Annotated in this window: 49 protein-coding genes (2 of these 49 running past the window's edge); 16 read left to right on the top strand and 33 right to left on the bottom strand. The window is 59.6% G+C overall.

The window, feature by feature from the left end; translation table 11 throughout:
• The 3 genes from serC to mtnA form a co-directional block, all read right to left on the bottom strand.
• Nucleotides 1–500, bottom strand: partial view of a 3-phosphoserine/phosphohydroxythreonine transaminase gene (gene serC, locus GQ39_RS02670; RefSeq protein WP_047538391.1) — the start only. The gene continues 586 nt to the left of window position 1, outside the view; 500 of the gene's 1,086 nt are visible here — the first part of the coding sequence; it begins with the start codon at nucleotides 498–500; the stop codon falls past the left edge of the window.
• A gap of 247 nt (nucleotides 501–747) precedes the next feature.
• Complete coding sequence (gene gyrA / locus GQ39_RS02665) at nucleotides 748–3,402, bottom strand: DNA gyrase subunit A (protein WP_047527089.1); 2,655 nt, start codon at nucleotides 3,400–3,402, stop codon at nucleotides 748–750.
• A gap of 427 nt (nucleotides 3,403–3,829) precedes the next feature.
• The gene (gene mtnA, locus GQ39_RS02660; RefSeq protein WP_047527088.1) at nucleotides 3,830–4,906 is read right to left on the bottom strand and encodes an S-methyl-5-thioribose-1-phosphate isomerase; all 1,077 of its coding nucleotides are present in this window, start codon (nucleotides 4,904–4,906) and stop codon (nucleotides 3,830–3,832) included.
• Nucleotides 4,907–5,014: 108 nt separating this feature from the next.
• On the opposite strand from mtnA, the gene GQ39_RS02655 reads away from it, so the two are divergent.
• The 5 genes from GQ39_RS02655 to GQ39_RS02635 all read left to right on the top strand — a co-directional run bounded on the left by GQ39_RS02655 (nucleotide 5,015) and on the right by GQ39_RS02635 (nucleotide 9,897).
• Nucleotides 5,015–6,349, top strand: coding sequence for a TRZ/ATZ family hydrolase (locus GQ39_RS02655; protein ID WP_047527087.1), 1,335 nt, complete (start codon nucleotides 5,015–5,017; stop codon nucleotides 6,347–6,349).
• Between the two features lie 58 nt (nucleotides 6,350–6,407).
• A complete protein-coding gene (ubiG, locus tag GQ39_RS02650; RefSeq protein WP_007973655.1) occupies nucleotides 6,408–7,106 on the top strand; it encodes a bifunctional 2-polyprenyl-6-hydroxyphenol methylase/3-demethylubiquinol 3-O-methyltransferase UbiG in 699 nt (232 codons plus the stop codon).
• 4 nt (nucleotides 7,107–7,110) lie between these two features.
• Entirely contained in the window at nucleotides 7,111–7,782 is a 672-nt protein-coding gene (gene mupP / locus GQ39_RS02645; RefSeq protein WP_047527086.1) for an N-acetylmuramic acid 6-phosphate phosphatase MupP, read from the top strand.
• Between the two features lie 85 nt (nucleotides 7,783–7,867).
• On the top strand, nucleotides 7,868–8,608 hold the full coding sequence (locus tag GQ39_RS02640) for a YciK family oxidoreductase (RefSeq protein WP_047527085.1): 741 nt from the start codon (nucleotides 7,868–7,870) through the stop codon (nucleotides 8,606–8,608).
• Nucleotides 8,609–8,970: 362 nt separating this feature from the next.
• Nucleotides 8,971–9,897, top strand: a complete 927-nt coding sequence (locus GQ39_RS02635; RefSeq protein WP_047527084.1) for a GGDEF domain-containing protein — start codon at nucleotides 8,971–8,973, stop codon at nucleotides 9,895–9,897.
• Nucleotides 9,898–10,027: 130 nt separating this feature from the next.
• Here GQ39_RS02635 and GQ39_RS02630 read toward each other — a convergent pair whose 3' ends face one another.
• Both GQ39_RS02630 and GQ39_RS02625 read right to left on the bottom strand, forming a co-directional pair.
• Entirely contained in the window at nucleotides 10,028–10,789 is a 762-nt protein-coding gene (locus GQ39_RS02630) for a TenA family transcriptional regulator (RefSeq protein WP_219739221.1), read from the bottom strand.
• Nucleotides 10,790–10,867: 78 nt separating this feature from the next.
• A complete protein-coding gene (locus GQ39_RS02625) occupies nucleotides 10,868–13,327 on the bottom strand; it encodes an EAL domain-containing protein (RefSeq protein ID WP_047527082.1) in 2,460 nt (819 codons plus the stop codon).
• A gap of 181 nt (nucleotides 13,328–13,508) precedes the next feature.
• Between GQ39_RS02625 and GQ39_RS02620 the strand changes: the two genes are divergently transcribed.
• Entirely contained in the window at nucleotides 13,509–18,146 is a 4,638-nt protein-coding gene (locus GQ39_RS02620; protein ID WP_047527081.1) for a deaminase domain-containing protein, read from the top strand.
• Between the two features lies 1 nt (nucleotide 18,147).
• Here the strand turns inward: GQ39_RS02620 and GQ39_RS02615 are convergent, their stop codons facing one another.
• The 5 genes from GQ39_RS02615 to GQ39_RS02595 all read right to left on the bottom strand — a co-directional run bounded on the left by GQ39_RS02615 (nucleotide 18,148) and on the right by GQ39_RS02595 (nucleotide 22,549).
• Nucleotides 18,148–19,965: an ABC transporter ATP-binding protein gene (locus tag GQ39_RS02615; protein ID WP_047527080.1), complete on the bottom strand. Its 1,818-nt coding sequence runs from the start codon at nucleotides 19,963–19,965 to the stop codon at nucleotides 18,148–18,150.
• Nucleotides 19,958–20,560, bottom strand: coding sequence for a DsbA family protein (locus GQ39_RS02610; RefSeq protein WP_177329346.1), 603 nt, complete (start codon nucleotides 20,558–20,560; stop codon nucleotides 19,958–19,960). The genes GQ39_RS02615 and GQ39_RS02610 overlap by 8 nt, the downstream gene beginning before the upstream one ends.
• 39 nt (nucleotides 20,561–20,599) lie before the next feature.
• Nucleotides 20,600–21,541, bottom strand: coding sequence for an oxygen-dependent tRNA uridine(34) hydroxylase TrhO (trhO, locus tag GQ39_RS02605; protein ID WP_047527077.1), 942 nt, complete (start codon nucleotides 21,539–21,541; stop codon nucleotides 20,600–20,602).
• Nucleotides 21,542–21,715: 174 nt separating this feature from the next.
• Entirely contained in the window at nucleotides 21,716–22,012 is a 297-nt protein-coding gene (locus GQ39_RS02600) for a BolA family protein (RefSeq protein ID WP_047527075.1), read from the bottom strand.
• A gap of 12 nt (nucleotides 22,013–22,024) precedes the next feature.
• Nucleotides 22,025–22,549 (bottom strand): DUF2059 domain-containing protein, encoded by a 525-nt coding sequence (locus GQ39_RS02595; RefSeq protein WP_047527074.1) that lies wholly within the window; start codon nucleotides 22,547–22,549, stop codon nucleotides 22,025–22,027.
• A gap of 192 nt (nucleotides 22,550–22,741) precedes the next feature.
• On the opposite strand from GQ39_RS02595, the gene GQ39_RS02590 reads away from it, so the two are divergent.
• Entirely contained in the window at nucleotides 22,742–24,136 is a 1,395-nt protein-coding gene (locus GQ39_RS02590) for a class II fumarate hydratase (RefSeq protein WP_047527072.1), read from the top strand.
• A gap of 130 nt (nucleotides 24,137–24,266) precedes the next feature.
• Here GQ39_RS02590 and GQ39_RS02585 read toward each other — a convergent pair whose 3' ends face one another.
• The 3 genes from GQ39_RS02585 to pap all read right to left on the bottom strand — a co-directional run bounded on the left by GQ39_RS02585 (nucleotide 24,267) and on the right by pap (nucleotide 28,171).
• Entirely contained in the window at nucleotides 24,267–25,226 is a 960-nt protein-coding gene (locus GQ39_RS02585; RefSeq protein ID WP_047527071.1) for a DMT family transporter, read from the bottom strand.
• A gap of 134 nt (nucleotides 25,227–25,360) precedes the next feature.
• Nucleotides 25,361–26,545, bottom strand: coding sequence for a thiolase family protein (locus tag GQ39_RS02580; protein ID WP_047527070.1), 1,185 nt, complete (start codon nucleotides 26,543–26,545; stop codon nucleotides 25,361–25,363).
• A 102-nt stretch (nucleotides 26,546–26,647) separates the two neighbouring features.
• On the bottom strand, nucleotides 26,648–28,171 hold the full coding sequence (pap, locus tag GQ39_RS02575) for a polyphosphate:AMP phosphotransferase (protein ID WP_047527069.1): 1,524 nt from the start codon (nucleotides 28,169–28,171) through the stop codon (nucleotides 26,648–26,650).
• 211 nt (nucleotides 28,172–28,382) lie between these two features.
• On the opposite strand from pap, the gene mnmC reads away from it, so the two are divergent.
• From mnmC to GQ39_RS02550, 5 genes are all read left to right on the top strand, one after another.
• Nucleotides 28,383–30,368, top strand: coding sequence for a bifunctional tRNA (5-methylaminomethyl-2-thiouridine)(34)-methyltransferase MnmD/FAD-dependent 5-carboxymethylaminomethyl-2-thiouridine(34) oxidoreductase MnmC (gene mnmC, locus GQ39_RS02570; protein ID WP_047527068.1), 1,986 nt, complete (start codon nucleotides 28,383–28,385; stop codon nucleotides 30,366–30,368).
• A 168-nt stretch (nucleotides 30,369–30,536) separates the two neighbouring features.
• Entirely contained in the window at nucleotides 30,537–32,309 is a 1,773-nt protein-coding gene (locus GQ39_RS02565) for an N-acetylglutaminylglutamine amidotransferase (RefSeq protein ID WP_047527067.1), read from the top strand.
• 3 nt (nucleotides 32,310–32,312) lie between these two features.
• A complete protein-coding gene (ngg, locus tag GQ39_RS02560; protein ID WP_047527065.1) occupies nucleotides 32,313–34,058 on the top strand; it encodes an N-acetylglutaminylglutamine synthetase in 1,746 nt (581 codons plus the stop codon).
• Between the two features lie 148 nt (nucleotides 34,059–34,206).
• Nucleotides 34,207–35,397 (top strand): osmoprotectant NAGGN system M42 family peptidase, encoded by a 1,191-nt coding sequence (locus GQ39_RS02555; protein WP_047527064.1) that lies wholly within the window; start codon nucleotides 34,207–34,209, stop codon nucleotides 35,395–35,397.
• 179 nt (nucleotides 35,398–35,576) lie between these two features.
• Nucleotides 35,577–35,804, top strand: a complete 228-nt coding sequence (locus GQ39_RS02550; protein ID WP_003199186.1) for a YheU family protein — start codon at nucleotides 35,577–35,579, stop codon at nucleotides 35,802–35,804.
• Here the strand turns inward: GQ39_RS02550 and csrA are convergent.
• From csrA to GQ39_RS02535, 3 genes are all read right to left on the bottom strand, one after another.
• Nucleotides 35,793–35,984: a carbon storage regulator CsrA gene (gene csrA / locus GQ39_RS02545; protein WP_047527050.1), complete on the bottom strand. Its 192-nt coding sequence runs from the start codon at nucleotides 35,982–35,984 to the stop codon at nucleotides 35,793–35,795. The two genes, GQ39_RS02550 and csrA, sit on opposite strands and share 12 nt — an antisense overlap.
• A 146-nt stretch (nucleotides 35,985–36,130) precedes the next feature.
• On the bottom strand, nucleotides 36,131–36,463 hold the full coding sequence (locus GQ39_RS02540) for a YnfA family protein (RefSeq protein ID WP_047527048.1): 333 nt from the start codon (nucleotides 36,461–36,463) through the stop codon (nucleotides 36,131–36,133).
• A gap of 64 nt (nucleotides 36,464–36,527) precedes the next feature.
• Nucleotides 36,528–37,343: an SDR family oxidoreductase gene (locus GQ39_RS02535; protein WP_047527046.1), complete on the bottom strand. Its 816-nt coding sequence runs from the start codon at nucleotides 37,341–37,343 to the stop codon at nucleotides 36,528–36,530.
• 285 nt (nucleotides 37,344–37,628) lie between these two features.
• Between GQ39_RS02535 and GQ39_RS31180 the strand changes: the two genes are divergently transcribed.
• A complete protein-coding gene (locus GQ39_RS31180) occupies nucleotides 37,629–37,781 on the top strand; it encodes a DUF3309 family protein (protein WP_008012020.1) in 153 nt (50 codons plus the stop codon).
• A 148-nt stretch (nucleotides 37,782–37,929) separates the two neighbouring features.
• On the opposite strand, the gene GQ39_RS02525 is transcribed toward GQ39_RS31180, so the two are convergent.
• The 10 genes from GQ39_RS02525 to GQ39_RS02480 form a co-directional block, all read right to left on the bottom strand.
• A complete protein-coding gene (locus tag GQ39_RS02525; RefSeq protein WP_047527042.1) occupies nucleotides 37,930–40,023 on the bottom strand; it encodes an LTA synthase family protein in 2,094 nt (697 codons plus the stop codon).
• A gap of 293 nt (nucleotides 40,024–40,316) precedes the next feature.
• Entirely contained in the window at nucleotides 40,317–40,922 is a 606-nt protein-coding gene (locus tag GQ39_RS02520) for an START domain-containing protein (protein ID WP_047527040.1), read from the bottom strand.
• An 86-nt stretch (nucleotides 40,923–41,008) separates the two neighbouring features.
• Nucleotides 41,009–41,263 carry a zinc/iron-chelating domain-containing protein gene (locus GQ39_RS02515; protein ID WP_047527038.1) on the bottom strand — a complete coding sequence of 85 codons (255 nt, stop codon included), beginning with the start codon at nucleotides 41,261–41,263 and terminating at the stop codon, nucleotides 41,009–41,011.
• A 165-nt stretch (nucleotides 41,264–41,428) separates the two neighbouring features.
• Nucleotides 41,429–41,896 carry a hypothetical protein gene (locus GQ39_RS02510; RefSeq protein WP_047527037.1) on the bottom strand — a complete coding sequence of 156 codons (468 nt, stop codon included), beginning with the start codon at nucleotides 41,894–41,896 and terminating at the stop codon, nucleotides 41,429–41,431.
• 99 nt (nucleotides 41,897–41,995) lie between these two features.
• On the bottom strand, nucleotides 41,996–43,435 hold the full coding sequence (locus GQ39_RS02505; RefSeq protein ID WP_047527036.1) for an aminotransferase-like domain-containing protein: 1,440 nt from the start codon (nucleotides 43,433–43,435) through the stop codon (nucleotides 41,996–41,998).
• Between the two features lie 200 nt (nucleotides 43,436–43,635).
• On the bottom strand, nucleotides 43,636–44,448 hold the full coding sequence (locus GQ39_RS02500) for an OmpA family protein (protein WP_047527034.1): 813 nt from the start codon (nucleotides 44,446–44,448) through the stop codon (nucleotides 43,636–43,638).
• Nucleotides 44,445–44,801, bottom strand: a complete 357-nt coding sequence (locus tag GQ39_RS02495; protein WP_047527033.1) for a DUF4398 domain-containing protein — start codon at nucleotides 44,799–44,801, stop codon at nucleotides 44,445–44,447. Before GQ39_RS02495 ends, GQ39_RS02500 begins: the two co-directional genes overlap by 4 nt.
• A gap of 9 nt (nucleotides 44,802–44,810) precedes the next feature.
• Nucleotides 44,811–45,647, bottom strand: a complete 837-nt coding sequence (locus tag GQ39_RS02490) for a substrate-binding periplasmic protein (RefSeq protein ID WP_047527032.1) — start codon at nucleotides 45,645–45,647, stop codon at nucleotides 44,811–44,813.
• Between the two features lie 123 nt (nucleotides 45,648–45,770).
• The gene (locus GQ39_RS02485; RefSeq protein ID WP_047527030.1) at nucleotides 45,771–46,700 is read right to left on the bottom strand and encodes an electron transfer flavoprotein subunit alpha/FixB family protein; all 930 of its coding nucleotides are present in this window, start codon (nucleotides 46,698–46,700) and stop codon (nucleotides 45,771–45,773) included.
• Entirely contained in the window at nucleotides 46,701–47,450 is a 750-nt protein-coding gene (locus GQ39_RS02480; RefSeq protein WP_047527029.1) for an electron transfer flavoprotein subunit beta/FixA family protein, read from the bottom strand.
• Nucleotides 47,451–47,998: 548 nt separating this feature from the next.
• Between GQ39_RS02480 and GQ39_RS02475 the strand changes: the two genes are divergently transcribed.
• Complete coding sequence (locus tag GQ39_RS02475) at nucleotides 47,999–49,663, top strand: electron transfer flavoprotein-ubiquinone oxidoreductase (RefSeq protein ID WP_047527027.1); 1,665 nt, start codon at nucleotides 47,999–48,001, stop codon at nucleotides 49,661–49,663.
• Between the two features lie 149 nt (nucleotides 49,664–49,812).
• On the opposite strand, the gene GQ39_RS02470 is transcribed toward GQ39_RS02475, so the two are convergent.
• The 6 genes from GQ39_RS02470 to GQ39_RS02445 all read right to left on the bottom strand — a co-directional run bounded on the left by GQ39_RS02470 (nucleotide 49,813) and on the right by GQ39_RS02445 (nucleotide 55,712).
• Nucleotides 49,813–50,616, bottom strand: a complete 804-nt coding sequence (locus tag GQ39_RS02470) for an IclR family transcriptional regulator (protein WP_047527025.1) — start codon at nucleotides 50,614–50,616, stop codon at nucleotides 49,813–49,815.
• Between the two features lie 60 nt (nucleotides 50,617–50,676).
• Nucleotides 50,677–51,987 (bottom strand): MFS transporter, encoded by a 1,311-nt coding sequence (locus GQ39_RS02465; RefSeq protein WP_047527023.1) that lies wholly within the window; start codon nucleotides 51,985–51,987, stop codon nucleotides 50,677–50,679.
• A gap of 165 nt (nucleotides 51,988–52,152) precedes the next feature.
• Entirely contained in the window at nucleotides 52,153–53,301 is a 1,149-nt protein-coding gene (gene dgoD, locus GQ39_RS02460; protein ID WP_047527021.1) for a galactonate dehydratase, read from the bottom strand.
• Between the two features lie 47 nt (nucleotides 53,302–53,348).
• Entirely contained in the window at nucleotides 53,349–53,969 is a 621-nt protein-coding gene (locus tag GQ39_RS02455) for a 2-dehydro-3-deoxy-6-phosphogalactonate aldolase (protein WP_047527018.1), read from the bottom strand.
• Nucleotides 53,970–53,989: 20 nt separating this feature from the next.
• On the bottom strand, nucleotides 53,990–54,982 hold the full coding sequence (locus GQ39_RS02450; RefSeq protein WP_047527015.1) for a 2-dehydro-3-deoxygalactonokinase: 993 nt from the start codon (nucleotides 54,980–54,982) through the stop codon (nucleotides 53,990–53,992).
• Between the two features lie 247 nt (nucleotides 54,983–55,229).
• Nucleotides 55,230–55,712, bottom strand: a complete 483-nt coding sequence (locus GQ39_RS02445; RefSeq protein ID WP_047527014.1) for a GNAT family N-acetyltransferase — start codon at nucleotides 55,710–55,712, stop codon at nucleotides 55,230–55,232.
• Nucleotides 55,713–55,921: 209 nt separating this feature from the next.
• Between GQ39_RS02445 and GQ39_RS02440 the strand changes: the two genes are divergently transcribed.
• Nucleotides 55,922–57,127, top strand: a complete 1,206-nt coding sequence (locus GQ39_RS02440; RefSeq protein ID WP_047527013.1) for an MFS transporter — start codon at nucleotides 55,922–55,924, stop codon at nucleotides 57,125–57,127.
• Between the two features lie 80 nt (nucleotides 57,128–57,207).
• The gene (locus GQ39_RS02435; protein WP_047527011.1) at nucleotides 57,208–57,531 is read left to right on the top strand and encodes a hypothetical protein; all 324 of its coding nucleotides are present in this window, start codon (nucleotides 57,208–57,210) and stop codon (nucleotides 57,529–57,531) included.
• 99 nt (nucleotides 57,532–57,630) lie between these two features.
• On the opposite strand, the gene GQ39_RS02430 is transcribed toward GQ39_RS02435, so the two are convergent.
• A protein-coding gene (locus GQ39_RS02430; protein ID WP_047527010.1) for a PfkB family carbohydrate kinase crosses the window boundary here: on the bottom strand, nucleotides 57,631–57,671 show its 3' portion. It continues 889 nt past the right edge of the window; only the last 41 of its 930 coding nucleotides appear in the window; its start codon lies beyond the right edge, outside the window; the stop codon is at nucleotides 57,631–57,633.

Genomic DNA, 57,671 nt, shown 5'->3' with positions numbered 1-57,671 from the left:
TCACCGGTTTCCGGAACCCACTGGAACTCCAGACCGCCAATGGTTTCGTTCGGCGCGTAGTGAACGTAGGCCGCGTCTTTCGACAGCTTCCACTCGTTCTGCCCGGGAATGGCGAAATAGTCGTAAGGCTTGGCGGTAGCGGCAACATTGACGTGGCCGTAGCGCGAGGCTTCTTCAATGGCTTTCTGCGACCAGATACCGGTATCGATATAGTCGGCAGAGCCGCTTTCCGGCAACAGGTTCAGAGGAATCTGAGCAAATTGCTGGCTGGCGCCACCTTGCAGAAACAGCACTTTATAGTTCGAGGGGATATCCAGCAGATCACGCAGATCCTGCTCGGCTTTGGTGGCAATGGACACGAACTCATCACTGCGATGACTCATCTCCATGACCGACAGGCCCTTGCCGTGCCAATCGAGAAGTTCACCCTGGGCGCGCTGCAGGACAGCTTCGGGAAGCGCCGCAGGACCGGCACAGAAGTTATAGGCTCTCTTGCTCACATCCAATCTCGCTCTGATTTGGTGGTATCACGCAATAAATCACATTGTCAGCCAACACCGGGTCCCTGCTGAAACAGATGTGTGGGAGCGAGCCTGCTCGCGATTGCATCACCGCGATACTTCAGACGTACCGTGGCGCCTGCATCGCGAGCAGGCTCGCTCCCACAAGGGATCTCCAGAGGTGTCGATATTTCATTACGGACAAACAACAAGGGGGCGAATTTTCATCCGCCCCCTGCTTACCCGCTTACTCTTGAGGTTCTTCGTCAGCGGCGGCGTCGAGTTGCTGGTCTTCGACAACGTCGTCGATCACGACCTCACCGTCGAACTCCGCACCCTCTTCACCTTCCAGCTCTTCACCCTCGACCTCCGACGGCTCCTGGACCCGCTCCAGACCAACCAGGGTTTCATCCTTGGCCAGTTTGATCAGGGTTACGCCCTGGGTGTTACGACCCAGGCTGGAGACTTCGTCGACACGGGTACGTACCAGGGTGCCCTGGTCGGAAATCAGCATGATCTCCTCGCCATCGAGCACCTGAACCGCACCGACCAGACGGCCGTTACGCTCGTTGCTGACCATAGCGATAACGCCTTGGCCGCCACGCTTGTACTCAGGGAACTCGGTGATCGCCGTACGCTTGCCGAAGCCACGCTCGGAAGCGGTGAGGATCTGGCTGCCTTCTTCAGGGATCAGCATGGAAATCAGCTTCTGGCCTTCCGGCAGACGCATGCCGCGCACACCGCGGGCGGTACGGCCCATGGCGCGAACGTCGGATTCCTTGAAGCGAGTCACCTTGCCGCCGTCGGAGAACAGCATGACTTCACGCTCGCCATCGGTAATGGCGGCGGAAATCAGCACGTCGCCCTCATCCAGCTCCAGCGCGATCAAACCGACGCTGCGTTGACGGCTGAAGGATTCCAGCGGGGTCTTCTTCACGGTGCCGTTTGCGGTGGCCATGAAGATGTAGTGACCTTCGGTGTACTCCTCGACCGGCAGCATGGTGGTGATGTATTCACCGTCATCCAGCGGCAGCAGGTTGACCAGCGGACGACCACGGGCAGCACGGGACGCCTCGGGGATTTCGTAGGTCTTGAGCCAGTACACCTTGCCCTTGCTGGAGAACAGCAACAGCGTGGTGTGGCTGTTGGCCACCAGCAGGTGAGCAATGTAGTCCTCATCCTTGACGCCGGTCGCCGACTTGCCTTTACCGCCACGACGCTGGGCCTGGTACGCAGCCAGCGGCTGGGTCTTGGCATAGCCACCGTGGGAAATGGTCACGACGCGTTCTTCTTCCGGGATCATGTCACCCAGGGTCAGGTCGAGACGGGCATCCAGAATCTCGGTGCGACGTACATCGCCGTATTCGGCGCGGATCACTTCCAGCTCTTCGCGGATCACTTCCATCAGGCGCGTGGCGCTGTTGAGGATGCGGATCAGCTCGCCGATCTGGTTGAGGATCTCTTGATACTCGGCCAGCAGCTTTTCATGTTCCAGACCGGTCAGACGGTGCAGACGCAGTTCCAGAATGGCTTGCGCCTGTTCTGGCGACAGGAAGTACTTGCCATCGCGCAGACCGTATTGCGGATCGAGGTTTTCCGGACGGCACGAGTCGGCGCCGGCACGCTCGACCATCGCGACCACGGCAGAGGATTCCCAAGGGGTGCTGACCAGCGCTTCCTTGGCTTCCGACGGGGTTGGCGAGGCCTTGATCAGGGCGATGACCGGGTCGATGTTCGACAGGGCGACCGCTTGACCTTCAAGGATGTGACCGCGCTCGCGCGCCTTGCGCAGTTCGAACACGGTGCGGCGGGTAACGACTTCGCGACGGTGACGAACGAAGGCTTCCAGCAGGTCCTTGAGGTTCAGGATCCGTGGGCGGCCATCGATCAGCGCAACGATGTTGATGCCGAACACCGCTTGCAGCTGGGTCTGGGCGTAGAGGTTGTTGAGAATCACCTCCGGCACTTCACCACGACGCAACTCGATCACGACGCGCATACCGTCCTTGTCGGACTCGTCGCGCAGTTCGGTGATGCCTTCGAGTTTCTTCTCTTTCACCAGCTCGGCGATCTTCTCGATCAGACGGGCCTTGTTCAGCTGGTACGGGAGTTCGGTGATGACGATCTGCTGACGGCCACCGACCTTGTCGATGTCTTCGATCATCGAGCGGGCGCGCATGTAAATACGGCCGCGACCGGTGCGGTAGGCTTCGATGATGCCGGCGCGACCGTTGATGATCGCTGCCGTCGGGAAGTCCGGACCGGGAATGTATTGCATCAACTCATCGACGGTCAGCTCAGGGTTGTCGATGAGGGCCAGGCAACCGTCGATGACTTCACCGAGGTTGTGCGGCGGAATGTTGGTCGCCATGCCCACGGCAATACCGCTGGAGCCGTTGACCAGCAGGTTGGGAATACGGGTCGGCATGACCGCCGGGATCATTTCGGTGCCGTCGTAGTTCGGCACCCAGTCCACGGTTTCTTTATGCAGGTCGGCCAGCAGCTCGTGCGCCAGCTTGGTCATGCGCACTTCGGTGTATCGCATGGCCGCGGCGTTGTCGCCGTCCACCGAACCGAAGTTGCCCTGGCCGTCTACCAGCAGGTAGCGCAGGGAGAATGGCTGCGCCATCCGAACGATGGTGTCGTACACCGCGGTATCACCGTGAGGGTGATACTTACCGATCACGTCACCGACAACACGGGCAGATTTCTTGTACGGCTTGTTGAAGTCGTTGCCCAGCTCGCTCATCGCGAACAGCACGCGCCGGTGCACGGGCTTCAAGCCATCGCGCGCATCCGGCAGTGCCCGCCCGACAATTACGCTCATCGCGTAGTCGAGATAGGACTGCTTCAGCTCGTCTTCGATATTGACCGGGAGGATTTCTTTGGCCAGTTCGCCCATGAGAAGCCTGATTCCTTTTTCTGGTGAAACTTCGTCACATCCATATGGGACGAACGAAGCTCGCCGCTGCAGGCTCATTGCCATGCACCGACTTACGACAAATCAACGAGTTATGCCATGGATCTGCGCAGTAAAGGTCACCCCTTGGGGCAACCTTGGAAACCGCCGGATGTTATCACAAGAGCCGCCACGCACCTATCCCCCAGATGCGCATGGAGCATAGTTAGTTGACCGGTGACAGGCTTGAAGGGGATCAGAGAAGCTTAGAGCCGCTTTGAATGAGGAATTTGGGGCGGGATCTGGCTGATTCATTGGCATATAGGGCCTCATCGCTGGCAAGCCAGCTCCCCACAGGTTTTGTGAACACTCCAGAACCCTGTGGGAGCGGGCTTGCCCGCGATGGCGATTATTCAGACAGACAGAATCATCAATGCAGGCGCTTACGACACATCAACTGCGTCATTTTCGCCGTATCCGGGCGCTCGACGATGCCTTTTTCGGTGACGATGGCGTCGATCAAGTCAGCCGGTGTGACATCGAACACCGGATTGAACGCATCGACATCCGCCCCGACCCGTTTGCCACCGACTTCCAGCAACTCACGACCATCACGCTCTTCAATCGGAATGTCGTCGCCACTGGCCAGGCTCATGTCGATGGTCGAACTCGGCGCCACCACCATGAACCGTACACCGTGGTGCATGGCGTTGACCGCCAGCTGATAAGTGCCGATCTTGTTCGCCACGTCGCCATTGGCGGTGATCCGGTCCGCGCCGACGATCACCCAGGTAATACCCTTGGTTTTCATGATGTGCGCAGCAGCGGAATCGGCATTGAGGGTGACGGGGATGCCTTCGTTGGCCAACTCCCACGCCGTTAATCGCGAACCCTGCAACCATGGGCGCGTTTCATCGGCGTAAACACGCTCGACCATGCCTTCAATGAACGCCCCGCGAATCACACCCAACGCGGTACCGAAGCCGCCGGTGGCCAGCGCGCCGGTATTGCAATGGGTCAGGATTGCCTGAGCGTTGCCCTGATGCTTGCGGATCAGGTCCACACCCAGTTGCGCCATGGTGAGGTTGGCTTCGCGATCACTTTCGTGGATTGCGATGGCCTCGGCCTCCAGGACAGAGAGCGGATCGGCGTGATTCTTCAGCCGATCGAGCCGTTCCTGCATGCGACCCAGCGCCCAGAACAGATTGACAGCGGTCGGCCGGGAATCGGCGAGCAGAGCAAAATCCTCCGCCAGCGCCGCCTGCCAGTCCCCGCCCTCGGCAAACCGCGCGCGAGCCGCCAGCACAACGCCATAAGCGGCACTGATACCGATCGCCGGCGCACCGCGCACCACCATCGAGCGAATGGCCTCGGCCACGCCAGCCGCGCTGGTGTAGGCGATCCAGGTCTCCTCGAACGGCAAAATACGCTGATCCAGCAGATACAGGGCGCCATCACGCCAATCGATGGCCTTCACTTTCTCCGCAGCCAACAGTCGATCGCGCATCCCTCACCCCGCACTCATGAACAAAAGCCGCCGATTATAGCGATCCCCCCGCGAAGACGCTCGGGTATACTTCGCCATCCTTTACAAAAGCACTGGAACCGACCCTCGATGCCGAACACTGCCGCTGCGCTCGACCTGTTATTACTGCCGACCTGGCTGGTACCCGTCGAACCCGCTGGCGTTGTCCTCAAGGACCATGCCCTGGGCATCCGCGACGGACGCATTGTCTTCATCGGCCCACGTTCCGCCGCCCTGAAGCTTAATGCAAGCGAAGTGCGAGAACTGCCGGACATCTTGCTCAGCCCCGGCCTGATCAATGCTCACGGACATGCGGCGATGACCCTGTTCCGCGGCCTGGCCGATGACCTGCCGCTCATGACCTGGCTGGAAAACCACATCTGGCCAGCGGAAGCCAAATGGGTCGACGAGGAGTTTGTCCGCGACGGCACGGATCTGGCCATCGCCGAGCAGATCAAAGGTGGCATCACCTGCTTCTCTGACATGTATTTCTTCCCGAAGGTTGCCACCGAGCGCGTGCATAAGAGCGGCATTCGCGCACAGATCGCGATCCCGATTCTCGATTTCCCCATTCCCGGCGCCAGCACGGCGGACGAAGCCATTCGTCAGGGCATCGAGTTGTTCGGCGACCTCAAGCACCATGACCGCATCAAAGTCACCTTCGGCCCCCATGCCCCCTATACCGTGGGCGACGAAAACCTGGAAAAAATCCGCGTGATCGCCGAAGAACTTGACGCTTCGATCCACATGCACGTGCATGAAACCGCGTTCGAGGTGCAGCAGTCGATCGAGCAGCGCGGAGAACGTCCGCTGGCTCGCCTCGCGCGACTGGGCCTGCTCGGGCCGCGCTTCCAGGCCGTTCACATGACCCAGATCAGCGAGGAAGACCTGGCCCTGCTGGTAGAAAGCAACACCAGCGTGATTCATTGCCCGGAGTCGAACCTGAAGCTGGCCAGCGGTTTCTGCCCGGTGGAACGCCTGTGGCAGGCTGGCGTGAATGTCGCGGTCGGCACCGACGGCTCGGCCAGCAATAACGACCTGGACCTGCTCGGTGAAACCCGCACCGCCGCCCTGCTGGCCAAGGCGGTCGCCGGCTCGGCCACCGCGCTGGATGCCCATCGCGCCCTGCGCATGGCCACGCTCAACGGTGCACGCGCCCTGGGGATCGAAGCCGAGGTCGGCTCACTGGAACTCGGCAAAGCCGCGGACATGGTGGCATTCGACCTCTCCGGGCTGGCCCAACAACCAGTCTACGACCCTGTTTCGCAGCTTATCTATGCCACCGGCCGGGACAGCGTGAAACACCTTTGGGTCGCCGGCCAGCAACTGCTGGACGACCGGCGCCTGACCCGCCTGGATGAACAACAGTTGATCGCTACCGCCAAGGCCTGGGGCCAGCGCATCAGCGGTCGCAATGAATCGTAAGCTCCCCGGAACGAAAACCGGGGCAACAGGATTTTTCAAGTTTTAGAGGACTTAAACCATGAGCAACGTCGACTACGCCGAAATCGCCAAATTCGAAGCCCTGGCGCACCGCTGGTGGGATCGTGAAAGCGAATTCAAACCCCTGCACGACATCAACCCGCTGCGAGTCAACTGGATTGACGAACGCGTCAACCTGGCCGGCAAGAAAGTCCTCGATGTCGGCTGCGGCGGTGGCATTCTCAGCGAAGCCATGGCCCAGCGGGGCGCTACGGTGACGGGCATCGACATGGGCGAAGCGCCGCTGGCGGTCGCGCAGTTGCATCAACTGGAGTCCGGCGTGAACGTCGAATACCGGCAGATCACCGCCGAAGCCCTGGCCGAGGAAATGCCGGAGCAATTCGACGTAGTCACTTGCCTGGAGATGCTCGAACACGTGCCGGACCCCTCCTCGGTCATCCGTGCCTGCTTCCGCATGGTCAAACCCGGCGGCCAGGTGTTCTTCTCCACCATCAACCGCAACCCGAAGGCCTACCTGTTCGCCATTGTCGGCGCCGAATACATCATGAAGCTGCTGCCGCGCGGCACCCACGACTTCAAGAAATTCATCCGCCCTTCCGAGCTTGGCGCCTGGAGCCGCATGGCTGGCCTGACGGTCAAGGACATCATCGGCCTGACCTATAACCCGCTGACCAAGCACTACAAACTGGCAGCCGACGTTGACGTCAACTACATGATCCAGACCCTGCGCGAGGAGTAAGCCGATGCGTATCAGAGCAGTTCTATTCGACATGGACGGCACCCTGCTCGACACCGCGCCGGACTTCATTGCGATCTGTCAGGCGATGCGTGCCGATCGCGGCTTGCCGCCGATCAACGACAAACATATTCGCGATGAGATTTCCGGTGGCGCCAAGGCGATGGTCGCCGTGACCTTCTCCATGGACCCTGAGTCCCCAGGCTTCGAAGAGCTGCGCCTGGAATTCCTTGAGCGCTACCTCGTGGGTTGTGCCGTGCACAGCAAGCTATTCGACGGCATGGGCGAACTGCTGGCCGACATCGAGAGCGCCAACCTGATCTGGGGCGTGGTCACCAACAAGCCACTGCGTTTCGCCGAACCGATCATGCAGCAGCTCGGGCTGGCCGAGCGTTCGGCCCTGCTGATCTGTCCGGACCACGTGAAGAACAGCAAACCGGACCCCGAGCCACTGATCCTCGCCTGCAAGATGCTCGACCTCGACCCGGCCAGCGTCTTGTTTGTCGGCGATGATTTGCGCGATATCGAATCGGGCCGCGATGCGGGTACCAGGACGGCAGCGGTGACGTTCGGCTACATCCACCCGGACGACAACCCGCGGCACTGGGGCGCGGACGTGGTGGTCGATCATCCGCTGGAGTTGCGCAAGGTGCTCGATAGCGCCCTTTGTAGCTGCTGACCAAACATGCCTTGGTGGTGAGGGAGCTAGCTCCCTCACCACAGGTTCGGTCTCCGCTTCTTGTTGAATTTGCTGTGAGGTTTTTATGTTCGATTATTCCGCTCGCCCTGATTTGCTCAAGGACCGGGTCATCCTGGTCACCGGCGCCGGTCGTGGCATAGGCGCCGCCGCCGCGAAAGCCTATGCAGCCCATGGCGCTACCGTACTGTTGCTGGGCAAGACCGAAGCCAATCTGACTCAGGTCTACGACGAAATCGAAGCGGCTGGCCATCCGCAACCCGCGGTGATCCCGTTCAATCTGGAAACCGCCCTGCCCCATCAATACGATGAGCTGGCGGCGATGATCGAAAGCGAATTCGGCCACCTCGATGGCCTGCTGCACAACGCGTCAATCATCGGCCCACGCACGCCGATCGAACAACTGTCCGGCGAAAACTTCATGCGGGTCATGCAAGTCAACGTCAACGCCATGTTCATGCTGACCAGCACACTGTTGCCACTGCTCAAGCTGTCCCGGGACGCCTCGGTGGTATTCACCTCCAGCAGCGTCGGCCGCAAGGGCCGTGCGTACTGGGGCGCTTACGGTGTCTCGAAGTTCGCCACCGAAGGCCTGATGCAAACGCTGGCCGATGAAGTCGATACCGTGGCCCCCGTACGCTCCAACAGCATCAATCCGGGCGCCACCCGGACCAGCATGCGCGCCCAGGCGTATCCGGGGGAAAACCCGCTGAACAACCCGACGCCCGAGGAAATCATGCCGGTCTACCTCTACCTGATGGGTCCGGACAGCACAGGTATCAACGGCCAGGCATTCAACGCCCAGTAATACCGTGCGTCGCTTTTGTGCCGCGCCGACTTCCCGTCGCGGCACTCACGGTTCAGCGGTTTTTCAGTCAAACAAATGCCGCACAAGTGTCCTCCGCCGTTTCCGCTGCAGTTAACACATTGATTTTTAAATGTTTTTCATTTAATCGAACGCTCTGGCATGACTTTCGCTGTACCTTTGTTCAAACAGGCAGTGTGAAAGCAGGCAAGCGGGGCTTAACTCGACGGGTTACAAAACCGCGATAAAGCAGATTAGACTTGTAAGAGATGTCCTACGGGACTGACGGACCAGTATGACGCGCAGCCCAAAGCCGCTCTCACCCAGCTTGTAAGACAGCCTTACTGCTCAGGGGCGCACACCATATGAAATCACCTTCCCAGACCAACGCAATTGACTTCGATAGCGCCAAATTGCAACGCCTGGGTTTTGGTCAGCAGCAAACCACCCTGGAAAGACCTCCCAGTCTTGCGCAACTGCGCCAGCAACTGAGCCTGCAACTGCAAACCAGTCTTGAGCCACAACGCATTCTCGGACTGTTTTACCGCGAAATTCAGCGACTCGTTCCACTCGATTCCTTGAGCTACCAGCACAACAGCAGCGACTTGCGCCTGGAGTTCGGCCAACGCGGTCATCACTCCATCAGTTACAACCTCAGTCATGAAGGCGAACACCTGGGTGAACTGGTGTTTCGCCGCAATCAACGCTTCACCGAGCCAGAACAGGGCAACCTCGAATCGCTGCTGGCCTCGCTGCTTTATCCGATGCGCAACGCCTTGCTTTACCGTGCCGCCACCCGGAGCGCATTGCGCGATCCACTGACCGACACCGGCAACCGTATCGCCATGGACCAGACGCTGCAGCGGGAAATCGAACTGTCTCGGCGCCATCTGCAACCGCTGTCGCTATTGATGCTGGACATCGATCACTTCAAGCAGATCAACGACACCCACGGGCACAGTGCCGGCGATGACGTGCTCAAGGCCGTTGCCGCGTCGATCAAGGGCCAGTTGCGTAACGTAGACATGGTGTTTCGCTATGGCGGGGAAGAGTTCCTGATCCTGCTGTCGAACACCGCCCGGGAAGCAGCGGCCATGGTTGGCGAACGACTGCGGTTGGCGGCGCAAACCGAGGACTTTTTGGCTGATGGCCGTCTGGTCGGGCTGACCGTCAGCATCGGCTGCTCGACCCTGTTGCCCGGCGAGTCTGTGGAGAGCCTGTTGCGCAGGGCCGACAATGCGCTTTATGTGGCCAAGCGCGAAGGGCGTAACCGTTTGACGATGGCGGGCTGAGCCTTCACTTCAATGGCAGCGAAAGACCGATGTAGGAGCGAGCTTGCTCGCGATAGCGTTGTCACACTCAGCTTCTTTATTGAATATTAAGCCGCCATCGCGAGCAAGCTGGCTCCCACAGTCATTCAGATCAGCTCTCGGCCAGTGCCAATCGCTCACGGGCTACCGGCGTTCTTTCCGCGTGTTCCAGCTGCATGCAGCGCTCCAGGAACAGGAACATGTAGTCGTAGCTCTTGCACACAGCCTGGCGCAATTCCGTCTGCAGGGATTTGCTCGGATTCATGCCTGCCAGTGTGCAGATGATTTCCAGCGCTTCCCATGGATGAGCATCGTCATACTGAGCATGCATCTTCAGCCACTTCATCGCTCGCTTGCGCTCTTCCTCGGGAAACGACGCCGCATAGACGCCATTGGAACAGACCAGCGCCGACCACTCCCCGGTTGCGCCTTCAATGGCATAGTTGGTGGCCGCAATGGCCACGATCAGCGAGTCCGAGGAACTGGTGTGCCAGCACCAATGGCTCAAGGCGTGAAGTTCAGGGGCTACCTGTTGCGCCTGCAGATCTTCCAGAGTGACGCCGTGAGCACGGCTCCAGTTCACCCAGTAATCGGCGTGATTCAATTCGACGCGAATGTTACGCATCAACCAGCGACGCGCCATGTCCTCGCCTGGGTGGCGGGCAAAACGGGTCTTGGTCAGGTTTTGTGCCATGTATAACGCGAACTGTTCAACCACCGGCCAGCCACCTATCAGGTACTGGCGCATGGTCTTTGCACTGAGCGTGTTGTCACGCATGCGCTGATACAGTTCGTGTTCGACGACCCGGCGCTTGCTCTCGCTGCAGTCCTGGACCAATCGTTGAGCCCAGGCGGGATAACTTGCAGCTTCCATGAGTGGTCCGGTTCGGTTGAATGTGTCGATCACTGTCGAGCTCCTTTTGATTGTGATTGTTGGGATCAGCAAGAGATTTCAACGGAACGTGCCAGGCGCCCTGAACAACAAAGGCTGAGGCCTGGCGGGACGACTTTGCAAACTATCGCAGGTAAACAGTTGCGGGCGCTCGATGAGATACCCTTGAGCGTAATCCACCCCGATCTCTAGCAATGCCTGCTCGATCTGAGGCGTCTCGACAAACTCGGCAATCGTACGCTTACCCATGACATGACCGATATGATTGATCACCTCGACCATGGCGCGGTTAATCGGGTCGTCCAGCATATCCTTTACGAAACTCCCGTCGATCTTCAGGAAGTCTACAGGCAAATGTTTCAAGTAAGCGAATGAGGACATACCGGCGCAAAAATCGTCCAGCGAAAAATGGCAGCCTAAGCCTTTGAGTTCATTAATGAATCTGATCGCGCTGCCCAAATTTGAAATGGCGCTGGTTTCAGTAATTTCAAAACAAATCATTTCGGCCGGTATTGAATAAGTAACGAACTGTTCACGCAGGAAGTCCAGAAAAGCCTCATCTCCGATGGTGGTGCCTGACAGATTGATCGCACACATGGCCAAAGGCCCCTGACGCTTTTCGGCACGACATTGGGCAATGATCTTGAATACGTTTTGCACGACCCAGCGATCAATCAAGTTCATCAGACCATAACGCTCGGCCGCCGGAATAAAGCTGTCGGGCAAGATCATGCGCCCGGCCTCGTCATGCAGACGCAGCAGAATCTCAATGTGTCCGCTGCCCGCTTCAGTACGGCCAAGCGGCGCGATTTCCTGGGCATACAGGCAGAAGCGATCTTCTTCCAAGGCCATGTGCAAGCGCTGCACCCAAGCCATTTCGCCGAAACGCAGGGACAGTTCCGAATCATCGGGATGATAGAGCTGAACCCGGTTACGACCTTTTTCCTTGGCCATGTAGCAGGCCATGTCGGCAGCGCGCAACGAGGCCTCGAGTGTGGACGGATGTTGCGCAACATGAACCAGTCCGATACTGACGGTGGTCACGAAAGGTCGACCTTTCCAGACAAAGTGCAGATCCTGTACGGTCTGGCGCAGACTCTCGGCAATTTTTTCCGCCACCTCCAACCCACAATTTTCCAGCAGGATGCCGAACTCGTCGCCGCCCAGCCGAGCGAGGGTATCGCCTTCGCGTAATCCTGATTGCAGCAGCGCGCAGATATGCCGCAGCAATTCGTCTCCCGCCGCATGGCCACAGGTATCGTTGACCAGCTTGAATTGATCCAGATCGAGAAACATCAGGGCGTGACGCCCGGTCTGCCGCGCCAGCGAGTGTAGCGCCTGCTCCAGGCGATACTCGAACTCGCGACGGTTGGCGAGCCCGGTCAATGCGTCATGGGTAGCCTGCCAGGACAGATTGGCGATGTATTGCCGTTCCTGGGTCATGTCGTGCAGCACCAGTACGGCACCGCTGACGTTGCCGGCATTGCGGATCGGCGCGCCAACCAGCGTGACCGACACCGTGCTGCCATCGAGGCGTTGAATCAATTTGGAATGTTCACTGCCACCGCTGAGCTGACCGCTCAGAATTCGCTCGATCAACGTGAATCCGTCGGTGTGGGCATTCTCGTCCAGCAGATTGAACAGCGCCGCCAGCGGCAAACCCGTCGCCTGCTCGGCCTTCCAGTGGGTCAATGTCTCGGCCGCCGGGTTCATGTAGGCAATTGCGCCGTCGACATCCGTGGTGATCACCGCGTCGCCAATCGATTGCAGGGTGATCTGCGCCCGGTCTTTCTCGAGCTGCAAGGCATCGGCGAAGGCATGACGTTGTTTGAGCAACTTGTGGGTGCGCATCAAGGCCAGCGCAATCAGGCCAAGGGCGGTGGCGAGGTTGGTCACCAGTAACAGCCGGAGAATGACCCGAGATCCCTCTCCCAATGCGTCACTGAAAGCTTTCGCTGCCGGAGTCACTTCAACATTGATTGCAAATATCTGCGCCTTCCAGTTCTTGATGTCGGCCTCGGAGGCCGGACCAGCGGCAATGTGCCGGTGCATGTCCTGCGCAACATCATCAAGCTTGACCAGATACGAATCACCCACCGTCCAGAGGTCGATAGCCTTCTCGAGGTAACTGAAATGGCGGAAATTGAGGTACAGCCAGATCAGACTGGGAACGTCATCCGGGTGGTTGCCACCCTTGAGAATCGCCAGGCGCGCCGCTTCGATATTCGGCGGTTGATGATCCAGCGCTACCCGCAACTCGTGACCGCCCTGAGGCACGGCCATCGCGTCCTGGTATTTGCGGAAAATCGACTCGTCACGACTGTCCGCGTAGAGATTGAGGTAGTAGATGGCGTCTTTTTGGCCTTTGGACCACAAGCTTTCACCGGCGACATAGCCGCGAACCGCCGACAGCACATATAGGCTAACGCCACCCAATAGGGCTTGAAACACCACAACGGCGATAAATGGCCAGACGATGCCCAACAACCGTGGCGTTCCGAGTGTCCGCGTTTGATTCATGAGGTCCCTTGCATTAGCACTGCTTGCTCGTCTTCCGGACGAAATCGCTACAGCTAGACTAGGGGGCGATCCCGCTTCCGGCAAGCCAGACACGGTACAACATGCACTACATATGTACCGCATCCGCAGTGAACAAAACTTTGAGACTGGCGACTCTCATCCATTAAAGAGTCGCTTTCCCATGCAAACTGCAACTGCTGCGCCCACCCCGGCTCAACGGCATACCGGCCAACAGGCCGAGTACGAGACAATACTGAGCGCGTTACAAGCCGTCAGGACGAGAGCCTCCGACCTGCATGGATTCTACCTGTCCCCCTCTGCGGACTCGTCCTTGACACTTGAGTACGAGCGCACGAAAACGCTTTTGCGCACGTTCTTCGAAGACACCAGTGACAACGCCTTGTCTGTGCATCTTCGACCACTTAAAGGACTCCTGACGGAAGTCAGTGGTATCGGCGATCAGTGTGTATTTTTGACGAGCCACAATGATGGCACCGTCGATACACATACGATCAAGGATGTAACAAAGTCCACTGGCGACATTCGCGCCTTTCAGCGAGCGCTTGTGGGCATAGGTGGATACATACGCAGCGACAGGGTCTTGCCCCTGCCGCAGGTCTTGAAGTATTACGGCCTCGCCTTGCCTGCTGAACAAAACACGGACTCCCTGACCCGACTGATTGAACAGGTGGAGGAGAAACGCGCCATTCACCGATTGAACCTGGAACAGGGACTGCAAATCAGTGAACTGATAGAACAGCACCAGCACATCTTGATGCTCAATGTCGTCAGCGAAATCGTCACAAAAGAAGCCCGCTCCGTCATCGACATCCTGGCCAGAGAAGTCACACCACCGATGACACCACACCAACTGGCCACCCAACCCACCGCCTGCCTTGGGCGCTTGCTCGACACCCCAAAAGCACGTGACCTGGGCCAACGCCTGCTGAAAACACTCAATTGGTACGGCAGCCGTTCCGATGAAAAAACAGTGCCTGAGATCGGCGCAAAACTGCTGCTGGAGGCGTTGCGACTGTGGTACTTCCTAACGCTTACCGATGCGTCACACAGCATTGCCCGCTATCAATTGCAACATCGCGCCAACCACGGCAAAAGCTACCCCGATATCCTCAAGCACTTCCGGCAACACCTGGAAGATTCACTTCGTACGCGATCGCCGATCGAAACAGCGCTGCTGGGCAGGCTCTGCCAAGCCAGGTTTCCAGTTGAATTCCAGGTGCGCGACATTCCCCCCGACTTGCCCTATGCCACCTCTATCGTCTGGGTCAATTTCGTTCACGGCGCCCATCTCGCTCATGCACTGGACCCAACCCTGCTGCAACGACTGACCTTCCAGCAAATCACCGATCTACCATTAAAAAAAAGCCAGAACGCCAGTAAAGCCCTGCTCCAGTTAATCGCCCTGACGCGTGTTCCAGCGGCGCTGACCTGCGCGCAAGCGATCGATGCAGTGGAACCGAGCGCGCAAACTGGCGATGTTCAGGAAAGCAGACTGAAAGCCTTGCAAGCGCTGGAAGACCACCAGGTGCAGTTGAACGAGGCAATTGTCCAACTCGATATCTCCGCTCCAAAACGGCTGAAGCTGGCGGAACAACAGCTGAAACTGGCATTCGCCACCGGCGTTAGCCCGGACCCGCTGAGCATCCGCGTGATGCGCCACCTCTATCAGTCGGGCAAGCGCGTTGAGCGCAACATCGTGGATACCCCTGAGCTGCCGCAGAAAACCTGGCCCTTGCTGGACGTGTACGCCTCAGGCGGCTTGAACGCTGATGGCAAGTGGTACATCACTGACGACGGCAAGACCGCGAGGGATTGGATCAGACTGTCCACGGACCGCACGTTTGAATCGGGCCCGGTAGATTCCGATGCTCGCTCTGTCACTTTACTTCCACGCAACCGAACCCTGCCTGATATTGCCGTTCTATTCGACGAGCAATTCAAAAGCTACCTCGCCAAATCAAAAGCAGCCTACGAACTGCTGATCAAAAGCCTGCTGGTCACATTGCCGTGGGCCGATCGCAAGGCGCTGGAACATGGTGAAGTCAGGGTACTCAGCCTCAGGGATGAAACCGGGCGCAAGGCCGATGAAGAAACTGCAGCACACACCCTGCCGCTCAGGGCACGCATGGGGTTTGTGCTGCAAGCCACTTACAAAAACGCCGTGCGCTTCTACGAGTGCCTGCCCCGTGCCGGCGTCATAAGACCGCGCGCCGATGTGACAACCGCCCATGTCGGTGGCGACCGTGGTCATTATTTTTCCGTCAACCGCCTTGTCGAGGAGGACTATGCCTCCTACATCGCCATACGCAAACACCGCCTGCCATTCGACCAGGATGCCCATGCAACCGGCTCGCCGCCGAAATCAGGAGCCACCTGCCTCGCGATTCTTGACCCACTCGGCGACGCCCTCCCCCCTTCTCGAACGCCGTCGGCAGATCACGACATTTCTCCCAACCTCACGCTGACATCCCCTCGCACGCAACAAATCGCGTCCTTCATTGCTACACACCTGCTTTACCTGGATGAAAAGGAGGTGCGTCGAGAGGCTTGGGGAGTGACCCCATACGAACGCCATCTCGAGGAAAAACACTGGCTTCACAGCGTCAAGGGGTTCCTGCCATTCTGGGGGAGCATCGAAGACCTTCAATCGGACAAATTCGGTGATCGCGTTCTCGGCGCAATCGGCCTGGTGCTCGATATCCTGTCATTTGCAGTTCCCTTGGGTAAGTTCGCCGCAGGCAGCATCAGGCTGGCCGCACGAGCTGGCGGATTGGGGATTCGCTCGACATTGCCGCGAATGGTGAAGCTGTCCGGCAAACTGTTGACTTCGAGCTTGAAGAACCTCAACCCCCTGGACGGTTCAGTGGATCTGCTGCGGCTCGTTGGCAGGGGCGTAAAAGGCGCCGGACGTGCAGTCGTCTTCCTGGAAAGACGGGCAGTGTTCCAATTAAAAAAACTCGCCGGCAAGGCCGATAGCTACGACTTGGTCAGCAGCCTGCCTCAGGCCACCGAACCGGGACGCTGGAAACCGCTGATGGATGCCGACGAGCTGGGTATTGTCAAAGGCATCGAAGATGTGCCGGTTCGAAAGATCGACGGCCACCACTACCTGGTTGACCCGCTGTCCACCCGCCCCTATGGACCTCGACTCACTCCGCAGAACCATGAACTTTCACTCGGTCGCTCAAGCTACGACACCGTGAAGAAAACCGACGAGCTGGTTTTCTTTGAACTCCCGGAACAGGCACACGTTCGTTACCAGTTCGACATCGATGGGCGCACGACAGTCTTCATCGACGACGTCCCGTACCGTCTGGACGGCGAAGAACTGCGCCGCGTCGAGATGATCGATGACAGCAGCGCATTGACGTTAGTCCCCTGCCGGCCACGCCGCGCGCCAAACAACGGCAGCGAATGCCTCAATAGTTTTGTGACAGGGACACCCGCCTCGACACCGGAAGTCGGCTCGTTCGACGAAACCAAAGGTTACGCGCCCTGGTTTGGCGACCGGGTGTCCGAAGCGGTTAGCCGACCCGGTCATGACGGCCAGTTTGTAACCCATGAGGGCAATCTTTATCAGATCATCGACAACATCCCGACGCTGTACAGAGGCGACATCACCACACTTGGCTTTACCAAGAAGTGGCTGGTGCCTCGCCACGAGATGCCGGCCACCCTGATGTTCCGCAAAGGTATTTATGGCCGTATCGAGGTCAAGGGGGTTTACGAGGGCGCCGATGACCCGCACCGGATCGGGGCCATTCTGGTGCCGTCCAAAGATGAATCGAGTACTTATGTCTTCAGCCGAATCAATACCGACAAGTATTACTTTGCGACAGTGCCCAAAGGGCAAAGCCTGAGCGAGCCGCTGACATTGAAACGCCTGTTGAAGGCTGACATGGCTGAAGGCACCTTGGGTGCGGAACTGCTAACGGTGTACACCGGGTCATTGAGCGCCAACAACATCGCACGCATGCACAGTAAAGAAGCCCTTGAGCTCGCGATGAAAACCATGGACGAAATCGCCATTCCGATCGGAACGGCCCCTAACCCTCCGGGCAACATGAAATTCCTGAAGGTCGACACCAGTCCCGGAGAAGCACTGATGTTCGATCATTCAACCCGAATGATCGTCACTCGACTGCCTGAAGGCGCCACGACATGGAGCAGGAGCAAGGATGCTCCGGAAGACTTGCGTCAGAGCACCGCCAGTATCTTCGATACGCTGTTCATGTCGCCGACGATCGACGCCAGCAAGGCCAACAGCGCACTAAGGATCAACCAGACCATGCAGAAGCTGCACCAGTTGACCCCCAAGCGCCAACGCTCCTTCAATCCGAGAAACATTGCCTATGCCGAGGTCATGACCAGCAGTGGGCAACGGGAAATCTACGTCAGCGTTTCCGGCGCCCAGCGAGCGACCGGGCACTTGCCGCTGTTCAAACAGAATCTTGGAGCGGATTCGGTTCGGGTCGGCGAATCAACCTACTTCAACATCGACATGAATCAGAACTTTCCCTACACCTCTCTCGAAGTGACCGATGAAGGCAAGTTGCTGGCCGTGCCGACGACCATCAAGGACATCGGCACCTACAAGCCAGTGCAGTCGAAAAAACCGACGTCACTGGACAGCGAAAGCAAGTTGATCCAAGTGATTCGGGAAAAGTACCCCGACCCCAAGGCGATCAAGTCCGTCAATATCGCCACGACGATGCCCCCGTGCGAATCGTGCTCGATCGTGATGAAAAATTTCGGTTATGACGGCGGGGAAAACGCGCTCCAGGTGCTGTGGAGTTAACCTACAACCGCTGCAAATGCCCATATAGCTTGGCATACAGGCCGCCATCAGCGATTAACTGCTGATGGTCGCCATCCTCGGCGATTTTCCCGCCGTCGAACACCAGCACCCTGTCGGCTTGTTTCACCGCCGACAGCCGGTGGGCGATGATCAGCGTGGTGCGGTTACTCAGGAACCGTGCCATCGCCTGATGCAGGTTGTATTCGGTGGCAGCATCCAGCGCTGAAGTGGCCTCGTCGAGGATCACCACTTTCGGCTCGGCCAACACCATCCGCGCGATCGCCAGGCGTTGCCGCTGGCCACCGGACAAACGCACGCCGGAGCGTCCGACGATGCTGTCCAGGCCATTGGGCAAGTCACGAATCGTGGCGTGCAACTGCGCGATTTCCAGCGCATGCCAGCAAGCCTCGTCACTGCGTTCACGGCCCATGGTCAGGTTGGCGCGCACGGTGTCGTTGAACAGCGCCGGGTGTTGCAGGACCACGGCGACATTCTCCCGGACAGTCTCCAGACCGATCTCTTGCTGAGTCGAACCGCCGAAACGAATGGTGCCGGCCAGTGGCGTGTACAAGCCCAGCAGCAGTTGCACCAGGGTGCTCTTGCCACCCCCGCTGGCGCCGACGATCGCGACTTTCTCGCCGGGGGCGATGGACAGGTTCATCTGGTTCAGCACCAGTTCATCGCCGTAGCCAAAACTCAAGCCCTGAACCTCGATGCCCACCGTCTCGCGGCCGTTGAACGGATCGACCCCTTTCGGGTACTCCGGCTCATCGGCGCGGGACAGCAGTTCGTTGATTCGCGACAGGGCACCGCCCGCAGCGTAATAGGCGTATTGCAGGTTCAGCAGTTGTTCAACCGGCCCGATCATGAACCACAGGTAGCTGAAGACCGCGAGCATCTGGCCGATGGACAGGTCGGAAAACAGCACCGTCAGCATTGCCGCGGCACGAAAAATATCGATGCCGAACTGGAACAGCAAGCCGCTGGCCCGGTTTGAGGCATCGGTTTTCCACTGGGAGCTCACCGCGTAATCACGGACTTCCCTGGCCCGCAGCCCCAGTCGACCTAGGAAGAAACCCTGACGGTTGCCAGCACGCACTTCCTGGATCGCATCGAGGGTTTCGGTCAGCGCCTGGGTGAAGCGCGAAGTGCTGTCGTTCTCGAGCTTTTTCAGGTGCTTGACCCGCTTGCCCAACTGCACCGTGGCGTAGATCACCAACGGGTTGAACAACAGGATCAGCAGCGCCAGTTTCCAGTGCATCCACATCAGAATGCCCGCGGTCCCCACCAGCGTCAGCAAGGCCACGAGGAAACGGCTGAGGGTTTCTCCGACGAACTTGTCCAGGGTGTCCAGGTCGGTGACCAGGTGCGTGGTCACCGTGCCGCTGCCCAGGCTTTCGTATTCCCCCAGCGAAATACGCTTGAGGCGCTCGATCAGCCGGATGCGAATGCGGTAGACGATGTCCTTGGCCAGCGCCGCGAACAACCGCGCCTGCACCACGTTGAACAGTAAGGCGGCACAGCGCAGCGTCAGGGTCACCAGCAGCATCAGGCCGATATAACCCGCAGCCTTCTGCCAGGCATCCGGCAGCGCGTGGTTCATGATTTTCAGCGCAGCGTCACCATGCCCCAGCAACACTTCGTCCACCAGCAATGGCAAGAGCAAGGGGATGGGCACACTGCAAAGCGTCGCCAGCACGGCCACGCCGTTGGCGATCCACAAGGACTTTTTGTGATGAAGCGCCAGACGACGAATTTCCGCCCAGCTCAACCGATCGACACGTTTTACCGTCGCGCTATCGTCGGGCAGATCATGCACAGGCAGCGCGCTCCAGCCAGCGGCCGAGCAGCGGGGAAAGTACACTGAGCGGCTGGTAACCATTGGTCAGCAGCGCCAATTGACCATTTCGCTCAGCCAGCAAGGTCGGGAAACCGGCAATGCCCAGGTCCTGGACCCACGTGAAATCGGCAGCCGTAGCGGCGTGCATATCGGCACGGTCGAAAGCGGCGGCGAACTCGATGCGCGGCAGGCCGGCACGCTCCGCCAGCTCAACCAGAACGCTGGCGTGGGTGACATCGCGACCTTCGGCATAAAACGCCTGCTGAATCAGGCCGAGCAGTTTCCACGCACAATCCGGCGCCAGGCTGCGCGCCGTCACTAGCGCCCGACAGGCGGGCTCGGTGTCGTAGACGAATCCATCCGGCAAGGCCCCTTCCAGTTTGAACGGCTGGCCGGTGGCCTCGGTGACCGCCTGCCAATGCTCGAGGATGTAACGCCGCGTGGTCGGTTCAAGCGCCGCGCCACTGCCGGTACGCAAACCGCCCACCACCAGGTGCACGTCCACTCCTGCTGCCTGCGCCTGCTCGACCAGCGCGTTGGCCACCGGGGCAAAGCCCCAGCACCAGGAACACATCGGGTCCATCAAGTAGAGCAGGCGACATGCAGACATGATTCAAGCCTCAGAGGTGATTTGCTTGTAGTTGTAGCCGATCGGGTGAGGCATGTTGCGAGCCTTGGCCAGCTCGATCTGTTTTTGCCGATCGATGGCGCTGCGACGGGTTTTCTCGCTCAGTTTGTCCCAGCAATGCGGGCAACTGATACCGGCCACGTAATGTTCGGATGCACGGTCTTCGACGCTGACCGGCGTACGACAGGCGTGGCACTGATCGTAGTCGCCTTCGCTCAGATCGTGGCGAACGGTCACGCGATTGTCGAACACGAAGCAGTCGCCCTGCCATTTGGTTTCTTCCTGCGGCACCTCTTCGAGGTACTTCAGGATGCCGCCCTTGAGGTGATAGACCTCATCGAAGCCTTCGCTGAGCATATAGCTCGAGGCCTTTTCACAACGAATGCCGCCGGTGCAGAACATCGCGACCTTCTTGTGCACGGCCGGGTCGAAGTTGGCTTTGATGTAGTCGGGGAATTCGCGAAAACTGGTGGTTTTCGGGTCGATCGCGCCTTCAAAGGTACCGATCGACACTTCATAGTCGTTTCGGGTATCGATCAATAACACTTCCGGATCGCTGATCAGCGCGTTCCAGTCCTGCGGATCAACGTAAGTGCCGACCTTTTTGTTCGGGTCCACGCCTTCCACGCCGAGGGTGACGATTTCTTTCTTGAGTTTGACCTTGGTGCGGTAGAACGGCTGCTCGTCGCAATACGACTCTTTATGGTCGATGTCGTCCATGCGCGGGTCGTTCTTGAGCCAGGCCATGAGCCCGTCGATGCCTTCGCGGCTGCCGGACACGGTGCCGTTGATGCCTTCATTGGCGATCAGCAGGGTGCCTTTGATGCCGTTGTCGACCATCGCCTTGAGCAGGGGCTCGCGCAGGTCGACGTAATTTTCCAGGGTGACGAACTTATACAGTGCCGCCACGACAATCTGTTGTGTCATGGGTGATTCTCCAGGTGGCTACCCTCGTAAGGGGTGAACCGGATACGAAAAAAAACGCGCCGGGTGAGCGGCGCGTTGCATATTCTAACAAAAACCGTGTGATTTAGGACGGCGAGATGACGTTGTGGCGAGGGAGCCTGCTCCCTCGCCACAACAGCCCATCAGCCCATCACTTTAATGACTGCCACCTGCACAAGTCGGCGAAGCCGGAGCCGCGTCGATCTGTGCCCACTCTTCTGGCGTGTAGGTATGCAGCGCCAACGCGTGGAACTCGCCCATCAACTCGCCCAGCGTGGCATAGACCTTCTGGTGACGCTTGACGCGATTGAGCCCGGCAAACTGCTCACTGACCACGACAGCCTTGTAATGGGTCTGCAACCCGCGGCTGTGCATATGGCTTTCATCCAGCACCTGCAGATGCTGGGGCTGCAGCAGCCCCAGCGTCGATTCGATGCGTTGTTGCATGGTCATACCAGACTCCGCTTAAGGCTTTTTCTTGGCTGGAGCGGTCGCGTCTTTCGGCGTCAGCTCGGCGGTCATGTCAGCCAGCAGCTTGTTGACCACCGGCACTGCGCTTTCCAGCTTGGCTTGAGTCATCTGCGCCGATTGCTGGGTCAGCTGCGGCATTTTTTCCAGGACTTTCTTGCCCAGTGGCGACTGGTAGAACGCTACCAGGTCCTTGAGTTCGGACTCGGAGAAGTTGCTGGTGTAGAGCTTGACCATGTCCGGCTTGAGCTTGTTCCAGCCAATGGCTTGGTCCAGGGCGGCGTTAGCCTTGGCCTGGTAGGTTTCGAGTACGGCTTTTTTCGATTCCGGGGCTTTGGTTTGCTCGAAGCGTTGAGCGAACATCTGCTGAACTTGCATGTACACCGGAGTGCCCAATTTGTCAGCGTGCGCCAGGGTCAGGAAGGCCTCGGCACTGGCGTTGTGGCTGGCGGTATCGGCAAAAACCTGGCCGCTGGCGCAAACCAGTGCAACCGCGGTACAGATGGCACGAAGACGAGTCATCGAGTTTCCTTTTCTAGCAGGCGAGGTAAAACCCCAAGGACGACCATTCTGCGCCTAAAAAAGTGTGTCACTCAACCCCAAGCCTTGTCGCGCCTGATTTAGAGGGGTTCAATGGGCACAATCCCGACTGATGGAACCACGGCCGTCGATCACGGCCTAAACTGCGCAATCGAACTGACAGGAGTGTGACCGATGAGCCGTATCGAAACCGACAGCCTTGGCCAGGTTGAAGTCCCGGATGAAGCCTACTGGGGCGCTCAGACGCAACGCTCACTGGTTAACTTTGCCATTGGCACCGAACGCATGCCGCTGGCCGTGCTCCATGGCCTGGCGCTGATCAAGAAAGCGGCCGCCCGGGTCAACGACCGTAATGGCGATTTGCCCGCCGACATCGCCCGATTGATCGAACAAGCAGCCGATGAAGTGCTCGATGGCAGCCATGACGATCAGTTTCCCCTGGTGGTCTGGCAAACCGGTAGCGGTACCCAGAGCAACATGAACGTCAACGAAGTGATCGCCGGGCGCGCCAACGAGCTGGCCGGCAACCCGCGCGGCGGAAAGTCGCCTGTGCACCCCAACGATCACGTCAATCGCTCCCAGAGCTCCAACGACTGCTTCCCCACCGCCATGCACATTGCTGCGGCCCAGGCCGTGCAACATCATCTGCTGCCGGCGATCAACGAATTGTCGGGCGGCCTGGCCGAGCTGGCGGCGCGCCACATGAAGCTGGTCAAGACCGGCCGCACGCACATGATGGACGCGACGCCGATTACCTTCGGCCAGGAAATCTCGGCATTCATCGCGCAACTGGATTACGCCGAACGAGCGATCCGCAGCGCGCTGCCGGCGGTTTGCGAACTGGCCCAGGGCGGTACCGCGGTGGGTACCGGGTTGAATTCGCCCCACGGTTTCGGTGAGGCCATCGCAGCAGAGCTGGCCGCGCTTTCCGGCCTGCCGTTCGTCACCGCGCCCAACAAATTCGCCGCGCTGGCCGGCCACGAGCCGCTGACCACGCTGTCCGGCGCGTTGAAAACCCTCGCCGTGACGCTGATGAAAATCGCCAACGACTTGCGCCTGCTGGGTTCGGGGCCACGTGCAGGATTGGCCGAGGTAAAACTGCCGGCCAACGAACCGGGGAGCTCGATCATGCCCGGCAAGGTCAACCCGACCCAATGCGAAGCGTTGTCGATGCTGGCCTGTCAGGTGCTGGGCAACGACGTCACCATCGGTTTCGCCGCGAGTCAGGGGCATTTGCAACTGAACGTGTTCAAACCGGTGATCATCCACAACTTGCTGCAATCGATCCGTCTGTTGGGCGACGGCTGCAGCAACTTCCAGCAGCATTGCATCGCCGGCCTGGAGCCGGATGCCGAGAAAATGGCGGAACACCTGGAACAGGGGTTGATGCTGGTGACCGCGCTGAACCCGCACATCGGCTATGACAAATCGGCGGAAATTGCCAAGAAAGCCTACGCGCAAGGGCTGACCCTGCGTGAGGCAGCCATTGAGCTGGGGTACCTGACTGATGAACAGTTCGACGCATGGGTGCGGCCGGAGAATATGCTGGAGGCTGGCGCCAAGGGCTGATTTTTGTAGCGCCTGACCGTTCGCCATCGCGAGCAAGCTCGCTCCCACAGGTTTTGTGTCGTTCACGGAAATGGTGACCACCGCAAAACCTGTGGGAGCGTGACTTGCCCGCGATGAACGATAACGCGAATTAGCTCGCTGCCATCCGCACTTTCCGGGCCTTGAGTCCCGCAATCAGAGAAGGCCCCAACGCCACCAACGCCGACCCCAGCACCACCAGCACCGCCCCGCCATAGCCCAGGCCATTGATCGTCTCGGCATGCACGTACTCGGGCCACCACAAGGCCGCCAGGGCCACGGCACCGAAGGTCACCAGAGGTGTAATCGCCAGGGTCGCACTGACCCGGGATGCTTCCCAATGGGCCAACGCTTCGGCAAAGGCGCCGTAGGCAATCAGGGTGTTCATACAGCAGGCCAGCAGCAGCCAGCCTTGCAGTGGGTTCAATTGCAGCGCTTCGAGCGGATGCACCCAAGGCGTCAGCAATAATCCGCAGAACAGGTAGATCACCATCATCACCTGCAACGAATTCCACACCGTGAGCAACTGCTTTTGCCCCAGCGCATAAAAGGTCCAGACCGTGGACGCCAGCAGCACCATCAGCACGCCGGCGGTGTAATCGGTCAAGGAGGTCAGCAGCTCACTCAAGCGTTGATTGAAAAACAGGGCAAAACCGACCAGCAGCACCAGCAAGCCAATCCCCTGCCCCAGGCTGAAGCGCTCCTTGAACACGAACACACTGGCGATCAGCAACATAATCGGCCCCATCTGCACCACCAGTTGCGCGGTGCCGGGGCTGAGCAGGTTCAGGCCCATCAAATACAACACGTAGTTGCCCACCAGACCGAGCACCGCCATCAACACCAGCCAGCCACCGCGCGGGCCGAGCGCTCGGCGACTGGGCAAACGCCGGGTCGTCGCCAGGTAGATGAACAGGCAGCCACCGGACACCATCAGGCGAAACCAGGTCACCGTGACCGGGTCCATCACCAGCAATACCTGCTTGAGCTTGATCGGCAGGATTCCCCACAGCAACGCGGTCAGCAAGGCCAGGAACAGACCGTAAACCCAGCGACCCGATGAAATGTGCATGTGATCCCCAGCGCGAACGTTCAAGAACCCTCATTCTAGGCGCACCCTCGTGTGACACACAGGGACAGTTTGCGTCTGGCCGCTAATGAAACTGTGCAGGTCGCATCATGGATTTGACGGCCAGCCCAGGCTGTTTAACGCACGGCCTCGAACAATCCGGTAGCCCCCATCCCGCCGCCCACGCACATGGTGACGATGCCGTAACGCAGGTTACGTCGCTGCAACTCACGAACGAGGTGACCCACCTGACGCGATCCGGTCATACCGAAGGGATGGCCGATGGAAATCGAGCCGCCATTGACGTTGTATTTGTCGTTATCGATTTCCAGGCGATTACGCGCGTACAGGCACTGCGAGGCGAACGCTTCATTGAGCTCCCACAGGTCGATGTCGGCGATCCGCAGGCCTTTTGCCTTGAGCAGCTTGGGCACCGAAAACACCGGGCCAATGCCCATTTCATCCGGCGCGCATCCGGCCACGGCAAAACCCCGGAAGAACGCTTTCGGCTTGAGCCCCAGTTCAAGGGCCTTTTCCAGGCTCATTACCAAGGTCATGGACGCTCCGTCGGACAACTGTGAAGAGTTGCCGGCCGTCACCGAGCCGTCCTCGGCAAACACCGGGTTCAGAGCAGCCAGACTTTGCAGCGAGGTGTCGGGTCGGTTGCAGTCATCGCGATCCACCACCCCCTCAACGATCTGCACCTGACCGGTGGCCTTGTCTTCAACGCGATATTTCACTGCCATCGGCGCGATTTCATCGTCGAACAGCCCGGCGGCCTGGGCCTGAGCCGTACGTTTTTGGCTTTGCAGGGCATACAGGTCCTGCTCTTCGCGGCTGACGCTGTAACGGCGAGCGACGATTTCCGCAGTCTGGCCCATTGGAAAATAGATACCCGGCACCTGCTCCTTGAGCAGCGGATTGATCAGGTTGTCCGTGTTGACGCTTTTCATGGTCAGGCTGATCGACTCGACGCCACCGGCCACGATGATATCGCTGCAGCCCGAAGCGATCTGGTTGGCGGCGATGGCGATCGCCTGCAAGCCCGACGAACAGAAGCGGTTGAGGGTCATGCCGGCGGTGCCGATACCCAGTTGCGACAGCACGGCGACATTGCGACCGATGTTGTAGCCCTGGGCACCTTCGTTGGAACCGGCGCCGACGATGCAGTCCTCGACGCTGGCCGGGTCGATACCCGTGCGTTTCAACAAGGCGTTGACACAGTGAGCCGCCATGTCGTCGGGACGGGTCATGTTGAATTTGCCGCGAAAGGATTTGGCCAGGCCAGTCCGCACGCTGTCGACGATCACCACTTCACGCATGGCATACCTCATTGTTGTTGTCGGTTGAGAGTGACCCGAGCATAAGCTCACTCAATTACCGACCGCGACAATCATTCACCTCGCGTATGCGTAACCATCGGTTCATTTCTTGCCTTTCTGTGCCTTGCGTTCATGTTTGTCGGACTTTTCGAATGCTTGCTCCAGTGCCAGGTTGATGGTGCGCAAGACCTTCACTCGCGCCCAGCGCTTGTCATTGGCTTCCACCAGGGTCCAGGGCGAAATCTCGGTACTAGTGCGGTCGACCATGTCGCCGACGGCGCCGCGGTAGTCATCCCATTTATCGCGATTGCGCCAGTCATCCTCGGTGATCTTGAAGCGCTTGAAGGGAATATTCTCGCGCGCCTGGAAACGCTCCATTTGTGTTTGCTTATCGATGGCCAACCAGAACTTGACCACGATCACGCCGGCATCGGCGATCTGCTCTTCGAAATCGTTGATTTCGCTGTAGGCGCGCAACCAGTCGGCCGGGCTACAGAAGCCTTCAACGCGCTCCACCAGCACCCGGCCATACCAGGAACGGTCGAACACGGTGAATTTGCCTCTGGCTGGAAGATGCCGCCAGAAACGCCAGAGATACGGCTGCGCCCGCTCTTCTTCGGTCGGCGCGGCAATCGGCACAATGTTGTACTGGCGCGGATCGAGCGCCGCGGCGACCCGGCGGATCGCCCCGCCCTTGCCCGCCGCGTCATTGCCTTCGAACACCGCTACCAGTGCGTGGCGTCGCATGCGCTTGTCACGCATCAACCCGGAAAACCGTGCCTGCTCGGTGATCAGTTGCTCTTCATATTCCTCTTTGTCCAGGTGCAACGTCAGGTCAAGACTATCGAGCAAGTTCACATGATCGACGCTGACGGGCAATGGCGCGGCGCTGACTTTGTCGGGGTGAATCGTCGGCCGGTTCAGGGCGCCTTGCAGGCCTTCGAGCAAAATCCTGCCCACCGCCAGGCTGCGATAGCGCGGGTCCATCCCGGCGATCACATGCCATGGCGCGTAATCACGGCTGGTGCGACGCAGAACGCGCTCGCCATATTTCACAAACTTGTCGTAAGTCTGCGATTGCTGCCAGTCCAGTGGACTGATGCGCCAGCTGTGCAGCGGGTCATCGGCCAAGGCCTTGAGACGATCCTTCATTTGCTTCTTGGAGAGGTGGAACCAGAACTTGAAGATCAAGGCGCCTTCATCGCACAGCATCTTTTCCAGGCGCTCGGCACCATTGATGCCTTGATCCAGTCGAGCGTTCTTGAACGCGCCGTGCACCCGCCCCTGCAGCATCTGGCTGTACCAGTTGCCAAAGAAGACCCCCATGCGCCCCTTGGCCGGGAGCATCCGCCAGTAGCGCCAGGCCGGTGGTCGCGCCAGTTCTTCGTCGGTTTGCTGATCGAAGGTGCGAACCTCGATCAGACGCGGGTCCATCCATTCGTTGAGTAATTTGACCGTCTCGCCCTTGCCGGCGCCTTCAACACCGTTGATTAAAATGATCACCGGAAAACGCTTTTGCTGCTGCAACTCGAATTGCGCTTCGAGCAAGGCTTCACGCAGGGCCGGCACTTCGGTGTCATAGGTTTCTTTGTCGATCACGTGATCGATTTCAGCAGATTCGAACATGAATGACTCCCTTCCAGATGTGAGCAAGACTAGCGGATTGGACTAGAGGCCAACCGAGAATTTCCGCGCGATCCATTTTTGTGGCGAGGGGGCTTGCCCCTCGCCACAAAACAGCGATTTTCCCTGACAGCCGTAACGCGGCAATTGCCATGGATCAAGCACCCCGCCCACGATCGGCTAGAATGGCCGCCTTGCCGTTGCCGAGCCTGCCATGAAACCTGTAATGCCCCACGCCCAACTCGACTGGGACGACCAAGGTCGCCCGTATTCGCGAGTGTTCGACGATGTGTATTTCTCCGACAAGTCGGGGCTGGACGAAACCCGCTATGTGTTCATCGAACAGAACCGCCTGGCGGAACGCTTCGCCGCGTTGCCCCAGGGCGGTCGCCTGGTGATTGGCGAGACCGGTTTCGGCACCGGGCTGAATTTTTTGTGTGCCTGGCAGGTGTTCGAGCAACACGCGGCGACTGATGCCCGATTGCATTTTGTCAGTGTCGAAAAATACCCCTTGAGCCCGGCCGATCTGCAACGGGCCCTGGCACTGTGGCCAGAGCTCAAACCCCTTGCCGATCAATTGCTGGGGCAATACGTTGCGATCCATCAAGGGTTCCAGCGCCTGACACTGGCCAATGGCCGGGTGACCCTGACGCTGCTCATCGGCGATGCACTGGAGCAGTTGCCGCAACTGGACGCCCGGATCGACGCCTGGTTTCTCGATGGCTTTGCTCCGGCTAAAAACCCCGACATGTGGACCGCTGAACTGTTCGCTGAACTGGCACGCCTGGCCGCCCCGGGCTCGACCATCAGCACCTTCACCAGCACCGGTTGGGTCCGCCGCCTGCTCAATGCCGCCGGCTTTAAAATGAAACGCACACCCGGCATCGGCCACAAGTGGGAAATCCTGCGCGGCGAGTTCCTTGGCTGGCCCCACGAGGTTGCCGCTCCGGCGCCGGACAAGCCCTGGTTTGCCCGACCTGCCGCGCTGACCGGTGAACGCCGCGCCCTGGTGATCGGTGCCGGGCTGGCCGGTTGCGCCAGTGCCGCCAGTCTCGCTGCACGGGGCTGGCAGGTGAGCGTGCTGGAGCGACACAAGGATGTCGCACAGGAGGCTTCGGGCAACCCGCAAGGCGTGCTTTACCTCAAGCTATCGGCCCATGGCACGACGCTGTCGCAAATGATCGTCAGTGGTTTCGGCTACACCCGGCGCCAGCTCGAGCACTTGCAGAGAAGCACCGACTGGGACGATTGCGGCGTGCTGCAACTGGCGTTCAACGCCAAGGAAGCCGAACGTCAGTTGCAACTGGCCGAGGCCTTTCCCGCGGACCTGCTGCACCTGCTGGATCAGCCCCAGGCCCAAGCCCTGGCCGGTATCGGTCTGGCGCAGGGCGGCCTGTACTACCCGGAAGGTGGCTGGGTCCATCCGCCGGCGCTGTGCCAATGGCAGATGGCGCATCCGCAGATTCAATTGCTCGCGCATCACGATGCCCTGGAATTGCGCAGGGTCGATGGCGAGTGGCAGGCCTGGGACGGCGAGCAGTTGCTTGCCTGTGCACCGGTGGTGGTGCTGGCCGGCGCTGCCGAGATCCAGCGCTTCCCCCAAACCGCCGGACTGCCGCTCAAGCGCATTCGCGGACAAATCACTCGCCTGCCGCAAACCCCGCAGAGCCATGCGCTGAACACGGTGGTCTGTGCCGAAGGCTATGTTGCCCCGGCGCGTCTGGGCGAACACACCCTGGGCGCCAGTTTCGACTTCAAGAGCGATGACCTGACGCCGACCACAGCCGAGCACTTGGGCAATCTGACCATGCTCGAAGAGATCTCCCACGATCTGGTCACGCGTCTGCAGATCGACAAACTGGACCCCGAAAGGCTTCAGGGTCGCGCCGCCTTTCGCTGCACCAGCCCCGACTATCTGCCGATCGTCGGCCCCCTGGCAGACAGCGATGCATTTACCCAGGCCTATGCCGCGCTGAGCAAGGACGCCCGACAGGTGCCGGACGTCGAATGCCCGTGGCTGGACGGCTTGTACATCAATAGCGGCCACGGCTCGCGCGGCTTGATCACCGCTCCGCTGTCCGGGGAACTGCTGGCGGCCTGGCTGGATGACGAACCCCTGCCACTGCCCAGAAGCGTGGCTGAAGCCTGCCATCCCAACCGGTTTGCCTTGCGGCGCCTGATTCGCCGAACCAACGCCTGACGCAGCCCCTTGCGGTCGGATGACGTTCAGCCAAACGGCGGCCCATCCGGCCCTTATAACTTATCGGTCTAAAACTCCAGGGATTCAGCCGGGTCAGTTTTTGAGTACCCGCCGCTTTGGCGCGGTAATCGAATGACCCTCCCCAACGGAAAAACCGGTAAGGAATTTATGTGCGGATTAGCTGGCGAGTTACGTTTTGACAATCAACCTGCAGACCTCGCAGCGGTTGAACGAATCACCCATCACCTGGCGCCTCGCGGCCCCGACGCCTGGGGTTTTCACAGTCAAGGGCCGATAGCCCTGGGCCATCGCCGCCTGAAAATCATGGACCTGTCGAACGGTTCGGCGCAGCCGATGATCGATCATCAACTGGGCCTGTCCCTGGCCTTCAACGGCGCGATCTACAACTTCCCCGAACTGCGTATCGAACTGGAAAGCCTCGGCTACGCCTTCTATTCCGGTGGCGACACCGAAGTGCTGCTCAAGGGCTTTCACGCCTGGGGCGAGGCATTGCTGCCCAAACTCAACGGCATGTTTGCCTTCGCCATTTGGGAGCGCGACACCCGACGCCTGTTCATCGCCCGTGACCGGCTCGGGGTGAAACCGCTGTACCTGTCGCGCACCGGCCAGCGCCTGCGCTTTGCCTCGTCCCTGCCGGCGTTGCTAAAGGGCGGCGACATCAACCCGATCCTCGATCCGGTCGCGCTCAATCACTATCTGAACTTCCACGCCGTGGTACCGGCACCGCGAACCTTGCTGGCGGGCATCGAAAAACTGCCGCCGGCCACCTGGATGCGTGTCGAAGCCAATGGCAGCACCGAGCAGAAAACCTGGTGGACCCTGCCCTACGGCCCACACGCCGATGAGATGAATCTGACGCTCGAAGACTGGATCGACCGGGTGCTCGACAGCACGCGTGACGCCGTGGCGATCCGTCAGCGTGCGGCGGTAGACGTTGGCGTGTTGCTGTCCGGCGGTGTCGATTCGAGCCTGCTGGTCGGTCTGTTGCGTGAAGTCGGCGTGGAAAACCTGTCCACGTTCTCCATCGGTTTCCAGGACGCCGGCGGTGAGCGTGGCGACGAGTTCCAGTATTCAGATCTGATCGCCAAACACTACGGCACTCGCCACCATCAACTGCGTATCGACGAAAAAGAAATCATCGAGCAGTTGCCCGCCGCGTTCCGCGCCATGAGCGAACCGATGGTCAGTCATGACTGCATCGCCTTCTATCTGCTGTCACGGGAAGTGGCCAAGCACTGCAAAGTGGTGCAAAGCGGCCAGGGCGCCGACGAACTGTTCGCCGGCTATCACTGGTACCCGCAGGTGGACGGCGCACGCGACCCGTATGCCGCCTATCGCGAGGCGTTTTTCGACCGCAGCTACGACGAATACGCCGCCACTGTTCAGCCCAAATGGCTGACGGCCAACGACGCTGCGGGCGACTTCGTGAAGGAACATTTCGCACAGCCCGGTGCGGACGCAGCGGTGGACAAAGCCCTGCGCCTGGACAGCACGGTGATGCTGGTGGATGACCCGGTCAAACGCGTCGACAACATGACCATGGCCTGGGGCCTGGAAGCGCGCACGCCGTTTCTCGACTATCGCCTGGTGGAGTTGTCGGCCCGGGTGCCGGGTCAATACAAATTGCCGGATGGCGGCAAGCAAGTATTGAAGGAAGCCGCGCGCCGGGTGATTCCGAGCGAGGTGATCGACCGCAAGAAAGGTTACTTCCCGGTACCGGGTCTCAAGCATTTGCAAGGCGACACGCTGAACTGGGTCCGCGAACTGCTGCTCGATCCCAGTCAGGATCGCGGTCTGTTCAAGCCCGCCATGCTCGACCGCCTGCTGACCGATCCGCAGGGGCAGTTGACCCCGCTGCGCGGCTCCAAGCTGTGGCAACTGGCGGCCCTGAACCTGTGGCTCAGCGAACAAGGAATCTGATCGATGAAACCTCACGCCACGGCCATCAACCAACGCTTGTTGCGCGGCCAGACACCCTCGTACGAACGCTTGCAGGCACGTCTGGCCGAAGACGGCAGCGAGTTGGGGGGCGCGCCAATCGCCCTGCATTGCGGCTGGGGGAGGTTGCTGATCGGCCACACCTTTGCCGATGCGGCCAGCCTTGCCCAAGAGTTACTCAACGAGCAGCCCGGCGAACGCGATATCGCCCTGTACGTCGCCGCGCCGCAACAAGTGCTGGGACTGGAACCGACCCAGTTATTTCTCGATCCCTCCGACACCTTGCGCCTGTGGTTCAGCGATTACCGTCAGGCCACCCGGGTATTTCGCGGCTTTCGCATCCGCCGTGCCCAAAGTGAAGCGGACTGGAGCGCGATCAATCAGCTGTACCAGGCGCGGGGCATGCTGCCGATCGATGCCACGTTGCTGACGCCACGGGGCTCGGGCGGGCCGGTGTACTGGCTGGCCGAAGACGAGGACAGCGGCGCGGTGATTGGCAGCGTCATGGGCCTCAATCATCACAAGGCCTTCAATGATCCGGAAAACGGCAGCAGCCTCTGGTGCCTGGCGGTCGATCCGCATTGCTCGCGACCGGGGGTCGGCGAAGTGCTGGTACGGCACCTGATCGAACACTTCATGAGTCGTGGCCTGAGTTACCTCGACCTGTCGGTGCTGCACGACAATCGGCAGGCGAAGAACCTCTACGCCAAGCTCGGTTTTCGCAACCTCTCGACGTTCGCCATCAAGCGCAAGAACGGGATCAATCAGCCGTTGTTCCTCGGCCCGGGCCCCGAGGCGCCGTTCAATCCCTATGCGCGGATCATCGTCGAAGAAGCCCATCGACGCGGCATTGACGTGCAAGTCGATGACGCCGATGCCGGGATGTTCACCCTCAGCCACGGCGGGCGCCGGGTGCGCTGTCGCGAGTCACTCAGCGATCTGACCAGCGCCATCAGCATGAGCCTGTGCCAGGACAAAAGCCTGACCCACAAAGTGCTCAAGAACGCGGGCCTGAACCTGCCGGCGCAACAATTGGCGAGCAACGCCGATGACAACCTGGCGTTTCTCGACGAGCACCACAGGGTGGTGGTCAAGCCGCTGGACGGCGAACAAGGGCAAGGTGTGGCGGTGGATTTGCAGACCATCGAAGACGTCCAGCACGCCATCGAAGCCGCTCGCCGCTTCGACAGTCGCGTGCTGCTGGAAAGCTTCCACGAAGGCCTTGATCTAAGGATTCTGGTGATTGGCTTTGAAGTGGTCGCCGCCGCGATTCGTCGACCGGCCGAAGTGGTTGGCGATGGACAGCATTCCATCGGCGCGTTGATCGAAGCCCAGAGCCGACGCCGACAGGCCGCCACGGACGGTGAAAGCAAAATCCCGCTGGATGCGGAAACGCAACGCACCTTGCAGGCCGCCGGTTACGACTACAGCAGCATTCTGCCGGCGGGCGAGCACTTGTTCGTAAGGCGAACGGCAAATCTTCACACCGGCGGGATTCTCGAAGACGTCACCGCGATCCTGCACCCGACACTGGCGGATGCCGCCGTGCGTGCCGCGCGGGCGCTGGATATTCCCGTGGTTGGCCTCGACCTGATGGTGAGTGCCGCCGATCAACCGGAGTATGTGTTCATCGAAGCCAATGAGCGGGCCGGACTGGCCAACCATGAGCCACAGCCGACGGCTGAACGCTTTGTGGATCTGTTGTTTCCCCATAGTCAGCCGGTTGCATGACGTTGATGCATTGCCAGCACCATCGCCTTCGCGAGCAAGCTCGCTCGCACATTTGCCTGCACTCCCCTGCTCGAAAAAGGGTCCTGACAGACACCGACTCACTCCCTCATCGAAACCATCGATGTGCTCAACCCCATCAGGAGTTTCCATGACCATCAAATACCCGGAACCCGATCTGACCTACCTGCAAAAAGTCCTGCTGGAAATGCTCGCCATTCCCAGCCCCACCGGGTTCACCGACACCATCGTGCGCTATGTCGCCGAACGCCTTGAAGAGCTGGGCATTCCCTTCGAAATGACCCGCCGCGGCACCATTCGCGCCACGCTCAAGGGCAAGAAGAACAGCCCGGATCGCGCCGTTTCCGCGCACTTGGACACCATTGGCGCGGCCGTACGCGCCGTCAAGGACAACGGGCGCCTGACCCTCGCCCCGGTGGGATGCTGGTCGAGCCGTTTCGCCGAAGGCAGTCGCGTCAGCCTGTTTACCGACAACGGAGTAATCCGTGGCAGCGTATTGCCGTTGATGGCGTCGGGACATGCGTTCAACACGGCGGTGGATGAAATGCCGATCAGTTGGGATCACATCGAATTGCGCCTGGATGCCTACTGCACCACCCGCGCCGATTGCGATTCGCTGGGCATCAGTGTCGGCGATTTCGTCGCCTTCGACCCGCTGCCGGAGTTCACTGAAAGCGGCCACATCAGCGCTCGCCACCTCGACGACAAGGCCGGTGTGGCGGCGCTGCTGGCGGCGTTGAAAGCGATCGTCGACAGCGGTGAGGAATTGCTGATCGACTGTCATCCACTGTTCACCATCACCGAGGAAACCGGCAGCGGCGCGGCGGCTGCATTGCCTTGGGACGTCAGCGAGTTCGTCGGCATCGACATCGCACCGGTCGCCCCCGGCCAGCACTCCAGCGAACATGCGGTGAGCGTGGCGATGCAGGATTCCGGCGGGCCGTATGACTATCACTTGTCACGGCACCTGCTGCGCCTGGCCAGTGACAACGAGTTGCCGGTACGCCGCGATCTGTTCCGTTACTACTTCAGCGATGCTCACTCGGCCGTGACCGCCGGCCATGACATCCGCACCGCCCTGCTTGCTTTCGGCTGCGACGCCACCCACGGCTACGAACGCACCCACATCGACAGCCTCGCGGCCCTCAGTCGCCTGCTCGGCGCCTATATCCTCAGCCCGCCGGTGTTCGCCAGCGATGCGCAACCGGCCAAGGGTTCGCTGGACCGCTTCAGTCACCAGATCGAACACGAAACGCAGATGGAAAGCGACACGCGAGTGCCGTCCGTGGATAGCCTCCTGGGCCAACGCAACAATAGCTAAGCCGGTATTTCGCTGACCGGTCTACCGTCATCGCCAGCAGGCTGGCTCCCACTGGGTTCTGCACTTTACTGTGGGGCCAGCGTGCTGGCGATGGCGCCTGACCCGACAACGCAGGACCGAGGCTAGCCCCGGCCCGTGATTCACCGTAGCATCGCGCCATTGATTTAACCGAGGTGCCTATGCTGATCCCCCACGACCAACTGGAAGTCGACACCCTGACCCGCCTGATCGAAGATTTCGTCACCCGTGACGGTACCGACAACGGTGATGACACCCCGCTTGAAACCCGCGTGCTGCGAGTGCGTCAGGCATTGACCAAGGGGCAGGCATTGATTGTCTTCGACCCGGAAAGCGAGCAATGCCAGCTGATGCTCAAGCACGACGTACCCAAGCACCTATTCGACTGATTTTTTGGGCCGGGGCAGTTTGCGCTGGATGCGCTCGTAGATTTCGCATCGGTACACTTTGACGTTGCGCGGAGCCTCGACGCCGAAGCGCACTTCACCGCCGTTGATGCCAACGACGCGTATCGAAATGCTGTCACCGATGGAAATCAACTCGCCTACAACACGGCTGAGTACAAGCATGGCCTTCGTCCTTCAAGGTTACCGGACCTTGAAGATGCCCGGCGTACCGCAGCGCTTCAAGGCAACAGTGGCAATCCAGACCGAAGCTACAAGCACAGACCCACAGCACTGAAAGAAACGTCTGACAAATCGATCAGGCACTTCCTTCACGACGCGGTAAAACGCGGGCCAAACAGGATGACGCTCGCCCCGATCACACACAATGCCACGCCGATCCAGTCCGAACCGAGTGGACGAATCCGCTCGACCACCGCCAGCCAGCCAATCGATGCAATGATGTAAATGCCCCCGTAGGCGGCATAGGCGCGACCGGCGTAGACCGCTTCGACACGGGTCAGCAACACCGCGAACAAGGTCAGGCTGAGCAGCGCCGGCACGATCCACCAAGCGCTTTTGCCCTGGCGCAACCACATCCAGAAGGCAAAACAGCCAGCGATTTCAAACAGCGCGGCGAGGAAAAACCACAGGTAGTTGAGCATGCGAACGCCTCGCGAGGATGACCGATGGCGGCCACCCTAACGAGGCTGTTCCGTGGGGGCAAGTTCAGCCTGCGGTTTGTTTGGCCTTGGCGCGCATCTTGTCGGCCATCAGGGTCATTTCGTTGTAGAGCAGTTGCGGGTTTTTCTGCTTGAGCGCCCAAGCCATGCGGCCCTGCTCATGGGGCAGGATCATGAACTCGCCGGCGGCGACCTGCTGATAGATGTAGTCAGCGATGTCTGCCGCGCTGATCGGCGAGCTTTCCAGCAGTTTGCCGACCTGGGCTTTCATCGCCGGGGTCGGGCCGCGGAACGAGTCCAGCAGATTGGTCTGGAAGAACGATGGGCAAACCACGTGCACGCCGACTTCCTGCTGGGCCAATTCAATCAGCAGACTTTCGGACAGTGCCACCACGCCAGCCTTGGCCACGTTGTAGTTGCTCATGGCCGGACCTTGCATCAACGCGGCCATCGACGCGATGTTGATGATCTTGCCCTTGCTTTGCTCCAGCAGCGGCAGGAAGGCCTTGCACCCCTTGACCACGCCCATCAGGTTGATCGCGATTTGCCAGTCCCAGTCTTCCAGGGACAGTTCACTGAAGAACCCACCGGACGCCACGCCGGCGTTGTTGACGATGACATCGATACCACCCAGTTTCACTTCGCAGGCCTGGGCGAAGGCGGTCAACTGGCTGTAATCGCGCACATCGCAGCGCTGGATGAAACCGTCGCCGCCGGCTTCGCGAACCAACTTCAGGGTTTCCTGCAGGCCCGGCTCGCTGACGTCCGACAAGGCCAGCTGCCAGCCTTCGCGCGCCCAGCGCAGCGCGATTTCGCGACCCAGGCCGGAGCCCGCACCAGTGATCATCATGCGATTTTGCATAGCAAACAGCCTTGTTGTTCGGGGGAAGATGCAGCGAGTGTAGCGAAGGATATTGCCCGACCCACGCTCCATCAGATTGCTGAATGCCCCGAGCAAACCGCAGGCGCGTCCGACCCAACTAACACAATTAACCCCGAAACAGCACATTGTTCGAAAAACATCGAAAAAACTTGGAATTTATAGCGTGCGCGGCAGTCCGATTTTTTAAGCAGCTAGAATTAATTTCATTCCCGCTGACCGTTAACGATCAGGTCATTCCCGAATACATCCAACAAGGAAACAGTCATGGGCACAATTCTTATCGTAATTCTGATCTTGTTACTGATCGGTGGCTTGCCGGTCTTCCCACACTCCAGAAGTTGGGGTTATGGGCCATCGGGCATCATCGGCGTCGTGTTGGTCGTGCTGCTGATCCTGCTCTTGCTCGGCAAAATATGAAGATCTGACCGGCAAAAAAAAGTAGGAGCGAGCCTGCTCGCGATGGACTTGATGACGACGCGCTTATCCAGAAAATACGCGTCGTCGTTAACGTCCATCGCGAGCAGGCTCGCTCCTACAGGTGTTTGTTTCTCTATTGCCGCTTTACTTAGTCCGGCTTGCCGTCAACCACACCGGCGGTGTTGTCGAGCAGGCTCTTGGTGGCCGTCTGCAGGAACGACTCAAGCTTCAGCTTCAGTGCCGCTTCATCGGACGACTCCGGAATCAACTCACCTTTAGGATTCGCGCCCAGCTCGTACCGGTAGAGTTTCGGCGACATTTCCTTCGGCAATACCAATACGCGATCGGCGGTGAGCAAGGCGACGGTCTGATCGCTGCCCGATGGCTTGATCACGCCAAAACCCTTGTCGCCTTCCGGCAGGTTGAGCAGGTCGCGCCCCCAGCACTGATGGCGCACTTCACCACCCAGTCGACCCATGATCGTCGGCACTATGTCAATTTGAGTCCCGACGGTGTGGTCACGCTGGCCGAATTTTTCCTGAATGCCCGGTGCAATCATCAGCATCGGGACGTTGAAACGCCCCAGATCCATTTCGGTGATCTGCTGTTCGTTGCCAAAACCGTGGTCACCGACGATCACAAACAGGGTTTCGTTGAAGTACGGCTCCTTGCGTGCCTTCTCGAAGAACTGACCCAGCGCCCAGTCGGAGTAACGCATGGCGGTCAAGTGCTCATTCAGGTTGCCGCGATCGGTCACTCGCTCAACGGGCAATGGCGACGGCAAGGCGTAAGGTGTGTGGTTGGACAGGGTTTGCAGCAAGGCATAGAACGGTTTTTTATCCTTGCCATCACGAGCCTTCAGCTCTTCCAGGCCACGGTTGAACATGTCCTGGTCAGACACACCCCAGGTCGGGTCGGAGAACACCGGGTTAACGAAGTCGTTACGCCCGATGAAGTTGGTCATGCCCTGGTTGCTGAAGAAACCTGACTGGTTATCCCAGGCGAAGTCACCATTGTAGACATACACGTCATCGTAATGACGGGCACTGAGCAATTGCGGCAGACCAGACAGCTTGTGACTGCCTTCCGGCGTTTGCATCAGGTATTCGAAACCCGGCAGGTTCGGGAAGCACGCCATGGTGGCGAACATACCCTGGTGGGTGTGGGTGCCGTTGGAGAAGAAGCGGTCGAACAACAGACCCTCCTTCGACAGTTTGTCGAGGTATGGCGTGATGTTGCCCGGTGCACCCAATGCCCCCACCGAGTGACCGGCCATGCTTTCCATCAGGATCACGACGACGTTCTTGATCGGCAGGGTCTTGTCTGCCGGAGGCGTATAAACGCGACGTACGGCAGCGGTATCGCCATCCACCAGTTTTTCGTCCTTCATCACCAGCATGTCACGCACGGTCTGCTGTGCCTCGGGATGTGGCAATGTCGCTTTCCAAATGTTGCTGCGCTCGTCGGACATCCGGCTCTTGGCGGCGGCAATCAGTTGCAGGGTACCGTTAAGGCCCAACTGGTTGGCGAAGTTCGAGTCGGTGGTGTAGACGTCACCCCAACGCAGCGGTGGGCCCTGACGCAAGGTGCCACGGGCAGCGACCACGCAGATCAGCAGGCAGACCACGAAAACCGCCATTCGCGCATACCACGGGGCAACCTGACGCGTACCAATGCTGCCGCCGCTGAAGGGGCCACGAGGACGGGTCGCACGATCAGCCCCCTTGAATGCCAGGCTGAGGATCCAGGTGCCTACGGCCCAGGCCAGCAGGTAGCGAACGACCGGAAAACCGTACCAGAGCATGCTCATCACGGTTTTCGGATCTTCTTTTACATATTGGAAAACCAGGCCGTTGAGGCGCTGGTGGAACTCACGGTAGAAATCCATCTCCATGAGGCCCAGGAACAGGGCGATGCTCGAAGCAACCGTCAACCAGAAGCGGAACAGCCCGCGCGCCGCCATGGTACGGACGCTAAACAACGCGAGCAGCAACGGAACGCTGAGGTAAACCACCAGGCGCAAATCGAAACGCAGGCCGTTGGCGAATGCTTCGAGAAATGTCGAGGCTGGAGTGGAGAGGATCATCTCGCGGTTGTAGACCAGCAGCGCGACGCGCAGTGCGGAAAACATCACCATCATGACCAAAGCACACAGCAGTGTATAAGCCAGATGCGATTTGACGGTCGGTTGCAGCAGGCGATTTGAAGCTCGCTGCTGATTCAGGGCGTCCGGGATTGCCATGTCGTAGTAGGACCCATTGGAAGTTGAAGTTTCAAAAATACAGCTGCGCCCTGCCCTCTGTTGACCAAATCCTGGCCCGGGGTTTGCGCGATGCGCAAATGTTGCACGATCAACCGCAGCATTGCCATTGATAAGTGTTCGTCGATGCAGACGCGCGCGAATTGTCTTGGAGGCGTTGTGAAAATTTCGTGCAACGCATATCTGGAAACAAAATAAAGCCCTGCCCTGCAAATGCGGCAACGCCCCGAACCGGTCGGGGCGTTGCTCAAGCCTTGCTCAACAGCGCAATGCGATTACTTCTCGGCGCGTGCCTTGAGGTTTTTCAAGGTATTGAACGGCGCATCGACCACAAACTTGTTGGCCACCATCGACGGAACACTACCGCCCGGCTCGGTGTGAACCTGATAGGTCACTTCAACCTGATCGCCCTTGGGAACGAACTTCCAGAAACCATCGATCTTGGCCACCCGGACCAGACCTTTTTCCTCAGGCAGGTATTTCGGCACACCTTCGAGCTTGCGGGTCAGGCTGCCATCGGCACCTTCAATAATGGTGACGTGCATCACCGAATCACGCGGGGTGACTGGCCAAGGCGTATTGAACTGGGTGTAGGTCCAGAGCTGATTGCCTTCCTGCTTGAGCAACTTCTGGGTCTTGCATTCGTGAATCCAGGCGCAGGCGCCGGGGACGTCATCCTGTAGTGCGCGCAGTTTGGCCATGGTGGTCTTCATCAGGGTGACGCCCTGGTAGGCCTTGTAGTCGGAACCTGGCACTTCACTCAGGGATACCTTGATGCCGTCTTCGTTCTTGGCAACTTTCCAGTCTTCGGCCTGAGCGACCGAGGTGGCCAATACAGCTGTCAAACCACACAGCAGAGCAATACGATGCAGCGAACCCATAGTCTTATTCCTTATTGTTGAAGTTCAGTTCGTCGGGCTTGCACCTCCGATCACCTTCCGGTTTTTCGGAGGTGCGAGCCCACACATCACGCAGCCGTCATTTGCTCCCACCAGCCGATCAGCCTGATCGCGTCTTCACGGCTATTGCCGCACACCTCGATATCAGCCTCGAACGCCGAACAGACTGCCGGGCGCTCTGGCTGGCCGAAAATAGTGCACAGGTTTTCGGCAGACAATTGCAGGCATCGTTCCCCCGCGGCTTTTCCGTTGGGCATGCCGGGGATGGGTGAGCTGATGGATGGGGCAATGCAACAGGCGCCACAGCCTTCACGGCATTTCATGACGACAAGCTCCTCGCGACGGGCAATGTGTTAAAGGACGTGGCACAGAGTAACCGCTAAAACAGTTGTTTGAAATTGGCGAACCACGGGTTTTTGCCTGCAACCGGGCGTGACCGGGCAGTCTCCGACAAAACGCCTGGTTGGCGGGTCATCAGCAGGGAAGAATTAATGCTTGAACTCGAATTCCAGCGCCGCGCCTTCGACTTCACGACGTTCTTCGTTGCGCAGCTGCAATTGCATTTCGTTGCTGATCAACCTTCCGTTGAGCTGGAACTGACTGCTTTTGTCACCGAACATTTGCGGCAGTACCGGATCTCGCCTCGGTAATGGCACGGTGCCCACCGGCTTCAGCTCCTCGACCATGCCCTTGGGCAAACTCAAATCCAGGTCGACTGAAGGCAGCGGGGTTTTCGCCACCTCGCTGGCCGGTTTCGACTTGGCCGCAATCGGAGGACGCTTTTTGACCGGCGCGGCTTTCTTTTTGACCGGGGCGGCTTTGGTGGCTGGAGCGGTTTTTTTCGAGGTAGTGCTTGCTGCCGGTTTTTCCTGAACAGAAGCGGCCATCACGGAGAGCGGCTGAGCGCTCAATAACAGACAAATCATCAGCCAGGTGGCGGGAAAAATCGGTTTCATGGACCCAACGGCGCAACTGCGCTAACGACAGAGGGGCCATATGCTCGCTTGTTGCAATCAACATGACAAGCGCAGACAGGCATTACCTGCCCGCCTCCGTCACAGACCACCGGCCATTTCCTGGCAGAGCTGGGTGGCGAGCATGCCAAGGGTCATCAAGGCACGTTCAGCTTCACGATTCCACGGGATGCCGCAGTTCAAACGAATGCAATGATTGAATTGCTCGGTATTACTGAAAATCAGCCCCGGCGCGATGCTGATGCCCTGCTGCAGCGCCCGCACGTGCAATTCCTGGGTATTGACCCGACCCGGCAGGCTCACCCACAAAATGAAACCGCCGGTTGGCCGCGTCATCTGGGTGCCTTCGGGGAAATACTGCTGCACGGCCAGCTGGAAGGCGCTGAGGTTCTTGCGGTATTCCTGACGGATGTAACGCAAATGACGGTCGTATCCACCGTTTTCCAAGTAGGCAGCAATACCCATTTGCGTAACGCTGCAGGCGGAATGGGTGCTGAACGTCTGCAAACGCTGGATTTCCTGCTGGTACTTGCCGGCAATCATCCAGCCGATCCGTACACCCGGCGACAGGGTCTTGGAGAAACTCGAGCAATAGATCACCCGGTCCAGGCGGTCATAGGCCTTGAGCGCTTTGGTGCGCCCCTGCTCGAACATCAACTCGCCGTAAATATCGTCCTCGACAATCTGGATATCGAAGTCAGATGCCAGGCGCAGCAGTTGTTTCTGCCGCTCCTCGGGCATGGTGCCCCCCAGCGGGTTGCTTAAACGAGTGGTCAGCACCAAGGCCTTGATCGACCACTGGTTGGCCGCCAATTGCAAGGCTTCGAGGCTCATGCCGGTGGATGGGTCGCTGGGAATTTCGATGACCTTGAGGCCCAGCAGATCAGCCAATTGCAGCAAACCATAGTAGGTCGGCGACTCGGCTGCGATCAGGTCACCCGGTCGGGTCAGCACTCGCAGGGACATTTGCAAGGCATCGACACAGCCGTGGGTGATCACCACTTCCGACGGATCGACCACCACGCCCGCATCACGCATGCGAATCGCCACTTGTCGGCGCAACGGTTCAAAACCCGGGCTGAACATATAGCTGAACGCACGCGGACTGTGAAAACGGGTGACTTTGGCCAGTTGCTGATGCAGTGCCCGCACCGGCAAATAATCGACGCTCGGTACTGCGGCGCCCAACGGAAAGACGCCTTCACGGCGGGATTCGACCAGCACCTGCTGGATGATGCTGCTGCGAGTGACCAGCCCAGGACGTTCAACCCTGGCGATATCCGGTGTCGGTGCGGTCAGGGCCGGGGTCTGGTGCACGTAGTAGCCCGATTGCGGCCGGGCACGGATCAGCCCCTGATCCTCGAGGTTGGCATAGGCCTGCAGCACTGTCGCATGGCTGACATTGAGCTGCGAGCTCATCTTGCGCACCGAAGGCACACGCTCGCCGGGTTGATAGACACCTCGACGGATATCTTCGGCCAGTTGCTGAGCAATACGTTGGTAGAGCAGGAGATTGGTCATGACGCAGCACTCGATTTCACGGGCATTTTATTCTTGTGTGAAACAATACCGGAACAGTTTAGAAGTGTACGGGGACAGTTGCCACAATAGTCGACAGGACAGTGCAGTGTCAGCAAGAACTGTACTGTTCTGAGCACTATTTGGCAGGCGAAAAAAAACCCGGCGCTGACTGGCAGGCCGGGTTTCCAGTGACGCAACCCTTAGCGGGCGGCGCCCATCTGGCCTTTTTCATCGGAGAACACAATTTCCACCCGACGGTTCTGGGCACGACCCCGCTCGGAAGCGTTAACGTCCACAGGGTATTCATCACCGTAGCCTTCAACCTGAATACGTTTGTCGTCGATCCCAAGATCCGTCAAAACGTCCGCCACCGATTGCGCACGGTCGCGGGACAGCTTGAGGTTTTCCTGTTTGCCGCCGGTGCTGTCGGTGTAGCCTTCGATCCGCACCACACGCTTGGGGTTGAGCTGCAGGAACTGGACGACTTTCAGCACGACGCGGTTCGCCGAGTTTTTCAATTCTGCTTCGCCGGTGTCGAACAGCACGTCGCCCAGGGTCATGACCAAACCACGGTCGGTCTGGGTGGTGGCCGTCGCAACGATTTGCTCTTCGATCCATTTGCCCTGCTGCTGCACGCTGAGCAGTTTGGATTCACGCAAGGCCAGTTGCAGGCGCTGCCGCTCCAGTTCGAGCTTTGCCGCGCGCTCTTCGTTAAGCACCTGATCGGTGTGTTCCCGAGCGATCTCGCTGTAACGCTGGCTCAGATAAGCGTAATGCACCACGTCCGACCCGCTGCCCCAGTAGCTGGACAAACGATCGGCGCGCGCCAGGGACTCACCGGCGCGGATCACGTCCTTGGGGGCGATACGCAGCACGTTGGAATCTTCCTTGACCTTCTGGAAGTTGGCGCCCGCCTCCTGCAATGCCGCTTCGCCGTGCTGGCCGGCGCAGCCATAAAGGCTCGCGCAACCCGCCAGGATCAGACCACCGAGGGCCTTGGTCTTGAGGCTCATTGGGAGTCCCCCACTTGCTTGCGCAGACGGGCGATGCGGGTATTGAGCACGCTCAACTGCTCCTCGCTCTTGAGGGTCAGGACCCGGGCCTCAGCCAGACGCGCGTCCAGCTCGGCCTGTTCGGCCCGCATGCGTGCGTTTCTGAAGGATTGGTCGGCCATGTTGCCCTTGGCCCGGTTGAACTTGTCTTCGGCCAGTTTCATTTCAGGCACTTCGTCGGCAGTGGCGCCAACAGCCTTGGCTTGTTCGAGTGCCTGTGCAGTCAGGCGCATTTGTTCATTCGGCGCAGGATCGGCTGCACAACCCGCCAGAGCCAGAACGGCCAGGGCAGCGAAAAGAGGTCGAATACTCACTAAAAATCCCTACTGTTTTGGGCTACTGACAGGTGGCGTCTGCCGTTGAGAAAGTTGAGCATTCCAACGCTCGATATTGCGCAACAGCACGGCCTCCGTCAGTCCGGACGCGGGCAATTCTGTCATCTTTTTGGCCAACTGTCCGCGCAACCACGGATCGTTGCAGGCGGAGTCATGGGAAATGGCCAGAAACAGTCCCGGCCTGTCTACCGGCTGCACGCGAGCCACCAGGTCATTGGACATTCCCAATGTCTGCGCCATCGCCACGCCCGAGTAGCGTCCGGCCAGGACATATTCCACCTCGCCCAACAGCAGTTTCTGGAAGGCCTGGGTCAGGTTGGACGTACGCGTCAGGGTCAATTGCTGCTCGGCGAAAGTGGCGAATGCCGGGGTCAGTCGGGACTTTTCCGACAAGGCGCCAGTATGCCCCGGCAGGTCCTGCACCTTGCTATAGACCAGTGACGAATCCTTGCGGGTCCAGACCAGATAATCGTTTTCCAGCAACGGCGGGTGAATGTAATCCAGGGTTTCCAGTTCGCTGACCGTCAACGAGGCATCAGCCAGCATGTCCATGCGTCCACTGCGCACTTCGTCCAGGGCCTGGGAGCGTTTTCCGGCGTACAACAGTTCAACCTTGATCCCTAACTGCCCCGCCACTAGCTGCAACAAATCGGCACTGGCGCCGATCAGATGCCTGGGATCCTGCGGGTCTTGCCACAGGAAAGGGGGCGCATCCGGACTGCCGGTCACCACCAGGCGATCGCACTTGCCGGCTGCAGTGGACAGCGCTGGAAATAGCGTCAACCCAAGAAGCAATGACCAGCCACATAGGCGGCTCAAATCCATGGCGAAACACTCCCGTTGAGACCGTTTATAACCTGTAGGCGCGAGCCGGCTCGCTCCTACAGAAAAAAAGGCAAAAAAAAGCCCGACCAGAAGGCCGGGCTCTTTATAAGTGAAGCAGCCGGATTAGACCAGCTTCTCCAGCTCAGGGATGGCTTCGAACAAGTCCGCCACCAGGCCGTAATCGGCCACCTGGAAGATCGGCGCTTCTTCGTCCTTGTTGATCGCAACGATCACTTTGGAGTCTTTCATGCCGGCCAGGTGCTGGATCGCGCCGGAGATACCGACGGCAATGTACAGCTGTGGAGCAACGATCTTGCCGGTCTGACCGACCTGCATGTCGTTGGGTACGAAACCTGCGTCGACTGCGGCGCGGGAAGCACCGACGGCAGCGCCCAGCTTGTCGGCCAGGGCGTACAGGTGTTTGAAGTTGTCACCGTTCTGCATGCCACGGCCGCCGGAAATGACGATCTTGGCAGCGGTCAGTTCCGGACGATCGGACTTGGCCAGTTCTTCGCCAACGAAGCTGGAGATGCCAGCGTCGTGGGCAGCGGCAACGGCTTCTACAGCAGCCGAACCACCTTCAGCGGCAACCGGGTCGAAACCGGTGGCACGCACGGTGATCACCTTCACTGACGCGTTCGACTGAACGGTAGCGATGGCGTTACCGGCATAGATCGGACGCTTGAAGGTGTCAGCGCTTTCGACCGAGATGATCTCGGAGATCTGGTCAACGTCCAGCGCAGCGGCGACGCGCGGCAGGATGTTTTTGCCGTTGGAAGTGGCGGCAGCCAGGATGTGGCTGTAGCCCTTGCCCAGCTCGGCAACCAGAGGCGCAACGTTTTCCGGCAGCTGGTGAGCGTAGGCAGCGTTGTCGGCCACCAGCACTTTAGCCACGCCAGCGACTTTCGCAGCGGCTTCAGCCACGGCGCCAGCGCCCTGGCCTGCAACCAGCACGTGGATATCGCCGCCGATTTTGGCAGCGGCAGCCACGGTGTTCAGCGTGGCCGGGGCCAGCACTTTGTTGTCGTGTTCAGCAATAACCAAGATAGTCATTTAGATTACCTTCGCTTCGTTTTTCAGTTTCTCGACCAGTTCAGCCACCGACTTGACCTTGATACCCGCGCTGCGTGCAGCAGGCGCTTCGACTTTCACGGTCTTGTTGGTGGAGGCGGTGGAAACGCCCAAAGCGTCCGGAGTCAGCACTTCGAGAGGCTTCTTCTTGGCTTTCATGATGTTTGGCAGGGACGCGTAGCGCGGCTCGTTCAAACGCAGGTCGGTGGTGACGATGGCCGGCAGTTTCAGGGAAACGGTCTGCGCGCCGCCATCGATTTCGCGAGTCACGGCAACGCTGTCGCCGCTGATTTCGACTTTCGAAGCGAACGTGCCCTGACCGTAACCGCTCAATGCGGCAAGCATCTGGCCAGTCTGGTTGTTGTCGCTGTCAATGGCTTGTTTGCCAAGGATCATCAGCTGAGGCTGTTCCTTGTCGACAACAGCCTTCAGCAGTTTGGCAACGGCCAGGGAAGTCAGATCTTCGGCGGATTCGACGAGGATGGCGCGGTCAGCACCCAGAGCCAGCGCAGTGCGCAGTTGCTCTTGAGCGGTGGACGGGCCGACGGAGACGACGACGATTTCAGTCGCGACGCCTTTCTCTTTCAGGCGTACCGCTTCTTCCACTGCGATTTCGCAGAACGGGTTCATCGACATCTTGACGTTGGCAAGATCGACGCCGGAATTGTCCGCCTTGACGCGGACCTTGACGTTGTAATCCACAACGCGTTTGACAGCTACAAGAACCTTCATGGATTCCTCGTTACTCTCCGGTGAAAAGGAAGTCGCCTAGGCGAACCTGGCGGTTGATGCTCATCGGGCGCAAGGGCACCTCTAAAAACGCCGGCAAACGTGTCAAGTGACCATCGCTCATAATGTTGATGACCGTTCGTCAGTCGTGACTCACGAGTCATTCATTATCGCGGCGTGTAAACTGCGCGCCAAACCTGCGCGGCTCATCACTTTCCAGTGCCATCGCCCTGTCTTTAGAGGTGCTCTTGAAACCAACAGTCAGCCTACGGCGAGCGCAAAACCGCCCGTATCTTGACCGGAACACCTATTCCGGTCAATACGGCAAAATAGCCGTTCATAAGCCGCGTGACTTTGATTTCTCTGGCTTTGAGCCAATTCAAACAAACGTTTGTATTGGACGCTGAGAGTGGTGTAGATATAATGCGCCACCCAAAGAGAAAGGTGGTTACTCGATTGTCCTCTCCCGGCGTTGCGCAGGGATTCAGGGATGCGACACCCAACCTCCCAATTAGAAAAAAAACTGTTGAGCCTTGAGTAGGAGATAACCTGTGGAACGCGAATACATGGAATTCGACGTCGTCATCGTCGGTGCCGGCCCCGCTGGTCTTTCCGCTGCCTGCCGATTGAAGCAGAAGGCCGCCGAAGCCGGTAAGGAAATCAGCGTCTGCGTGGTCGAAAAAGGCTCCGAGGTCGGTGCTCACATCTTGTCTGGTGCCGTGTTCGAACCACGGGCCCTGAACGAATTGTTCCCGGACTGGAAAGCACTCGGCGCGCCGCTGAACACGCCGGTCACCCGCGATGACATCTTCGTGCTGAAAAACGCCGAAAGCGCGCAGAAAATCCCTGACTTCTTTGTGCCCAAGACCATGCACAACGAAGGCAACTACATCATCTCCCTGGGCAACCTGTGCCGCTGGCTGGCCCAGCAGGCCGAGAACCTGGGCGTGGAAATCTACCCGGGCTTCGCCGCCCAGGAAGCGCTGTTCGACGAGAACGGCGTGGTTCGCGGGATCATCACCGGCGACCTGGGCGTTGACCGCGAAGGTCACCCGAAGGAAGGCCTGTACACCCCGGGCATGGAACTGCGTGGCAAGTACACGCTGTTCGCCGAAGGTTGCCGCGGTCACATCGGCAAGCAGCTGATCAAGCGTTTCAACCTCGACAGCGATGCAGACGCCCAGCACTACGGCATCGGCCTGAAAGAAATCTGGGAAGTCGACCCGGCCAAGCATCAGCCAGGCCTGGTGGTCCACACCGCCGGTTGGCCGATGGACATCATGGGCACCGAGAACACCGGTGGCTCGTTCCTTTATCACCTGGAAAACAACCAGGTGGTGGTCGGCCTGATCGTCGACCTGTCCTACAGCAACACCTACCTGTCGCCGTTCGACGAGTTCCAGCGCCTCAAGCATCACCCGGTGCTCAAACAGTACCTGGAAGGCGGCAAGCGCATCAGCTACGGTGCGCGCGCCATCTGCAAGGGCGGCTTGAATTCGCTGCCGAAAATGGTCTTCAAGGGCGGCGCGCTGATCGGTTGCGACCTCGGCACCCTGAACTTCGCCAAGATCAAAGGCAGCCACACCGCGATGAAGTCCGGCATGCTGGCCGCCGAATCCGTGGCCGACGCGCTGTTCGCTGACCTGGACGGCACTGCAGAACTGACCAGTTACGTCGACGCGTTCAAGAAGAGCTGGCTCTACGACGAACTGTTCGCCAGCCGCAACTTCGGCCCGGCGATCCACAAGTTCGGCGCTATCGTCGGTGGCGGTTTCAACTGGCTCGACCAGAATATCTTCGGCGGCAAACTGCCGTTCACCCTGCACGACACCAAGCCGGACTACGCGTGCCTCAAGCTTGCGGCCGACTGCAAGAAGATCGACTACCCGAAACCGGACGGCAAGATCAGCTTCGACAAACTCAGCTCGGTGTTCATCTCCGGTACCAACCATGAAGAAGAACAGCCGTGCCACCTGAAGCTGACCGATCCGAGCATCCCGATCAACAAGAACCTGCCGCTGTACGATGAGCCAGCCCAGCGTTATTGCCCGGCCGGCGTGTACGAAGTGATTACCAAGGAAGATGGCGAGAAGCGCTTCCAGATCAACGCCCAGAACTGCGTTCACTGCAAGACCTGCGACATCAAGGACCCTTCGCAGAACATCACCTGGGTGACGCCGGAAGGCGCTGGCGGCCCGACTTACCCGAACATGTAAGCCGCACGCCTGAACAACGAGGCTCCCGAATGGGGGCCTTTTTGTTGCCTGAAATTTCGCGCAATGACTCCAGTACACAGCTTGTATTCAGACACTACGCGTCAGCGCTATCGACCTTCGCGAGCAAGCTCGCTCCTACAGGTCACGTGTCAGACTTTAGCGCCTAGGTCGTTCGACAACCGCGCCGTGACCCCTTTGATCAGGGGAATCAACTCGGCCATTTTTTCCAGCGACATATACGGCACGGTACTGGCGATGCTGATGCCGGCGACGATGCGCTTGCTGGCATCACGAATCGGTGCCGCCACGCAACGGATCGACGGTTCGTTGTCCTCCAGGTCGAACGCATAACCTCCGGCCACATACTCGATCATGCGCTGCTGAAATTGCTCCCAGGACTGCTCCGGGTGCTGCGGCCAGAACTGATTTTTCCCACCTGCTGGCAAACTGACTTCGTACAACCGTTGCCACTCTTGTGGCGTGTCGTCGAGCATCAGTGCCTTACCGATGCCGGTACGCGCCAACGGCATGCGATGGCCGACCCGCGAGCGCATTTCCGGGCCGTTGCGTCCCGGATTCTTGTGCAGGTACAGCACTTCGTCGCCTTCTCGGATCGCCAGGTGAATGGTGTCACCGGTCAACGCCGACAACTCATCCAGATACGGCCCGGCCAGGGTGACCAACGGCAGTTCTTCGCGCGCCTGAAACCCCAATTCGATCAGCTTCGGCCCCAGCAGGTAACCGACTTGCGGCACCACCCGCAGATAACGTTCGTCGACCAGGCAACTGGCCAGTCGATGAGTGGTGCTGCGCGTGGTCCCGATCAACCGGGCGATTTCCTTGAGGTCGCGCGCGCCACTGGCCACGGCCTGAACCACACCCAAACCTCGAAGCAGTGTCTGGGTGCCGGTTGGCGCGGCGTCCTTGGCGATTTTTGGGGCGTCTTCCTGCATATCCAGCCTTTACCGTTGAGCGAGTGAACGGGCGGCATTATGGTCGCCCTCCTGCTGCGACTACAACTTGATACGCTCGACCTTGCCCACCAGCAAAATGTAGGAAAGTGCACCCAGCAATGCCAGAACCGAGATGTAGGTGATCGCCGGGGCAAAGGACTCACCGCTGGCGAGGAAACCGATGACGATTGGCGTGGCGATGGCCGACAAGTTGCCGATGAAGTTGAACACGCCACCGGTCAGTCCCAGCAAACGTGCCGGCGCCAGCGTGGAAACGAGCGACCAGGTGATCGAAGCCAGACCGTTGCCGAAGAACGCCAGGGCGAGGAAGGCAATCACCAGCGGCGTCGACTCGACGAAGTTGGCGCCGATGATCGAAGTGGAAATCAGCAGGCCACTGATGATCGGCAATTTGCGAGCGAAACCGACCGTGTACCCGCGCCGGATCAGGAAATCCGAAAAGAATCCGGAACACAGCACACCGACGAACGCCGCGAGAAACGGCAGCGATGCCAGTAAGCCGGATTTGATGAAGTCCATCCCACGGTATTTCACCAGGTAGGTCGGGAACCACGTCAGGAAAAACCACAGCGTCGAGTTGAGGCAGAACTGGCCCAGGTAGATGCCCCAGAGTTTGCGCTTGCTCAGGACGATCCCCAGGTCAGCCCAGCTGAATTTCGCTTTGACCCTGGCTTGCTCGGCCTGGATATCCACCAACCCGCCGCCTTCGCGGATCAGGTCGATTTCGGCCTCGTTGGCGCCTTTGAAGTCACGCGGTTCGCGATACACCGCGTACCAGATCACCGCCCAGAGAATGCCTACCGCGCCGGTGGTGACAAACACCATGTGCCAGCCGAATTCGTGCTGAAGCCAGGCCAGTAACGGCGTCAGGAATGCCAGGCCGACAAACTGCCCAGAGGTATAGAAACCGATGGCCGTGGCGCGCTCGCGTTCCGGGAACCACGTGGTGACGACGCGGCTGTTGATCGGATAGGCCGGCGCTTCCAGGGCACCGACGGCCATGCGCAAGACGAACAGCGCGATGAAGCTGCCGGCGAAGCCAAGCATCACTGTGGCAATCGACCATAGCAGCAAGGCAGCGGTGTAGAGAATGCGCGGCGGAACACGGTCCACCAGCCAGCCACCGGGGATCTGCATGGCGGCGTAGGTCCAGCCGAAGGCCGAGAAAATCAGGCCGACGTGAATCGGGTCGATGCCCAGTTCGCTGGTCAGCGCCGGGGCAGCGATCGACAGGTTGCTGCGGTCCAGGTAATTGATCACCACGGTGATGAACAGCAGGACCATGATAAAAAAACGCTTGCGGCTGGGCGTCACCAACGTCGCCTGCCCGGTGAGGGTTTGCGGTTGCATGAGGAGTGCCTCTTCTTATGGTTATTGAGGACGATCTAAAACCTTGCACTGAATCCTGTGGGAGCTGGCTTGCCAGCGAAGGCGGCGGCACATCCGGCATTGATGTGACCGACAGGACGCTATCGCGGGCAAGCCCGCTCCCACAGGTTATGTGTCAGGAGAAACTCACCACTCGGCAAAACTGCCATCGGCATGGCGCCAGATCGGGTTGCGCCAGCGGTGCCCGATGGCTGCGCGTTCGATCACGTACTCCTCGTTGATCTCAATACCCAGGCCCGGGCCGTTGGGGATTTTCACGAAGCCTTTGTCGTAGTCGAACACCCGCGGATCTTTGACGTAATCCAGCAGGTCGTTGCTCTCGTTGTAATGGATGCCCAGGCTCTGTTCCTGAATGAACGCGTTGTAGCAGGCCGCGTCCAGTTGCAGGCAAGCGGCCAGCGCAATCGGGCCCAGCGGACAATGCAGCGCCAGCGCCACGTCGTAGGCTTCGGCCATGTTGGCGATCTTGCGGGTTTCGGTGATGCCACCGGCGTGGGATGCATCGGGCTGGATGATGTCGACGTAGCCTTCGCTGAGCACGCGTTTGAAATCCCAACGGGAAAACAACCGTTCGCCCAGGGCAATCGGCGTGCTGGTCAGCGGCGCCAACTCCTTCAGCGCTTCATAGTTTTCACTGAGCACCGGCTCTTCGATGAACATCAGTTTGTACGGGTCGAGCTCTTTCATGAGCACCTTGGCCATGGGCTTGTGCACCCGGCCATGGAAGTCGACGCCTATGCCGACGTTCGGGCCCACCGCGTCACGCACGGCAGCGACGTTGGCCAGGGCCAGGTCGACTTTCTCGAAGGTGTCGAGGAACTGCAGCTCTTCGGTGCCATTCATTTTCACCGCGGTGAAACCGCGCCCCACCGCTTCTTTCGCTGCCCGCGCGGTATCCGCCGGACGGTCGCCGCCGATCCACGAATAGACACGAATCTTGTCGCGCACCTGGCCGCCCAGCAGATCACTGACCGACACACCCAACGCCTTGCCCTTGATGTCCCACAACGCCTGATCGATGCCGGCCAGTGCGCTCATGTGGATCGCGCCGCCACGGTAGAATCCGCCGCGATAGAGCACGGTCCAGATGTCTTCGATGTTGCGTGGGTCTTTGCCGATCAGGTAGTCGGACAATTCCTCGACGGCGGCCGCCACGGTGTGGGCGCGGCCTTCGACCACGGGCTCGCCCCAACCGGTGACGCCCTCGTCGGTTTCGACCTTGAGGAAGCACCAGCGCGGCGGAACGATGAAGGTGGTCAGTTTGGTGATTTTCATCTTCTTGTCTCTCTTATTCAGATGCAGCGCACGCAGCGCCAAAGGTCTTAGCGAAGGGATTTCCAGGCAGCGACGTAGGCCTTGGCATTGGTCGACACTTGCGCAGGGGTCATGCCTGGCTTGAACAACCCGGAGCCGAGGCCGAAGCCTTTCACGCCGGCATCGATGAACACCTGCATGTTGTCCGGGGTGATGCCACCGACCGGTGCCAGAATCGTTCCCGCCGGCAACACCGCGAGCCATGCCTTGACGACCGCCGGCCCCATCTGTTCGGCCGGAAACATCTTCAGGATGTCCGCCCCTTCGGCCAGTGCCGCAAAGGCTTCGGTCGGCGTGGCGACACCCGGCGACAGGTACAGCCCCGCAGCCTTCGCGGCGCGCAATACCTTGGGATCGCTGTGGGGCATCACGATCACCTGACCGCCCGCCGCTTTCACTTGCTCGACCTGTTCCGGTGTCAGCACCGTGCCGGCACCGATCAGGCAATCAGCGGGCAAGGTGCTGCGCAGGATACGGATGCTTTCGTACGGCTCCGGGGAGTTGAGCGGTACCTCGATGACGCGAAATCCGGCTGCGTACAGGACTTCGCCGATGGCCGCCGCTTCTTGCGGACGCAAGCCGCGCAGGATCGCGATCAGACCGTTTTGCGCCAGTGCTTGTTTGAGCATGTTCAGAGCTCCAGTCAGGTTTAACGGGATGGGTTGGGCGTGATCAGTCCGGCGGCCAGCGCCAGTTGCCACAGCCCGCGTTCGGTGGCCTGTTCGACCAGCGCCACTCGGGCAAACCCGCAAGCGTCCAGGGCCCGGCTGTAGCGCGTACAGAGTTGGGCGTTGCCGATGAGGATGATCGATGGCAGGTGCACACTGTTGCGCCGATGTCGCAGGACGCTGGCGAGGGCCGACAGTTCATGGCCGATCAACAGGCCGGACAGGTAGTCCGGTTGTGCGGTGGCGCTCAGCGCCCCCGTCAGACCGAGGCTGCGAGCGCTGAACATGGTCGAGAGCACACCGGTTTCGCCGTCCGCCGACAATGCCACCTGCACGCCGCGATCAAACGCTTCGTCATCGAACGACCCGCCGCGTTGCTGGGTACGCCCCAGAATGCTGTGTTCGCTGAGCACGGCGAAGACTTCGCCGGTCATGAAAGTGTCGAAATGGACGATGCAGCCGTCGGCCACTTCCACCCATTTCGAATGACTGCCCGGCAGGCCGATCAATAGATCGGCGCCCGCCTCGTTCGACAGGGTTTGCAGCACGCCGAGCACTTGGGTTTCTTCGCCGCGCATCACGTTGGGCAAGCGCGAGCGCTGGATCACACCCGGCACGATGTGCACGTCGACACCACGAAGACTGCGTACGGTTTGCAAGGCGGTGCCGAGGGTGGCGACGTTTGCCGGCGTATCGCGGTAGGCCGCTTCACACCAGCCCTGGGCGCTGCCGACCATGCCACAGGCAATCACCGGCAGGCCGGGCTGTTCGTCGAGCCAGTCGCCGCATGCCTGGTCAAAGGCCAATTCAAAACCGTCGGTGCATTCCCGGCCGGCAATGACGCGCGGCGCCTTGGGCAGCTGCATGATCCCCGACGACAGCGAACGCTGTTCGAGCACTTGGCCACCTTCGGCCAGTTTGTAAGCACGTAATGAGGTTGTCCCCCAATCGAGCGCGATCAATTGCGCCAGCATCGCTTCACCTGTTTTGTTTTTGGCAGTGAGTGAGCTGGACTATAAGCCCGGACGGCGCAAAATCTCAATATATAAATATCAATCCCATATATTGGGAGAAGACAAAAAAATCGCAGCGTTCGCGAGCCCCTGGAATGCAGGAGCTCGCTTGTCTGCGATGGTCGTCAACGATAATGCGTGAAGCCTGACACCCCGTGGTGCATTCGATTTCTTCGCGAGCAGGCTCGCTCCTACGGGGGTTGGGCGTTTATTGACCTTCGGCGAACTCGCGAAGCACTTTGCCGTCCATGCGGTAGCGAACCCACTCCTCCTGTGGCTGCGCGCCCAGGGATTTGTAGAAATCGATGGCTGGGGTGTTCCACTCTAGAACGCTCCATTCGAAGCGCCCGCAATCGTTGGCACAGGCAATTTTCGCCAAATGCCGCAGCAGGGTTTTGCCGGCACCGCCACCCCGCTGTTCCGGGGTGATGTAGAGGTCTTCGAGGTACAGGCAGTTGCTGCCCAGCCATGTGGAATAGCTGAAGAAGAACACCGCGAAACCGATCGGCAACCCGTCGCGCAGGCAGATCAGGCCATGGGCGGTCGCCCCTTCGCTGAACAAGCTGCGCTCGATGTCGGCGACGCTGGCAATGACTTCGTGGCGGGCACGTTCGTAGTCGGCCAATTCCGTGATGAACGCGAGGATTTGTGGCGCGTCACTGGGGGTTGCCGGGCGGATTTCGATCGTCATGGACGCGCCTTGTCAAAAGTTGAAAACGCCATACTAAGGCGGCGCGCGATTTGTGGCGAGGGAGCTTGCTCCCCTGCCACAGAACACCGTCGCCACAGGTTGTTACTCCGGCTAGGGCTAACCCTTGCATCGCGAACCTCGCACCTAAGATAGACGCCTTGCGTGATAGATAGATGACCTGCCAATTTATCGGGTGAAGGAACCACGTCATGTCTACCGCAACACCCCCTGTCTCCAGCAAGTTGTTCGGCCTGTTTTGCCTGGCCAGCTACCTGCTGTCGCTGTCTTACGGTTCGACCTTTTTGCTGTCGCTGTTGATCGGCTCTCGCGGTGGCAATGAGCAGGATGCCGGCAGCGTGATTTCGGCAGCGATGCTCAGCACTTTCGCCGCCGTAATCGTTTCCGGTCACTTGTCCGACTGGCTCGGCGCGGCCCGTTCGGTGGCGCTGTTCGGCCTGTTGCTGGTCGCCGCCAGCCTTGGTTTTGCCCTGACGCCAGGCTTCGGCCATCTGCTGCTGATTTTCGGGTTGTTGCTGGGGTTGGGTTGGGGCGTGTTCTACACCCTCGGGCCGATCATCGTCGCCAGCCTGGTGACGCCGGCGCAGCGAGCCAAGTATTTCGCCCTCCTGTCGGGCAGCATGATGACCGGCATCGGCAGCGGTCCGTTGCTCGGTCGCGCCGCGAGCGCCCTCGGCTATCCGGTAACGGCGGCGTTTTACCTGGCGGCGCTGGCGAGTCTTGTGGGGGTACTGCTGTTCTGGCGTCTGGACCGACACCTGAAAACGGCCGCGGCGCAATCGACCGTCGTATCGCGGATTTCCTGGCACGCCGCGGCCCGGGTGCTGTCGTCCAGAGCGGTGTTTCCGATCATCATGGTGGGCCTCGGTGGCTGCGTGTTCGGCGGATTGTCGAGCTTTCAAACCAGCTACGCGGCGCAGCGCTCGCTCGACTATTCGTTGTTCTTTCTCGGCTTCATGAGCGCGGCGATCAGCGGCCGCCTGCTGATCGCCGGATTCGTGGTCAAGCGCGATCCACTGCGTGCGTCCTGCCTGCTTTCGGGGCTGATGCTGGCCTCGATCCTGATGTTCGGGTTCGTGGTCGACAACGGCTTCAACTACGTGCTCGCCGCCGTGATGCCCGGGGTCGGTTACGGCCTGACCTATTCAGTGATCAACGGCCTGGCCGCCAATGAGGCGCCGAGCGGCACCACCGCGCAATCCTTGCTGCTGTTCAGCCTGTCGTACTTCATCGGCGTATTCGGCTTTCCATTGCTGGCCGGGAAAATCATCGTCGAACACGGCATGGCCACGCTGCTGCTCACCGTAATGGCGGTTGCATCGCTCAATTGGTTGATCACCGTCGGGCGCCTGCTCTGGCGTCGAATGAGCATGGCCAAGGCGTTGCAGCGCGCCTGAGCCGTCCGTCGCCCATCAGGCACCCATCGAGATCCGGGGCGGACTAATCAGGTAGGACTCTATTTATTGGAGACAACACCATGAGCCTGTCCCGGTTGACCGCCCTCGCCCTCACCGCGCTGCTGTCCTCTACCGCCTTCGCCGGGACCACCGGCCCCACTAACCCTGTGGAGAAACCCAAGGCCCCGGCCATCCAGAGCGCCCCTGGCATCAACACCGACGGTGCGGGAATCGACAACCGTTTGCCGCCTTCCACGGGGACCGATCCACGCACCCAGGGCAACGACCCCGGGCGCCAGGGCGGATTCGACTTGCCGGACACCGAAACACCCGGTAACACCGGCGGCGGTCTGGGCTCAAGCACCAGCGGTGACTCGGGCAAAGCCGGCGGAATCAGCCAATAGCTGCCCCCCCTGAAAGCAGGATTGCTGTCCCACTTTCGGGGTGCGGATCAGCTATCGCGAATCGCCTTCAGGAGCCGGCTTGCCAACGATGGCGGCAGATCAACGGCTAGAGCCATCGCCCATCAACGCATCCACTTCAG

This window comes from Pseudomonas sp. 11/12A (assembly GCF_000800055.1).
Lineage (GTDB): Bacteria > Pseudomonadota > Gammaproteobacteria > Pseudomonadales > Pseudomonadaceae > Aquipseudomonas > Aquipseudomonas mohnii.
Note: the sequence above shows the minus strand (reverse complement) of the source record. Positions and strands in the feature narration are given on the sequence as shown.

Coding starts and splice junctions, on each gene's coding strand:
- gyrA (WP_047527089.1), bottom strand. CDS start 3,402: ATGGGCGAACTGGCCAAAGAAATCCTCCCGGTCAATATCGAAGACGAG.
- mtnA (WP_047527088.1), bottom strand. CDS start 4,906: ATGCGCGATCGACTGTTGGCTGCGGAGAAAGTGAAGGCCATCGATTGG.
- GQ39_RS02655 (WP_047527087.1), top strand. CDS start 5,015: ATGCCGAACACTGCCGCTGCGCTCGACCTGTTATTACTGCCGACCTGG.
- ubiG (WP_007973655.1), top strand. CDS start 6,408: ATGAGCAACGTCGACTACGCCGAAATCGCCAAATTCGAAGCCCTGGCG.
- mupP (WP_047527086.1), top strand. CDS start 7,111: ATGCGTATCAGAGCAGTTCTATTCGACATGGACGGCACCCTGCTCGAC.
- GQ39_RS02640 (WP_047527085.1), top strand. CDS start 7,868: ATGTTCGATTATTCCGCTCGCCCTGATTTGCTCAAGGACCGGGTCATC.
- GQ39_RS02635 (WP_047527084.1), top strand. CDS start 8,971: ATGAAATCACCTTCCCAGACCAACGCAATTGACTTCGATAGCGCCAAA.
- GQ39_RS02630 (WP_219739221.1), bottom strand. CDS start 10,789: ATGGAAGCTGCAAGTTATCCCGCCTGGGCTCAACGATTGGTCCAGGAC.
- GQ39_RS02625 (WP_047527082.1), bottom strand. CDS start 13,327: ATGAATCAAACGCGGACACTCGGAACGCCACGGTTGTTGGGCATCGTC.
- GQ39_RS02620 (WP_047527081.1), top strand. CDS start 13,509: ATGCAAACTGCAACTGCTGCGCCCACCCCGGCTCAACGGCATACCGGC.
- GQ39_RS02610 (WP_177329346.1), bottom strand. CDS start 20,560: ATGTGTTCCTGGTGCTGGGGCTTTGCCCCGGTGGCCAACGCGCTGGTC.
- trhO (WP_047527077.1), bottom strand. CDS start 21,541: ATGACACAACAGATTGTCGTGGCGGCACTGTATAAGTTCGTCACCCTG.
- GQ39_RS02600 (WP_047527075.1), bottom strand. CDS start 22,012: ATGACCATGCAACAACGCATCGAATCGACGCTGGGGCTGCTGCAGCCC.
- GQ39_RS02595 (WP_047527074.1), bottom strand. CDS start 22,549: ATGACTCGTCTTCGTGCCATCTGTACCGCGGTTGCACTGGTTTGCGCC.
- GQ39_RS02590 (WP_047527072.1), top strand. CDS start 22,742: ATGAGCCGTATCGAAACCGACAGCCTTGGCCAGGTTGAAGTCCCGGAT.
- GQ39_RS02585 (WP_047527071.1), bottom strand. CDS start 25,226: ATGCACATTTCATCGGGTCGCTGGGTTTACGGTCTGTTCCTGGCCTTG.
- GQ39_RS02580 (WP_047527070.1), bottom strand. CDS start 26,545: ATGCGTGAAGTGGTGATCGTCGACAGCGTGCGGACTGGCCTGGCCAAA.
- pap (WP_047527069.1), bottom strand. CDS start 28,171: ATGTTCGAATCTGCTGAAATCGATCACGTGATCGACAAAGAAACCTAT.
- mnmC (WP_047527068.1), top strand. CDS start 28,383: ATGAAACCTGTAATGCCCCACGCCCAACTCGACTGGGACGACCAAGGT.
- GQ39_RS02565 (WP_047527067.1), top strand. CDS start 30,537: ATGTGCGGATTAGCTGGCGAGTTACGTTTTGACAATCAACCTGCAGAC.
- ngg (WP_047527065.1), top strand. CDS start 32,313: ATGAAACCTCACGCCACGGCCATCAACCAACGCTTGTTGCGCGGCCAG.
- GQ39_RS02555 (WP_047527064.1), top strand. CDS start 34,207: ATGACCATCAAATACCCGGAACCCGATCTGACCTACCTGCAAAAAGTC.
- GQ39_RS02550 (WP_003199186.1), top strand. CDS start 35,577: ATGCTGATCCCCCACGACCAACTGGAAGTCGACACCCTGACCCGCCTG.
- csrA (WP_047527050.1), bottom strand. CDS start 35,984: ATGCTTGTACTCAGCCGTGTTGTAGGCGAGTTGATTTCCATCGGTGAC.
- GQ39_RS02540 (WP_047527048.1), bottom strand. CDS start 36,463: ATGCTCAACTACCTGTGGTTTTTCCTCGCCGCGCTGTTTGAAATCGCT.
- GQ39_RS02535 (WP_047527046.1), bottom strand. CDS start 37,343: ATGCAAAATCGCATGATGATCACTGGTGCGGGCTCCGGCCTGGGTCGC.
- GQ39_RS31180 (WP_008012020.1), top strand. CDS start 37,629: ATGGGCACAATTCTTATCGTAATTCTGATCTTGTTACTGATCGGTGGC.
- GQ39_RS02525 (WP_047527042.1), bottom strand. CDS start 40,023: ATGGCAATCCCGGACGCCCTGAATCAGCAGCGAGCTTCAAATCGCCTG.
- GQ39_RS02520 (WP_047527040.1), bottom strand. CDS start 40,922: ATGGGTTCGCTGCATCGTATTGCTCTGCTGTGTGGTTTGACAGCTGTA.
- GQ39_RS02515 (WP_047527038.1), bottom strand. CDS start 41,263: ATGAAATGCCGTGAAGGCTGTGGCGCCTGTTGCATTGCCCCATCCATC.
- GQ39_RS02510 (WP_047527037.1), bottom strand. CDS start 41,896: ATGAAACCGATTTTTCCCGCCACCTGGCTGATGATTTGTCTGTTATTG.
- GQ39_RS02505 (WP_047527036.1), bottom strand. CDS start 43,435: ATGACCAATCTCCTGCTCTACCAACGTATTGCTCAGCAACTGGCCGAA.
- GQ39_RS02500 (WP_047527034.1), bottom strand. CDS start 44,448: ATGAGCCTCAAGACCAAGGCCCTCGGTGGTCTGATCCTGGCGGGTTGC.
- GQ39_RS02490 (WP_047527032.1), bottom strand. CDS start 45,647: ATGGATTTGAGCCGCCTATGTGGCTGGTCATTGCTTCTTGGGTTGACG.
- GQ39_RS02485 (WP_047527030.1), bottom strand. CDS start 46,700: ATGACTATCTTGGTTATTGCTGAACACGACAACAAAGTGCTGGCCCCG.
- GQ39_RS02480 (WP_047527029.1), bottom strand. CDS start 47,450: ATGAAGGTTCTTGTAGCTGTCAAACGCGTTGTGGATTACAACGTCAAG.
- GQ39_RS02470 (WP_047527025.1), bottom strand. CDS start 50,616: ATGCAGGAAGACGCCCCAAAAATCGCCAAGGACGCCGCGCCAACCGGC.
- GQ39_RS02465 (WP_047527023.1), bottom strand. CDS start 51,987: ATGCAACCGCAAACCCTCACCGGGCAGGCGACGTTGGTGACGCCCAGC.
- dgoD (WP_047527021.1), bottom strand. CDS start 53,301: ATGAAAATCACCAAACTGACCACCTTCATCGTTCCGCCGCGCTGGTGC.
- GQ39_RS02455 (WP_047527018.1), bottom strand. CDS start 53,969: ATGCTCAAACAAGCACTGGCGCAAAACGGTCTGATCGCGATCCTGCGC.
- GQ39_RS02450 (WP_047527015.1), bottom strand. CDS start 54,982: ATGCTGGCGCAATTGATCGCGCTCGATTGGGGGACAACCTCATTACGT.
- GQ39_RS02445 (WP_047527014.1), bottom strand. CDS start 55,712: ATGACGATCGAAATCCGCCCGGCAACCCCCAGTGACGCGCCACAAATC.
- GQ39_RS02440 (WP_047527013.1), top strand. CDS start 55,922: ATGTCTACCGCAACACCCCCTGTCTCCAGCAAGTTGTTCGGCCTGTTT.
- GQ39_RS02435 (WP_047527011.1), top strand. CDS start 57,208: ATGAGCCTGTCCCGGTTGACCGCCCTCGCCCTCACCGCGCTGCTGTCC.